The 57,671-nt window shown below is 47.0% G+C and carries 49 protein-coding genes, 1 tRNA gene and 2 rRNA genes (1 of these 52 running past the window's edge); 24 read left to right on the top strand and 28 right to left on the bottom strand.

Annotation, left to right across the window (positions count from 1 at the left end; translation table 11 throughout):
• The 5 genes from gmk to AACT23_RS03915 form a co-directional block, all read left to right on the top strand.
• Positions 1-409: the 3' portion of a guanylate kinase gene (gene gmk, locus AACT23_RS03935; RefSeq protein WP_017044367.1), read on the top strand. 215 nt of this gene lie to the left of the window's left edge; the window shows 409 of its 624 coding nt (coding positions 216-624); its start codon lies off the left edge, out of view; its stop codon occupies positions 407-409.
• 103 nt (positions 410-512) lie between these two features.
• Complete coding sequence (rpoZ, locus tag AACT23_RS03930) at positions 513-785, top strand: DNA-directed RNA polymerase subunit omega (RefSeq protein ID WP_013855406.1); 273 nt, start codon at positions 513-515, stop codon at positions 783-785.
• A gap of 39 nt (positions 786-824) precedes the next feature.
• Positions 825-2,945 (top strand): bifunctional GTP diphosphokinase/guanosine-3',5'-bis pyrophosphate 3'-pyrophosphohydrolase, encoded by a 2,121-nt coding sequence (gene spoT / locus AACT23_RS03925; RefSeq protein WP_017045712.1) that lies wholly within the window; start codon positions 825-827, stop codon positions 2,943-2,945.
• Positions 2,946-3,151: 206 nt separating this feature from the next.
• Positions 3,152-5,230, top strand: a complete 2,079-nt coding sequence (gene recG, locus AACT23_RS03920) for an ATP-dependent DNA helicase RecG (protein ID WP_094129129.1) — start codon at positions 3,152-3,154, stop codon at positions 5,228-5,230.
• A gap of 218 nt (positions 5,231-5,448) precedes the next feature.
• Complete coding sequence (locus tag AACT23_RS03915; RefSeq protein WP_047688004.1) at positions 5,449-6,843, top strand: uracil-xanthine permease family protein; 1,395 nt, start codon at positions 5,449-5,451, stop codon at positions 6,841-6,843.
• Positions 6,844-6,946: 103 nt separating this feature from the next.
• Here the strand turns inward: AACT23_RS03915 and envZ are convergent, their stop codons facing one another.
• The 4 genes from envZ to AACT23_RS03895 form a co-directional block, all read right to left on the bottom strand.
• Positions 6,947-8,251: a two-component system sensor histidine kinase EnvZ gene (gene envZ, locus AACT23_RS03910; protein WP_013855410.1), complete on the bottom strand. Its 1,305-nt coding sequence runs from the start codon at positions 8,249-8,251 to the stop codon at positions 6,947-6,949.
• Positions 8,252-8,331: 80 nt separating this feature from the next.
• Entirely contained in the window at positions 8,332-9,051 is a 720-nt protein-coding gene (gene ompR, locus AACT23_RS03905; RefSeq protein ID WP_010319303.1) for an osmolarity response regulator transcription factor OmpR, read from the bottom strand.
• Between the two features lie 370 nt (positions 9,052-9,421).
• The gene (locus AACT23_RS03900) at positions 9,422-12,748 is read right to left on the bottom strand and encodes a cellulose-binding domain-containing protein (RefSeq protein ID WP_176428675.1); all 3,327 of its coding nucleotides are present in this window, start codon (positions 12,746-12,748) and stop codon (positions 9,422-9,424) included.
• Between the two features lie 544 nt (positions 12,749-13,292).
• A complete protein-coding gene (locus tag AACT23_RS03895) occupies positions 13,293-14,279 on the bottom strand; it encodes a DUF3187 family protein (RefSeq protein ID WP_094129126.1) in 987 nt (328 codons plus the stop codon).
• Positions 14,280-14,561: 282 nt separating this feature from the next.
• Here AACT23_RS03895 and nfsB point away from each other — a divergent pair, with 282 nt between their 5' ends.
• A complete protein-coding gene (nfsB, locus tag AACT23_RS03890) occupies positions 14,562-15,215 on the top strand; it encodes an oxygen-insensitive NAD(P)H nitroreductase (RefSeq protein ID WP_088728568.1) in 654 nt (217 codons plus the stop codon).
• Positions 15,216-15,218: 3 nt separating this feature from the next.
• Entirely contained in the window at positions 15,219-15,509 is a 291-nt protein-coding gene (locus tag AACT23_RS03885; protein WP_013855414.1) for a putative quinol monooxygenase, read from the top strand.
• Between the two features lie 7 nt (positions 15,510-15,516).
• On the opposite strand, the gene AACT23_RS03880 is transcribed toward AACT23_RS03885, so the two are convergent.
• Both AACT23_RS03880 and AACT23_RS03875 read right to left on the bottom strand, forming a co-directional pair.
• On the bottom strand, positions 15,517-16,449 hold the full coding sequence (locus AACT23_RS03880; RefSeq protein ID WP_013855415.1) for a LysR family transcriptional regulator: 933 nt from the start codon (positions 16,447-16,449) through the stop codon (positions 15,517-15,519).
• The gene (locus AACT23_RS03875; protein ID WP_176428674.1) at positions 16,433-17,197 is read right to left on the bottom strand and encodes a tRNA (adenine(22)-N(1))-methyltransferase; all 765 of its coding nucleotides are present in this window, start codon (positions 17,195-17,197) and stop codon (positions 16,433-16,435) included. The genes AACT23_RS03880 and AACT23_RS03875 overlap by 17 nt, the downstream gene beginning before the upstream one ends.
• A gap of 181 nt (positions 17,198-17,378) precedes the next feature.
• Between AACT23_RS03875 and AACT23_RS03870 the strand changes: the two genes are divergently transcribed.
• Together AACT23_RS03870 and AACT23_RS03865 are read left to right on the top strand one after the other, a co-directional pair.
• Positions 17,379-17,729, top strand: a complete 351-nt coding sequence (locus tag AACT23_RS03870; RefSeq protein ID WP_017048724.1) for a GlpM family protein — start codon at positions 17,379-17,381, stop codon at positions 17,727-17,729.
• 116 nt (positions 17,730-17,845) lie between these two features.
• A complete protein-coding gene (locus AACT23_RS03865) occupies positions 17,846-18,886 on the top strand; it encodes an AbrB family transcriptional regulator (protein WP_017049382.1) in 1,041 nt (346 codons plus the stop codon).
• 51 nt (positions 18,887-18,937) lie between these two features.
• Here the strand turns inward: AACT23_RS03865 and greB are convergent, their stop codons facing one another.
• Positions 18,938-19,420 carry a transcription elongation factor GreB gene (greB, locus tag AACT23_RS03860; protein WP_010319306.1) on the bottom strand — a complete coding sequence of 161 codons (483 nt, stop codon included), beginning with the start codon at positions 19,418-19,420 and terminating at the stop codon, positions 18,938-18,940.
• Positions 19,421-19,763: 343 nt separating this feature from the next.
• On the opposite strand from greB, the gene AACT23_RS03855 reads away from it, so the two are divergent.
• On the top strand, positions 19,764-22,094 hold the full coding sequence (locus AACT23_RS03855; RefSeq protein ID WP_094129120.1) for a Tex family protein: 2,331 nt from the start codon (positions 19,764-19,766) through the stop codon (positions 22,092-22,094).
• Between the two features lie 149 nt (positions 22,095-22,243).
• Here AACT23_RS03855 and AACT23_RS03850 read toward each other — a convergent pair whose 3' ends face one another.
• Both AACT23_RS03850 and bioH read right to left on the bottom strand, forming a co-directional pair.
• On the bottom strand, positions 22,244-22,714 hold the full coding sequence (locus AACT23_RS03850) for a hypothetical protein (protein ID WP_026027513.1): 471 nt from the start codon (positions 22,712-22,714) through the stop codon (positions 22,244-22,246).
• A 266-nt stretch (positions 22,715-22,980) separates the two neighbouring features.
• Positions 22,981-23,745 carry a pimeloyl-ACP methyl ester esterase BioH gene (bioH, locus tag AACT23_RS03845; protein WP_038148688.1) on the bottom strand — a complete coding sequence of 255 codons (765 nt, stop codon included), beginning with the start codon at positions 23,743-23,745 and terminating at the stop codon, positions 22,981-22,983.
• Positions 23,746-23,891: 146 nt separating this feature from the next.
• Between bioH and AACT23_RS03840 the strand changes: the two genes are divergently transcribed.
• The 4 genes from AACT23_RS03840 (at position 23,892) to cysQ (ending at position 26,832) form a co-directional block, all read left to right on the top strand.
• Positions 23,892-24,593, top strand: a complete 702-nt coding sequence (locus tag AACT23_RS03840) for a phosphoribosyltransferase family protein (RefSeq protein ID WP_094129117.1) — start codon at positions 23,892-23,894, stop codon at positions 24,591-24,593.
• A 99-nt stretch (positions 24,594-24,692) separates the two neighbouring features.
• The gene (nfuA, locus tag AACT23_RS03835) at positions 24,693-25,280 is read left to right on the top strand and encodes a Fe-S biogenesis protein NfuA (RefSeq protein ID WP_013855425.1); all 588 of its coding nucleotides are present in this window, start codon (positions 24,693-24,695) and stop codon (positions 25,278-25,280) included.
• A 154-nt stretch (positions 25,281-25,434) separates the two neighbouring features.
• The gene (gene nudE / locus AACT23_RS03830) at positions 25,435-25,980 is read left to right on the top strand and encodes an ADP compounds hydrolase NudE (protein WP_013855426.1); all 546 of its coding nucleotides are present in this window, start codon (positions 25,435-25,437) and stop codon (positions 25,978-25,980) included.
• A 24-nt stretch (positions 25,981-26,004) separates the two neighbouring features.
• Positions 26,005-26,832: a 3'(2'),5'-bisphosphate nucleotidase CysQ gene (gene cysQ / locus AACT23_RS03825; RefSeq protein WP_010319313.1), complete on the top strand. Its 828-nt coding sequence runs from the start codon at positions 26,005-26,007 to the stop codon at positions 26,830-26,832.
• 82 nt (positions 26,833-26,914) lie between these two features.
• Here cysQ and AACT23_RS03820 read toward each other — a convergent pair whose 3' ends face one another.
• The 12 genes from AACT23_RS03820 to gspC are packed head-to-tail and all read right to left on the bottom strand — an operon-like array spanning position 26,915 to position 38,138.
• Positions 26,915-27,673 carry a type II secretion system protein N gene (locus AACT23_RS03820; protein ID WP_094129114.1) on the bottom strand — a complete coding sequence of 253 codons (759 nt, stop codon included), beginning with the start codon at positions 27,671-27,673 and terminating at the stop codon, positions 26,915-26,917.
• Positions 27,670-28,167: a type II secretion system protein M gene (locus tag AACT23_RS03815; RefSeq protein WP_013855429.1), complete on the bottom strand. Its 498-nt coding sequence runs from the start codon at positions 28,165-28,167 to the stop codon at positions 27,670-27,672. The genes AACT23_RS03820 and AACT23_RS03815 overlap by 4 nt, the downstream gene beginning before the upstream one ends.
• Before the next feature lie 10 nt (positions 28,168-28,177).
• Positions 28,178-29,389: a type II secretion system protein GspL gene (gspL, locus tag AACT23_RS03810; RefSeq protein WP_094129111.1), complete on the bottom strand. Its 1,212-nt coding sequence runs from the start codon at positions 29,387-29,389 to the stop codon at positions 28,178-28,180.
• A complete protein-coding gene (gspK, locus tag AACT23_RS03805) occupies positions 29,358-30,377 on the bottom strand; it encodes a type II secretion system minor pseudopilin GspK (RefSeq protein WP_094129108.1) in 1,020 nt (339 codons plus the stop codon). Before gspK ends, gspL begins: the two co-directional genes overlap by 32 nt.
• On the bottom strand, positions 30,364-31,017 hold the full coding sequence (gene gspJ / locus AACT23_RS03800) for a type II secretion system minor pseudopilin GspJ (RefSeq protein WP_088731482.1): 654 nt from the start codon (positions 31,015-31,017) through the stop codon (positions 30,364-30,366). Before gspJ ends, gspK begins: the two co-directional genes overlap by 14 nt.
• Positions 31,004-31,366, bottom strand: coding sequence for a type II secretion system minor pseudopilin GspI (gspI, locus tag AACT23_RS03795; protein WP_013855433.1), 363 nt, complete (start codon positions 31,364-31,366; stop codon positions 31,004-31,006). The genes gspJ and gspI overlap by 14 nt, the downstream gene beginning before the upstream one ends.
• Entirely contained in the window at positions 31,350-31,928 is a 579-nt protein-coding gene (gene gspH, locus AACT23_RS03790; protein ID WP_094129105.1) for a type II secretion system minor pseudopilin GspH, read from the bottom strand. Before gspH ends, gspI begins: the two co-directional genes overlap by 17 nt.
• 34 nt (positions 31,929-31,962) lie before the next feature.
• On the bottom strand, positions 31,963-32,406 hold the full coding sequence (gene gspG / locus AACT23_RS03785) for a type II secretion system major pseudopilin GspG (protein WP_010319321.1): 444 nt from the start codon (positions 32,404-32,406) through the stop codon (positions 31,963-31,965).
• 50 nt (positions 32,407-32,456) lie between these two features.
• A complete protein-coding gene (gspF, locus tag AACT23_RS03780) occupies positions 32,457-33,677 on the bottom strand; it encodes a type II secretion system inner membrane protein GspF (RefSeq protein ID WP_017045694.1) in 1,221 nt (406 codons plus the stop codon).
• Positions 33,677-35,176 (bottom strand): type II secretion system ATPase GspE, encoded by a 1,500-nt coding sequence (gene gspE / locus AACT23_RS03775; RefSeq protein WP_019282846.1) that lies wholly within the window; start codon positions 35,174-35,176, stop codon positions 33,677-33,679. Before gspE ends, gspF begins: the two co-directional genes overlap by 1 nt.
• Positions 35,173-37,203, bottom strand: coding sequence for a type II secretion system secretin GspD (gspD, locus tag AACT23_RS03770; protein WP_094129102.1), 2,031 nt, complete (start codon positions 37,201-37,203; stop codon positions 35,173-35,175). Before gspD ends, gspE begins: the two co-directional genes overlap by 4 nt.
• A gap of 38 nt (positions 37,204-37,241) precedes the next feature.
• Entirely contained in the window at positions 37,242-38,138 is an 897-nt protein-coding gene (gspC, locus tag AACT23_RS03765; protein WP_228376488.1) for a type II secretion system protein GspC, read from the bottom strand.
• A gap of 337 nt (positions 38,139-38,475) precedes the next feature.
• Here gspC and hslR point away from each other — a divergent pair, with 337 nt between their 5' ends.
• The 4 genes from hslR (at position 38,476) to AACT23_RS03745 (ending at position 43,776) form a co-directional block, all read left to right on the top strand.
• Positions 38,476-38,862 carry a ribosome-associated heat shock protein Hsp15 gene (gene hslR, locus AACT23_RS03760; protein WP_026028320.1) on the top strand — a complete coding sequence of 129 codons (387 nt, stop codon included), beginning with the start codon at positions 38,476-38,478 and terminating at the stop codon, positions 38,860-38,862.
• A 31-nt stretch (positions 38,863-38,893) separates the two neighbouring features.
• Positions 38,894-39,769 (top strand): Hsp33 family molecular chaperone HslO, encoded by an 876-nt coding sequence (hslO, locus tag AACT23_RS03755; RefSeq protein ID WP_013855441.1) that lies wholly within the window; start codon positions 38,894-38,896, stop codon positions 39,767-39,769.
• Between the two features lie 336 nt (positions 39,770-40,105).
• Positions 40,106-41,734, top strand: a complete 1,629-nt coding sequence (gene pckA / locus AACT23_RS03750; RefSeq protein ID WP_013855443.1) for a phosphoenolpyruvate carboxykinase (ATP) — start codon at positions 40,106-40,108, stop codon at positions 41,732-41,734.
• 107 nt (positions 41,735-41,841) lie between these two features.
• The gene (locus tag AACT23_RS03745; RefSeq protein ID WP_094129099.1) at positions 41,842-43,776 is read left to right on the top strand and encodes an AsmA family protein; all 1,935 of its coding nucleotides are present in this window, start codon (positions 41,842-41,844) and stop codon (positions 43,774-43,776) included.
• Here the strand turns inward: AACT23_RS03745 and AACT23_RS03740 are convergent.
• From AACT23_RS03740 to typA, 4 genes are all read right to left on the bottom strand, one after another.
• Positions 43,737-44,669, bottom strand: a complete 933-nt coding sequence (locus tag AACT23_RS03740) for a bifunctional GNAT family N-acetyltransferase/hotdog fold thioesterase (RefSeq protein ID WP_017043511.1) — start codon at positions 44,667-44,669, stop codon at positions 43,737-43,739. The two genes, AACT23_RS03745 and AACT23_RS03740, sit on opposite strands and share 40 nt — an antisense overlap.
• A gap of 72 nt (positions 44,670-44,741) precedes the next feature.
• The gene (gene dtd / locus AACT23_RS03735) at positions 44,742-45,176 is read right to left on the bottom strand and encodes a D-aminoacyl-tRNA deacylase (RefSeq protein ID WP_013855445.1); all 435 of its coding nucleotides are present in this window, start codon (positions 45,174-45,176) and stop codon (positions 44,742-44,744) included.
• On the bottom strand, positions 45,148-46,062 hold the full coding sequence (locus AACT23_RS03730; RefSeq protein ID WP_094129096.1) for a virulence factor BrkB family protein: 915 nt from the start codon (positions 46,060-46,062) through the stop codon (positions 45,148-45,150). Before AACT23_RS03730 ends, dtd begins: the two co-directional genes overlap by 29 nt.
• A 133-nt stretch (positions 46,063-46,195) precedes the next feature.
• Positions 46,196-48,019, bottom strand: a complete 1,824-nt coding sequence (typA, locus tag AACT23_RS03725) for a translational GTPase TypA (protein WP_010319743.1) — start codon at positions 48,017-48,019, stop codon at positions 46,196-46,198.
• Positions 48,020-48,519: 500 nt separating this feature from the next.
• Here typA and glnA point away from each other — a divergent pair, with 500 nt between their 5' ends.
• From glnA to add, 6 genes are all read left to right on the top strand, one after another.
• Entirely contained in the window at positions 48,520-49,929 is a 1,410-nt protein-coding gene (gene glnA, locus AACT23_RS03720; protein ID WP_017043509.1) for a glutamate--ammonia ligase, read from the top strand.
• Between the two features lie 172 nt (positions 49,930-50,101).
• Entirely contained in the window at positions 50,102-50,659 is a 558-nt protein-coding gene (locus AACT23_RS03715; protein ID WP_255211883.1) for a DUF4124 domain-containing protein, read from the top strand.
• Positions 50,660-50,793: 134 nt separating this feature from the next.
• Positions 50,794-51,840: a nitrogen regulation protein NR(II) gene (gene glnL / locus AACT23_RS03710; protein WP_088731468.1), complete on the top strand. Its 1,047-nt coding sequence runs from the start codon at positions 50,794-50,796 to the stop codon at positions 51,838-51,840.
• A 39-nt stretch (positions 51,841-51,879) separates the two neighbouring features.
• Positions 51,880-53,283 carry a nitrogen regulation protein NR(I) gene (gene glnG / locus AACT23_RS03705; protein WP_088731466.1) on the top strand — a complete coding sequence of 468 codons (1,404 nt, stop codon included), beginning with the start codon at positions 51,880-51,882 and terminating at the stop codon, positions 53,281-53,283.
• Positions 53,284-53,385: 102 nt separating this feature from the next.
• Complete coding sequence (locus AACT23_RS03700) at positions 53,386-55,935, top strand: EAL domain-containing protein (protein ID WP_445286070.1); 2,550 nt, start codon at positions 53,386-53,388, stop codon at positions 55,933-55,935.
• A gap of 91 nt (positions 55,936-56,026) precedes the next feature.
• Positions 56,027-57,031 (top strand): adenosine deaminase, encoded by a 1,005-nt coding sequence (add, locus tag AACT23_RS03695; RefSeq protein ID WP_094125495.1) that lies wholly within the window; start codon positions 56,027-56,029, stop codon positions 57,029-57,031.
• Between the two features lie 199 nt (positions 57,032-57,230).
• Here the strand turns inward: add and AACT23_RS03690 are convergent.
• The 3 genes from AACT23_RS03690 to AACT23_RS03680 all read right to left on the bottom strand — a co-directional run.
• Positions 57,231-57,307, bottom strand: a tRNA-Asp gene (locus AACT23_RS03690).
• A gap of 29 nt (positions 57,308-57,336) precedes the next feature.
• Positions 57,337-57,452, bottom strand: a 5S ribosomal RNA gene (gene rrf / locus AACT23_RS03685).
• 87 nt (positions 57,453-57,539) lie between these two features.
• Positions 57,540-57,671: ribosomal RNA gene (locus AACT23_RS03680) — 23S ribosomal RNA — on the bottom strand; the annotation flags it as partial.

Raw genomic sequence — 57,671 nt, 5'->3', positions numbered from 1 at the left:
CGAACATGCTGAAGTATTTGGCAACTACTACGGCACCTCTAAGGTATGGATTGAAAATAACCTCAACAAAGGCATTGACGTTTTTCTTGATATTGACTGGCAAGGCGCGCGTCAAATACGCGACAAAATGCCGGATGCAAAAAGTGTGTTTATCCTTCCTCCTTCAAAAGAAGAATTGGAACGCCGCTTGAATGCTCGTGGTCAAGACAGTGAAGCCGTCATTGCTAAACGTATGAATGAAGCTCAAGCTGAAATCTCGCATTACACCGAATACGACTATGTCATCATAAATGATGATTTCGATGTGGCATTAATGGATTTCAGAGCTATTTTACGTGCTGAACGATTGAAGCAAGACAAGCAAGCTGCTAAATATAACAGCATGCTCAACGCGCTACTGGCGGAATAATCATCCGCTCAAACAAGGCAAAGTCTATCGCTAGTATAAACAAAGATTAGACTGTATACTTTCTCGTCATTTAAAAATTTTTAGTTAACTATTTGGAGTTCTCATGGCACGCGTAACTGTTCAAGACGCTGTTGAAAAAGTGGGCAATCGTTTCGACCTAGTTCTGATTGCGGCTCGCCGCGCTCGTCAAATGCAAACTGGCGGTAAAGATTCATTGGTGCCAGAAGAGAACGATAAGCCAACCGTTATCGCTCTGCGCGAAATCGAAGAAGGTCTTATCACGAAAGATGTGCTTGATGCTCGTGAGCGCCAAGAGCAGAAAGAGCAAGAAGCCGCAGAATTGGCCGCCGTAAGCAGCATCGCTCACAACCGTTAATTCTGCCATTCAAATTCAACAACCTTCCGGGCCTATAATTTGTATCTATTTGATAGCCTTAAAGACGTTGTCCAAGAATACCTAACAGAGCCTCAAATTGAGGCTCTGCGTCAATCTTATGTGGTCGCACGTGAAGCCCATGAAGGGCAAACCCGTTCTAGCGGCGAACCTTACATCATTCACCCTGTTGCGGTTTCTCGAATTTTGGCTGATATGCGCCTTGATTTGGAAACGCTACAAGCAGCGTTATTACATGATGTCATCGAAGATTGCGATGTCACTAAAGACGATCTTGAAGCGCAATTTGGTCACGCCGTGGCGGAATTGGTAGACGGGGTTTCTAAACTCGACAAGTTGAAATTTCGTGATCGTAAAGAAGCCCAAGCCGAGAACTTTCGTAAGATGGTGCTGGCAATGGTGCAAGACATTCGCGTTATTCTCATCAAACTTGCTGACCGCACACACAATATGCGTACCCTTGGCGCATTGCGCCCGGATAAAAAGCGTCGTATTGCCCGTGAAACGTTAGAGATTTACGCGCCTCTTGCTCACCGCTTAGGGATTCATAACATCAAGACTGAGCTAGAAGAGCTTGGCTTTGAAGCATTGTACCCAAATCGTTATCGCGTATTGAAAGAAGTGGTAAGATCCGCTCGCGGTAACCGCAAAGAGATGATCCAACGCATCCACAGTGAAATTGAAGGCCGCTTGCAAGATTTCGGTTTGAAAGCACGCGTGGTCGGCCGTGAAAAGAACCTGTTCTCCATCTATAACAAGATGAAAACCAAAGAGCAGCGCTTTCATACCATTATGGACATCTACGCTTTTCGAGTCGTGGTCGACACTGCAGATACTTGTTATCGTGCATTAGGCCAAGTTCATAGCTTGTACAAACCTCGCCCGGGGCGCATGAAAGATTACATCGCCGTGCCCAAAGCGAACGGCTACCAATCTTTGCATACCTCGATGGTCGGCCCACACGGCGTCCCAGTTGAAGTGCAGATCCGCACTGAAGACATGGAACAGATGGCCGACAAAGGTGTTGCTGCTCATTGGTCTTACAAAGGTAATGGCGAACGCACTGGCACCACCGCGCAAATTAAAGCACAGCGCTGGATGCAAAGCCTACTTGAGCTACAACAAAGCGCTGGCAACTCGTTTGAGTTTATTGAGAACGTTAAGTCGGATCTTTTCCCTGATGAAATCTACGTCTTCACCCCCAAAGGCCGCATCGTTGAGCTGCCTGTCGGGGCAACTGCGGTTGATTTTGCCTACGCGGTACACACCGATGTCGGTAATACCTGTGTTGGAGCTCGTGTTGATCGAAACCCTTATCCGTTAAGTAAATCACTGAAAAACGGCCAAACGATTGAAATCATCAGCGCACCTGGGGCTCGCCCTAATGCCGCTTGGCTCAACTATGTGGTCACGTCTCGCGCTCGTACTAAGATACGTCAAGTGCTTAAAACCATGCGCCGTGAGGAATCGATCACACTTGGTAGACGTTTGCTCAATCACGCGCTGGGTGATCTTTCACTCAGTGACATCAGTGACGAGAACATTAAGCATGTGATTGGTGAGCTTAAAATGGCCACGGTCGATGATCTGCTGGCCGCGATTGGTTTAGGCGAACTGATGAGTATTGTCATTGCGCGTCGTCTGCTCGGCGATGCTGATGAGCTGACCGAAGTGGAAAGCAATGATGGCAAACCGAAAAAGAAACTGCCGATCCGCGGCGCTGAAGGTATTTTGCTCACGTTTGCTAACTGCTGCCACCCCATCCCAGACGATCACATCATTGCGCATGTCTCTCCGGGTCGTGGTTTAGTGGTGCATCGTGAAACCTGCCCTAATGTTCGTGGCTACCAAAAAGAGCCGGATCGTTACATGGCGGTTGAGTGGTCTAAAGATTACGACCAAGAGTTCATCACCGAACTGAAAGTGGACATGCAAAACCACCAAGGTGCGTTAGCGGAACTGACGAATGTAATCTCGAAAACAGGTTCCAACATTCATGGCCTCTCCACCGAAGAGCGTGATGGACGTTTGTATACTGTCACTGTGCTGCTGACCACCAAAGATCGCATTCACTTAGCAAACATCATGAAAAAAATTCGTGTGATGCCTCATGCACTGAAAGTGCGACGCCGGAAAAATTAAACTATCCAAATAAATAAAACCCCTTGCGGCTAACCACTCATGGGGTTTTTTATTTGCCGATACCTTACCTCATCTTGCATTTTAGGCGTCACTATTCAAATTAGCCGATGGCCTGCCGCTTATCGACCATTACATGATTTTATGCTGTACAAAAAAACAGTTCGATGGTTGAATAATACATAACGATACTGTTAATGAGCCCTGTTATGTCACAGCTACTGTCCGCGATTCCTCTCACCTCACTCTCTGGCGTGGGCGCTAAAGTGGCTGAAAAACTGGAAAAGGTTGGCTTAATCAGTGTGCAAGATCTGCTGTTCCATCTCCCTTTACGTTATGAGGATCGCACACGGATCTACCCTATCGCTAAATTGCATCCCGGGCTTTGGGCCGCTGTGCAAGGTAAAGTCATGGCGGTGGATACGGTTTTTGGCAAACGCAAAATGCTCACAGTAAAAATAAGCGATGGTAACGGCACCATTACGCTGCGTTTTTTTAACTTTACTGCTGGGATGAAAAACAATTTTGCTGAAGGTAAGTTAGTGCACGCTTACGGTGAAATTAAGCGTGGTGGATTCGGCCTTGAAATTGTTCATCCTGATTATAAATTTTATGCTCCTCAGCAACAGCCAGATGTCGAAGCTAACTTAACACCCGTTTACCCAACAACCGATGGCCTGCGCCAACTCACGCTACGCACACTCACTGATCAAGCATTAAGTTTACTCGACAAAGCCGCCGTACAAGAATTGCTACCTGCTGGGTTGTATGATCACCAAATTACGCTCTCTGAAGCGCTGCACATCATTCACCGGCCGCCACCGGGCATTAACCTGCAACTGTTTGATGAAGGGAAACATCCGGCGCAGGTTCGCTTAATTATGGAAGAGCTGTTGGCGCAAAACCTCTCCATGCTGGCTATACGCCATCAAGGCCAGCAAGATATCGCATTGCCACTGGCTGGGTCAGGCAAACTCAAACAACAACTGCTTGCACAACTGCCTTTCTCTCCCACTAAAGCACAAACACGTGTTGTGACAGAGATCGAAGCCGATCTGGCACAAGCTCACCCCATGATGCGTTTAGTACAAGGTGATGTGGGCTCAGGGAAAACCTTGGTCGCTGCATTAGCCGCCGCACGTGCTATCGAACATGGCTATCAAGTAGCATTAATGGCACCGACGGAATTGCTGGCCGAGCAGCACGCAATTAACTTTGCCAACTGGTTTGAAGCAATGGGCATCCAAGTCGGCTGGCTGGCGGGTAAATTAAAAGGCAAAGCGAAAGAAACAGAACTAACTCGCATTGCCAGCGGTGAGGCAAAAATGATAGTGGGTACTCACGCTCTTTTCCAAGAACAAGTTGAATTTCATCACCTTGCGCTCGTCATCATTGATGAACAACACCGCTTTGGCGTCCACCAGCGTTTAGAACTGCGTGAGAAAGGGGCGAAGCAAGGCGCATATCCGCACCAGTTGATCATGACCGCAACGCCGATCCCACGAACTTTAGCGATGACTGCTTACGCTGATTTAGAAACCTCCGTTATTGATGAACTGCCACCGGGACGAACGCCCATTCAAACTGTCGCAATCCCAGATACAAAGCGTGATGATATCGTCGAGCGCGTACGTCATGCCTGTTTGAGTGAAGGAAAACAGGCTTATTGGGTCTGTACTTTGATTGATGAGTCTGAGGTGCTAGAAGCGCAAGCCGCCGCCGACACAGCGCAAGAACTACAACGCACTCTGCCCGATGTCAAAATCGGTTTGGTGCATGGCCGAATGAAGCCGAGCGAAAAACAAGCGGTGATGCAAGCCTTTAAAAACAATGAACTGCACTTGCTGGTTGCCACAACGGTGATTGAGGTTGGCGTTGACGTGCCGAATGCGAGCTTGATGATCATCGAAAACCCTGAGCGTTTGGGTTTAGCACAGTTGCACCAATTACGCGGCCGCGTAGGGCGAGGCTCTGTCGCCAGCCATTGCGTATTGCTCTACCATGCACCACTATCGAAAACCGCGCAAAAACGCTTGGGTGTACTGCGTGAGAGCAATGACGGTTTCGTAATTGCTCAGCGAGACTTAGAAATTCGCGGTCCGGGGGAGCTGCTTGGTACCAAACAGACCGGCCTCGCGGATTTCAAAATTGCGGATTTAGTCCGTGACCAACGTTTAATTCCTGAAGTACAGCGCATTGCTCGCTACTTACACGACCATTATCCAAGCCACGCGACCGCCATTATCGATCGCTGGTTAGGAGAGAAGGACATCTACGCCAAAGCATAAGATTGTTCGTTCTGTATTCCCCTCTCCCTTACACAGCAAAGCAAACGTTTGCTTTCTTGCGTAAACCCTCTATAATTTCGCCAATTTTTTTAGTGAACTACTCACTTATCCAGTCCGAGCAGATTCTGATTAACAGCAATCACAGATGACGTGTCTGCTCCACTTAGTGCTCCCACTCAGCGAACGCTAAGACAACAACGCACCATTAGGAAAACAGTATGACTATCCACAACGCTTCGCGTAAGTCTGATTTGGTTTATCAACTCAACGATAGGCCACCGCTACCCCAAACCATTTTCGCCGCTTTACAACATTTGCTAGCAATGTTTGTTGCGGTCATCACCCCTTCGCTCATTATTTGCCAAACACTTGGTGTTTCTGCCGAACAGACCAACACCATCATCAGCATGTCGCTGTTTGCATCTGGCTTATCCTCCTTTATCCAGATCCGCACCATTGGCCCGATTGGCTCCGGTTTACTTTCTATCCAAGGCACCAGTTTTAACTTTCTTGGGCCAATTATTGGCGCAGGCTTGTCATTAAAAGCAGGTGGTGCAGATATAAGCACTATGATGGCGGCGATCTTTGGCACCATTTTAGTCGCCTCTTTTGCTGAAATCCTATTATCACGAGTGCTGCAATACGCGCGCCGCGTGATCACGCCGCTGGTGTCGGGCATTGTGGTTACCCTGATAGGCTTAACACTGGTACAAGTTGGTTTAGTTTCTATGGGTGGCGGCTATGCTGCGCTCAGCGATGGCACTTTTGGCAGCTTAGACAAACTGGCGCTGGCGGGAACCGTGCTTGGACTTATCGTGTTGCTCAACCGCTCAAGTAACCCATACATTCGCGTAGCATCGATTGTGATTGCGATGTTCGTCGGTTATATCATGGCCTACTTGATGGGGATGGTGAACACTGATTCACTGAGTGAAACTGCCCTGATTGCACTACCAATACCTATGCAGTTTGGTTTGGGTTTTGATTGGTCACTCTTTATCCCTCTGGTACTGATTTTCTTGATCACCGCATTGGAAGCGATTGGTGATATCACCGCCACTTCTGAAGTGTCGGGCGAGCCTGTCAAAGGGCCGATTTACATGAAGCGTATTAAAGGTGGTGTGCTGGCTGATGGTTTGAACTCCGCGCTGGCGGCGGTCTTTAACAGTTTTCCCAACTCGACCTTTAGCCAAAACAATGGTGTAATTATGCTCACCGGGGTTGCCAGCCGTTATGTGGGTTACTTTATTTCCGCCATGTTGGTGTTGCTCGGCCTGTTCCCGGGCGTGGCAAGCTTTGTACAATTGATTCCTGAACCGGTACTTGGCGGTGCAACCATCGTCATGTTCGGCACCATTGCAGCCGCGGGTGTGCGTATTATTTCCCGTGTGGATCTCGACCGCCGCGCGATTTTAATCATGGCGCTGTCGTTTTCGATGGGGTTAGGCATTGCGCAAAAGCCAGAGATTCTGCAATTTATGCCCGAGTTCATTAAGAGCATTTTTTCATCCGGCGTAGCGGCTGGCGGTATCACCGCCATTTTGCTCAACTTGCTACTGCCAGAAAAATTGCCACGCGAAGAAGAAGAACTCGAAGAGCTCAAAACCAACTGATTGCATGGATGGGCCCAAAAACTTCGGTCAGCAGCCGAAAAGACATAAACCGCAAACACAATGGGCTCAACTGAGCCCATTGTGTTATTTAGTGAATAAGCCCCTATTTGGTCGGGAAGCTCAGTTGCGCTTTGAGTCCACCTTCACTGCGGTTACTCACCACAACGCTGCCATGATGCTGGCTAACAATCCGTTTCACTATCGCCAAACCAAGCCCTGTGCCTTCACTGCCGCGCGCGGTATCACCACGCGTAAAAGGTTCAAACACTTTACTCACTTGGCTAGGATCAATACCCGGGCCATTATCCTCGACACAAACCCAAGCCATTTTGTTATCTGCGGTACTGCCCGTGCTCACCTTAACCCAACCATTACCATAACGAATGGCGTTCACCACTAAGTTGCTCACCGCGCGTTTAATGGCGATAGCATTGCCAAAGGCTGGCTGCATTGGTAAATGCAGCGCGACATCGATTTTAATCTCGTAGCCCCCTTCGGCTGTGGCGACATCATTGGCGATCTCATTGAGATCAACGGCGGTAAAGGTCTGTTTATTGACGGGTTTAAGGTAGTCCATAAACTGACTGATGATCTCGTTACACTCTTCCGTATCACTGATGATCCCTTCGGCGAGATAACTCTCTTCTGGAGACATCATTTCCGTGGCTAAGCGAATACGAGTCAGCGGCGTACGTAAGTCGTGGCTGATCCCTGCCATCAATAATGAGCGATCCTCTTCAAGCGCTTGGATCCCTTTCGACATTTGATTAAACGCCAACGTCACCGCACGAATTTCAGAAGCGCCTTTGAGCGGCAATGGGGGCGGGTTCTCACCTCGGCCAACGGCTTTGGCGGCTTTTTCTAAGGCAATTAAGGGACGATTTTGCAGACGAATAAACAGCCATCCTCCTAAGACGATCAGTAACGCCATCACCAAACTATTGTGAAATAGTGGCGCAAAATCCTCTTTTTGCAGCTCAGAGAGAGGGATGCGTATTAATGACCCCGGAAAAGAGTCCACTTTCATCCATAAAATATAACTCTCTTTACCCAAAATCATCCGCACATCGGTCGGCGAGCCGAGCTCATTGCTCATCTCCTCGCTCATCAAATCAATGCTGATGGCATCGTGATACTCTTGGGCCATCTCACTCTCTTCACTATGAATGGTGACGCCCAATTGTTCTAACACTCGGCGGCGCTGTAAGGCGTCCATTCCCAGCTTCGATGTATTGTTCGCCGCATCGTCCAGCATTAGGTTGATCTCATGGCCCAAAATCTTATTGAACTGCTGCAAACTGGGCATCAAAGCATAGTTAAATACGGCGTAATAAGAATACACTTGGCTGGCGATCAGCAATGAAAAGAAGAGCAAAATCGATTGAGTAAAGGAACTGCGAATGCGCATAGGAAAACCCGCTATGAACGTACTATCAAAAAGGCGACAAAAAAGCTCCTGTGGGTTAACCGACAGGAGCTGATTGAAATTTAAGACTCTTTACCATCTGGAACGAAGACGTAACCTAAGCCCCACACCGTTTGTATGTAGCGTGGTTTGCTTGGATCCACTTCAAGCATGCGACGTAAACGCGAGATTTGCACATCAATCGAGCGCTCCATTGCGGAGTATTCACGCCCTCTTGCCATATTCATCAACTTATCGCGCGACATTGGCTCACGCGCATTGGTGACTAGGGTCTTCAATACGGCAAATTCACCGGAAGTGAGCGGCATCGGCTCATCGCCACGGAACATTTCGCGGGTACCTAAATTCAGGCGAAACTCACCAAATTCAACCACCGACTCTTCAGCACTTGGCGCGCCGGGGGCTTCAATCACTTGGCGGCGTAGCACAGCTTTGATTCGCGCCAGTAGTTCACGCGGGTTAAACGGTTTGGGCAGGTAATCATCCGCACCCACCTCCAAGCCAACAATACGATCCACTTCGTCGCCTTTAGCGGTCAGCATTAAAATCGGCAACATGTTATTGGCGTTACGCAAGCGGCGGCAAATAGACAAACCATCTTCACCCGGTAACATCAAATCAAGCACCATTAAGTGGAAGTTTTCACGAGTGAGCAGGCGATCCATCTGTTCGCTATTGGCGACACTACGCACCAGAAAACCTTGCTCTGACAAGTAACGCTCAAGCAATGCACGTAAACGCGCATCATCATCTACCACTAAAATTTTATAGTTTTCTTGCATTTATTCGTCCACCGATGATCTAACCTTACCAGTAAACTGGCTTTGGCAAAATGTAGCACTGATTCCCCTACCGTGAGCTAAAGAATTGTTACGCTTTATTACTTTCTTAGTCGATCACTAACAATCTAATCGATAACAGAAAACGCGGCCATGCCCTTTGTCACAACGTTGGTATCATAAGTTGAGTCGATGGTGTAACGAAGGGGAGTGAGTTACTACATTTCGCACGCGCTTCAATGGATGAGTTAGAGGCTTACGTACTGAACCGCTCTTAAATATAATGAAGCCCCAGAAATCATTCTGGGGCAGTTTTAGTTTATCTACGGAGATTAAAAACCTCCGATATTTGTCACCATTGAGGCTACAATAGTTATTGTGGATTAAGACCCAACTTTTCTAATACTAACTTAAAGTTCGCTCTACGCTCCGCCAAGTTATGTACCTCGCCCGTAGAGCAGGTTGAATCTGGGCAACCACGGTTAACAATACCTGACACGTCATCAATAAACGCTGACCCTTTTAGACCACTCTCAACGTACTTTTTCAGCTCGTTGTAGTAATTCCAATCTGCGTATTGCCCACCTTCATTCGAATACGCCTGCACTGAGGTTACCCAGTAGAACAAACCAGCAATCCATTTAATTTCTTTGTTCTCTTCAGAGCTACAAATCAGACCGGGGTTGGAGCAAAAATCCATTTCAGCATATAGTGGATTTTCGGGCGGCGCTTCAACGGTTACACCATCAATGGTTTGGCCAATCGTTTCAGGGTCAACATGTGAACGTCCTAAGTAGTGGTTGAGCGTACCAAAGTTTTGACGCCCGGTGGTTTGGATAACACCGCGCCCCCACCAGCCACAGCCCTCTACGCTTTCTTGGCTGCTGCCGTCCCAAATGAACTTACCTGCTTTTTGACCAACGTAAGTCTTACACTCGTCACGCTCCCAAACTTGCTTAGACGTATCTACGTTTTCTGGAACATCGTTACAGTGGCCGTTGTTAGTCCAACGTCCTACCGCCCCGTTGACCAAGAGACCGCGCTCTTCTAGTACCGCATCAGGGGCGGCAAAAACTGGCGCTGGTGCACCGTACCATTTCGCATGTGTTAGCGCGCTCATTTCCATTTTATTATCACGCGGGCAGGAATACGCATGGTCTAAGCCCGATGCTGGGTTGACACCGTAGTCTGCGTATTTCTGACCAAGCTGACCACAACTGGCCGACATGGGATAGTCTGCAGGCGCACCGTATTTGGTTTCAGACCAATTATTTTCGTCACAGGCGTTATAACGGATAGTTTCCTGCATACTTTGTGCAAGGAATGCGGCAATCGCGACTTTGGCGTATGTGATGTTGGTTGCATCATCAACATTCTCATCCATCAACCAGAACTTGTTGCCTGCAACGCCAATGTTGTGCATCGCATTCAGACCGTCTAGGAAGTCATTCCATTTGTACACCGTTGATGGCACCCAACCATTACTTGGCGTTTCATATAGGAACGCTTCGTTATCCATCGCATTTTCAGCGTCAGCTAACTGTTGGTTCAATGCTTCGATACGAGTCAAAGAACCGTTTTCTAGCTCTTCACCAACGTAGTACAGGGGTACCTTCGCCTCTTGGTAACGCTCAATTTTTGCCGTTAGCGCTTCACTGTCTTTATCAAATTGCAGTGCAAACACGTTACTAAATGCCGCTTTCCGCAGTTGAGGTTTACTTTCACCTTGGCCCATGAAGTAGTTAGCTGCTTGCTCTGTTGGCATGTTCGTCAACATTGCTGGCGTCTTAATGTAGTCTGTCACCTGCTTCACGTACTCTAACGCGTTGTGCCACTGCTCAGCTGATAAGGCCTCTGTTACGCTGGATTTAGTAAACGCAACAAAGTCTGCTTTCGTCGCCACTTCAGCGTTGTACAGCTCAAACTTGTCGAGTAATTCTGCTGTATCGCCTGATGCACTGTCCCAAACTGACTGTCGACCTGAATGACTATCGTAGACAAAATCACCAATGCTAAGAGTCCAGCCAAAAGGGGCGTTTGGTGCTAATGTTGAGAGAATAAGATGGTGAGCTTGAGCCCAACCTTTGACATCATCGCTCAAGGCTTGAATCGCATCCATATCGATTCGGTTGTCCGTTCCAGTGGAATTGACCGCACTCGTGAGGGCTTCTTTAACCGCAACGGAGCCAAAGAACTCGCCTTGATCTTGTGTTGCAAGGTCCAACACATCGCTGGTGATGATGATTGATGCTGTGTCTGCCTGCTCAGCTTGATTGATGATAGAGACAAACGCTTGCGTTAATTGCTCAACATCCGCTAATTCCTCACGATTGCTCGCTTCAATTATCAGTGTCTTCGGTGCATTAGTTGATGGGCTGGCAACCACAAACGTATTTGGCCAGCCTGCCACTTCTAAACGCACAGGATCCATTGGGTTTGGTAGTGAAAGCAGTGGCGCAGTACCAGGCTCTGAACCATCACAATTAAGATGCAAAGACCATGAGCCGTCGCTACCTGGCAAGGTTTGTGTCCAATGCGCTGCAGAATAAGCAATATTGTTATGCACCATAATGTCGCCCTGATTGGCATGATCACCGCTTGTCCAATTTGGATAAACATTAAACTCCGCGCAGAGCTCATCTGGTGGAGTGACAGGCGGATCAACAGGATCCTCTGCAACCGTAAGACGAACACTCGCGCTAGAAAAAAGATTCTGAGCATCGGTGGCGATCGCATTTAAAGTGACGTCACCAGCTTGAATTGGCGACCAATCACAATCAAAACTATCCACCTCATTGGCCTCGTCGGCATTAAAAGTACAAATGGGTTGGCCATTAGCCTGCACAACCAGCGTGGATAAGTCATTATCCACGTCTGTTGCACGAACAGAAACCGAAACCTTCTCGGTAGGCTGAACCATCGCCCCGTTTACGGGGGTGATGAAACTCACCGCTGGAGCTGTAAAATCTTCTGTCACATTGGCTTCGATTGTAACAGACACCGATTGCTGCTTAATGACCTGATTACTTTTATCAAGCACCAACACCTTAATCGCCGCGCTACCAGCAGCATCGGGTGTCCAACTCTGAGAGTAGTTTGTTTGACTTTGATCGATGTTTTGCAGACCTAGGTTCTGACTGTTCACCCAAAATTCCACTTTTGCGGCTAATTCGCCTTCAATACTAACTTGAATGGCCGTCTCGTCACCCGCCGTTACCAGTTGGCCTGATACAGGGGTAAGAATCGATAATTCGGTTTCGTCAGGGATGGCTGGCTGATCAGAACACTCAGTCACCTGCCAAAACCAAGAGTCCTCATTCGGAGTTTCCCATACACCAGGGCTATTTTCTGCAATAAAGCACTGATCGTTATAAGAAACAACTTGACCATTTTCAACTTGAGTTTCACCCGGAATAAAAGGAATGATATCGCCTAAATCAGGTTCTGGTTCAGGTTCTGGTTCTGGTTCTCCTGAACAGGCAGCACTATCCCAAAACCAAGAGCTAGCATTGGGAGTTTCCCACACACCAGGATTATTTTTGGCAATAAAACATTCTCCATTATAAGAAACCAGATCTCCATTCTGAACCTTAGTTTCACCTGGTATAAAAGTAACTATTGAATTGCTGTCAGCAGCATACAAATATCCGCTGAACATCACACTTGCCAGAACGGAAGTTATTTTATTTATTTTTTTCATTTATTTATCCTTTGGGATAAAGATGATTTAAGTAAGACGCACGTAACAGATACGGCAACGGCACAACCACAATAAGAAGGGCATTCACAATAAGGGCATTCGATTTATGCCTATATTTAGCACGAGATACTTATTACTCGAAATGAAAAAAACTGAATAATACCGGGCATAATAATAATGAATAGATTCAGTAACTAAAATACAAAGGATAACTACATTATTATCATAACACTAATGCATCAATACATTAAAAATGATAATCAAAGAAGATAATGGTGAGTAATAACAAACTTCACCATATATCGCCAACGGTTAAAAGAGCGAGCAACTTAAATTACGGAAAAGCTAGTCAATAATACTAGCTTTATAAATAAGATGGACAAACAGTAAAATATTTCTCATTCAATATTTTACTGTTTGAGTTTGAGAATCGGTAAAGTACTCAACTAAATTCTATTTATTGCAATGTTCTACACTTCTTCCTAAGTAACTGTGCACAGTTTCGAGCACATTAGGTGGCAACTTTCACGGATGACATCGTTTGTCAGTTCGGCTCTTTATCAAAGCGGCCAAAGCGATAGCGATAGCCTAAACCAAAGGCAATATCGGTGCTGTTGTTGGCATTAAACATATTTTCGACCACAGTAACTTCAATCGCTGAATGGCTCATTTGATAACGATACCCCAAAATAAACTCGGTCGATGGTTTAGAAAAGTCATCCTCCCCCGTTGAAAGGCCTTGATAGAATGAGACCTGCCCAATCAGATAATGGCGTTCTAACCACTGATATCGATAACTGGTACCCATCGACCAAGTACTCGAATGATACTGTGTTTGGCCTGGTACATTGGTCGGGTTGCGAAAGCTGATAGCCAACAGCGTATCAAGTGCATGCTTACCTCTTCGGTAGCCATAATTGAGCTGCACCGCTTGTTCAAACTCGGATAGGTTGAATATTCCATGGTGTGGATCGTTGTAATAGAGTGAAACTCCCAATGACAAACCGTGATGAGGCTTATCCACCAGCTGGTACTGTAAATAACTGGTCAACGCACGGCTCAATGTCTCGCCTCGGAACGCTTCCTGATCAATGCCGTACTCTGGCATTTGAATGATGAAGCGATCGTTATCGACATCCTCACGCCCATTTTGATCAATGCCAAACCAGTCATGAAAAGCAAGTGTTAAGCCATCTAAATGATTATTGGCAGCAAAGTTCCAACGATAATTAAACTCAACCTGCCACTTCGAAGTGAGCTGCCATTTACCGCCCATTGCAATCTGATTCTGGTAATAATCCAAACTATAGTGGGGAGTGATCGCCCAAATGCTGGCGATTGTCGCGCTGGTGTAGAGCTCCACTTCTTCCTTTTGCATCGAAAAGCCGGAGCGAAGTTGTGCAGAAAGACTATTGGTATGCAGTGGCGATTGCACATAGCTTTGCGCAGGCCCGTAGTCAATGTCCGCCCACGCCGAGTGGATGGAAAGAGAAAAGAGAATAAACCAACAAATGCACTTACATTCCGTCATGCATACTCTCCGGCCAAAGCAACCTTTTGAATATATTAGACAATCATTAACGCTTAGTGAGTGACCATATCCCTTAATGATGATCTACCGTACACATTAAGTGTATGCGCTAATTCAGAAATATCATGAGATAGTGCTAACTTTTTCCGCAAGCTAGGGCGTTTTCAAATTCGGATTATCAAATTTTTTTTGAAAATGAATTAAGCAAGAGGCGGTTTCTTGTTTGGACTCAGTCCGTTATCTTAGCGCCATCTCGAATGTTATCTTCCCTAGGAGGGAAAAATGAATATTGTTCAAGCATCGCAAGCGCGCTATTCCACCAAAGCGTTTGACACCAACCGTAAACTGACTGAACAGCAAGTCGCTGATATTAAAGAACTGGTACGCATGAGCGCCTCTAGCGTCAATTCGCAGCCTTGGCATTTTATTTTGGCGGCTAGCGAGGAAGGCAAAACGCGTATCGCCAAAGCGGCGCAAGGTCAATTTTCCTTTAACGAACGCAAAATTTTGGATGCGTCTCACGTGATGGTGTTTTGCGCCAAAACCGATATTGATGATAACTACTTATTGACGCTGCTGGAAAACGAAGAGAAAGATGGCCGCTTTGCCAATGAAGAAGCCAAAACAGGCATGCACGGCGGACGCAGCTATTTTGTTAACTTGCATCGAGAAACGCTCAATGACGCCGAACACTGGATGCAAAAACAAGTTTATTTAAATGTTGGAACACTGCTGCTCGGAGCGGCTGCGATGGGCATTGATGCTGTCCCCATTGAAGGGTTTGATGCCGAGGTGTTCAACCAAGAATTTGGCCTGACTGAAAAAGGGTTCACCAGCTTAGTGATTGTACCGCTCGGTTACCACAGCGAAGAAGATTTTAACGCCAAGCTGCCGAAATCTCGCTGGCCAGAGCAAACCGTCTTTACTGAGTTATAAGCCATGATCCACTTATTAGCCGAAATCAAAGCCCTTCCCGACTCAATAGAGCGAGTGCAAGCTATGCTTGAAGCGCTGCTTGAACCGAGCCGCAACGAAACAGGCTGCTGCCAATATGAGCTCTATCGTGATAACTCGATTGACGGGTTATTCTTGATGCAGGAGATTTGGTGCTCAGAGGAGAGCTTGCAACAACACCAGCAGAGTGCGCATTTTCAGCACTTTCAACAACAGCTTAGCGAGCAAGAGGCATTGGAATACCTACAAATCCGCCCGCTAACGTTTGTTGGCTAATGCGGGATTAACTCTCACGCTGTTTGATGGCTGTCAGTACCGCTTGTCGTTGCTGGCAGCCTTTTCCACGAATAAATTCCTGAAAAGCGCGAATGGTTGGGGTGATCAAACGTCGATCTGCGCACACGATATAAATTGGCACTGGCCCACTTTCCCATTGCGGTAAAATGCGTACTAAGCGCCCATCAATAATATCCTGACTGATATCCATTAATGACTTATTGGCAATGCCTTTGCCTTTAACAGCCAATCGATGTACCACGTCACCATCGTTGCATGCGGGGTTTCCTTGCACTACCACACTCTGCGTTTCGCCCTCTCGGCTCAAAACCCACTTGTTATGCAGCGTGTCGGCCAGCATATAACAAAGACAATTGTGATGTTGCAGATCGTCAGGATGGAGGATAGGTGGATGCGTTGCCAAATATTCTGGCGAGGCGCACAACACGCGCTCGTTTGATTCACACAGCGGCATCGCAACCAAATTGGAATCAGCAGGATGGCCATAACGAATCGCAATATCCATCGGGTGAGCATACATATCCGCTAAGCGATCGGAGAGATCCAGTTTAACGATGACGTTCGGGTGCAAGGCAATAAATTCATCGATCCAATCCAGCAGTAAATTGCGCCCCAAATCCGAAGGGGCACTGAGGTGCAGCTTCCCCGCCAGTTGACCGCGCGCGCATGCTATCTGATCGAGCCCTTCTTGCAACGTGGCAAGGGCTGTCTGAGTTTTGGCGAGGAAAATCTCCCCCTCTTGGGTTAAGCGCATATGACGTGTCGAGCGGACAAAGAGCGGAAACTGCACCTGCTCTTCTAAGCGGCGAATGGCGGCACTGACCGCGGCCGTGGTCAGCGATACGCTGTTGGCCGCCTTAGAAAAACTGCCTTGGCGTGCGGTTTCGACAAACAAGTTCAGATCATTGAGTGCTTTCATATTCTCCGCCTATTGGGCTATTTCCATCGCTAAAATTTCCACGACAAGTGATATTAATCGGCTGATAGGCTTGCCAACGCTTTTGCGCGCTAACATCACCGCCTTGCGCTTTACGCTGATAATGCTGTTGCAATTGCGTCAGATAACGCTGGGCAATCATTTTTTGCTCATCATTGTCCACTTGCCAGATCGATTCGCCAACCAAACTAAGGAGGGGTAATTTTGGTTCTTTGCCTCGTACTGCAGGCGGATGAATCTGCACGTTCAGCAGCTCGTAGATACGCCGATTCTCTTCCACCAGTTGTTCCTGTTGTAATCTCGCGCCCAGTGTCATCAACTGTTCACGTAAGGTATAGCCGTGATGCACAGGACAAAGCAGAAAATCGAACGAGCGATGCGGATAACGCTCAACCAGCGCGGCAATGAATTCACTCATTAAATCACCGCCAACCCCAGCGATGATCAGTAGATGCGAGCCAGAATGGCTATCAAGCGGCAAATCGCGCACATCAAGGCAATGTGCACGCCAGCGCGGTAACGCCGCCGTTGCAGGGAAATAGCGCGTTAAATCGAGCGTCACCTTTTCAATCAACGCTGGCACAATATCAACAAAATGCACCACACTATTTGGACAGCGCTTCAGTAACGCCGCGCCAAGCAGACCGTGATCGCAGCAGCAATCCCAAATATGATCGTAGTGGCGGTTGATCTGCTGTACTAACTGCGTGAGCCGTTTTCCTAATTTCATCTTTGCCCAACCAAGCCGCATGATACAACACGCCGCCGAATAAAAAGAGTGGCGGCCATTTTACTTGGATTTGAAGAAATGTTGCAGAGAAAATAACAAACCCATCAATGAACATTTCTAGTTAACCTGTCAGTGATTTATAGTGAGCAACACTTAATCTATTCTGACAAAAGGAAATGTCATGGCAGCTCTGTTTTTCAAGTGCCTGCTTGGTGCGCTTGCCGTGTTGATCATCGCCCTGCTCTCTAAAAGCAAAAGCTTTTTTATTGCTGGTCTTGTTCCGCTGTTTCCTACCTTCGCTCTGATTGCGCATTACATTGTCGGCACCGAACGCACGATGGAAGACCTGCGCACCACCGCGTTGTTTGGCCTTTACTCGCTTATCCCGTATGCGGCATATCTGTTGGCAGTATACTACTTCAGTTATTGGCTACCTCTCACCAGTACACTGGTATGTGCCACTTTGGTGTGGTTGGCATTCGCTGCATTATTGTTAGTAAGCTGGACACGTTTAAACCCTGCGATGGCCTAAATCATCATCCCCGACGGTCATATCGATACGGGAGAAAGCCAAACGCAAGCACTACAACCTGAAGTGCTAGAGGAACGATGGCATTTACGCTGCACAATTTATTAAGGAAAGGCATAATGTTCGAAAGAGCTTCTTTTACTCTGTTTATTCACATTGTGGTGATCGCAGCTGTTGCGGCGAGTGTGGGAAGCCTGCTCGCCATTCCGCTTTCTGAAATGTTTATTGCCGCAGCTTTAGTCATTGTGCTGCATAAAAAACGCCTCTTATCAATTCGCGTTCCTAACGGGTTATTGTTGACGGTGCAAATTGTGCTCGGCATCAGCGTTGGGGCGACCATCAGTTTAAGTCAACTGGGCGAAACCTTAACCCTACCGGTGATTATCGGTTTGGTTTGCTGCTTAAGCTTGCAGATCGCCAGCAGCTTTCTTTGGCTCCGCAAAAGAGAAGGTTGGTCACCGTTTGAATCTCTACTCGGTGCGGTACCGGGCGCGATGGCAGCGATTTTGGTGATCAGCGAATCAAGCCAGACTCCTTCAACCAAAGTGGTTTATTCGCACTCGGTGCGCTTGATGATCCTCACGTTACTGGCTCTTTTTATCTCCAATAGCACGCCCGACGTTGCCCCCGTTGAGAGCAGTTTAACGATTTACGCGTGGTTGATTTTCTTTGCGCTTGCGCTGCTTAGTCTACTACTGGGCAAAGGCTCGACCTTGCTCGGCATTCCCGCGCCATATATGTTGGCGGCACTGCTGGTCACGGCCAGTTTCAATAGTTTTTCGACAGGCATTGCGCTACAACTTCCAACATGGATGGTAGTATTCGCCACCGCACTGCTGGGCATTTTGATTGGCGCACGCCTTGCCGATACCACATTGCGCGAAGCCATGGCTTATTCGCGCGCGGGTGTGATGGTTACACTGATTGGTCTGCTGGTCGCCGTCGCCGTGTCTGGCTTGTTTGCGTTACTGCTGGATAAATCTTGGGTGGTATTACTTTTAGCTTGGGTCCCCGGCAGCGTAGAAGCGATGACCGCCGTCGCCCTACTTCTGGGCATGGAACCCGCGTTTGTGATGATCAACCACGCCCTACGGCTACTGCTGCTCTACTCGCTACCCGCCGTGTTGAAAAAGCCGTTAGAGGCGTTGCGAAGCAAGTGAGATGAGAAAAATGAGCGACCGAGGAATATTTTGGATAACCGAATACTCCGTTCACTGCCCTTTTTCATACTCAATCGAGTTAATAAACCACTCTTTGATACCGGTGGGTGTGGGCACTTGCACCTCGTCATCAACCTCTTTTTTCAGCAGAGCACGCGCCATCGGTGAATCGATGGAGATGTAATCTTTCGCGTCACCGTAAATCTCTTCTGGGCCCACAATGCGAAAGCGCTTTACATCACCCGCTTCATTTTCAATTTCCACCCAAGCACCGAAAAACACTTTCCCCTCTTGTTGAGGCGAATAATCAACTATCGTCACTTCCGGTAAAAATTTTCTCAAAAAACGAATTCGGCGATCAATTTGGCGCAGTAAACGCTTATTAAAGGTGTAGTCTGCGTTTTCAGAGCGATCACCGAGGCCAGCAGCCCAAGTGACTATTTTGGTAATTTCTGGCCGTTTTTCATGCCAAAGATGGTCATGCTCTGCCTTTAATTTATTGTAGCCCTCACGGGTAATCAGTTTGGTCTTCAAGATCTTTTCCCATTACACAGCGCCGCACATTCAAGGTAGCCGCGGGTTATACATTCATCACGATGGCTTGCTACTATACTGTCATTTTCGCTCGACACCAACTGACTGAACTTATCTTTAGCCACCAAACTCATCTTCAGTTTTAGCGCTGCCAACGCTGAAAAATGACATCAAAATCACACGTGTTACGTGACCTCTTCGGCACAATCGGGTAGAAGGTTATCTCACTAATCTCATAACAGCGCGCCGTTAGACTAGAAATAAGTCTAACGTGCCCCAATAGTTACCCTATTCAAACCACCCTGAGTGGTGGTGCTACTGAACTACAAAAGAGAAACCACGGATGAGCCAAGCTATCTGCAAATTGATCGCACAAGAGCTAAATGTGCGTCTTGAGCAAGTGACAGCGACTGTCACACTTATTGATGACGGAAACACCGTTCCTTTTATCGCCCGTTACCGTAAAGAGGTCACGGGTGGGCTAGACGACACCCAATTGCGTACCTTAGACAGCCGTTTATCCTATCTGCGCGAGCTCGATGATCGCCGCCAAACCATTCTGAAATCGATTCAAGAACAAGGCAAGCTCAGCGCTGAGCTAGCACAAGAGATCAACCAAGCAGATAGTAAAACTCGCCTTGAAGATCTCTATTTGCCCTACAAACCTAAGCGTCGTACTAAAGGTCAAATTGCGATTGAAGCAGGGCTTGAACCCCTGGCAGACAAGCTGTGGAATGAAGCGCAAACCGACCCTGAAACCGAGGCCGCACACTATGTGAACACCGAGAAAGGGATCAGTGATATCAAAGCAGCACTGGACGGTGCACGCGCCATTATCATGGAACGCATTGCTGAAGATGCCAACCTGCTGGACAAAGTGCGCCGCCATTTGACGCGCAGTGCCGAATTGGTCTCTCGCGTGGTCGAAGGCAAAGAGCAAGCAGGGGAGAAATTTAAAGATTACTTCGCGCATAATGAAACGCTCAGTAAAGTGCCTTCACACCGAGCATTGGCCATGCTTCGCGGCCGCAATGAAGGCTTTTTAAGTTTGAGCATGAATGCCGACCCAGAGCAAGAAGAGGGCGTGCGCCAATCGTATTGCGAAACGCTGATTGCACAACACTATGGCATTCACTTAAGCAGCGCCCCTGCCGATGGGTGGCGCAAACAAGTGATCAGTTGGGCGTGGCGCATTAAAGTATCAATGCACATGGAAACCGAACTGATGGGCGCAATGAAAGAGCGTGCCGAAATCGAAGCGATTGAAGTGTTTGCCACCAACTTAAAAGATTTGTTGATGGCCGCACCGGCTGGCCCACGCGCCACTCTCGGCTTAGATCCTGGTTTGCGAACGGGTTCGAAAATTGCGGTAGTGGACGCCACGGGTAAGGTACTGGCGACCGAGACGATTTATCCGCATCAGCCGCATAACCAACATGACAAATCAGCGAAAATTGTTGAGCAGTTGGTACGCCAATTTAACGTCGATTTGATTGCGATTGGCAACGGTACCGCATCGCGCGAAACCGATACTTTTGTCGCCGATGTCATTAAGCGCGGCAACCTGAAAGTGCAGAAAATCATTGTCAGCGAAGCGGGGGCCTCGGTCTATTCAGCCTCTGAACTGGCAGCCAAAGAGTTCCCCAATATGGATGTGTCGCTACGCGGCGCGGTGTCGATTGCTCGCCGCCTGCAAGACCCACTTGCCGAGCTGGTGAAAATCGATCCGAAATCGATCGGTGTGGGCCAATACCAACACGATGTCAGCCAGTCGATGCTCGCCAAACGCTTAGATGCGATTGTTGAAGACTGCGTCAACGCGGTAGGCGTGGATGTGAATACTGCCTCTGCCGCGCTGTTAACACGCGTGGCTGGCTTGTCTAACGCACTGGCGCAAAACATCGTTGATTATCGGGATGAAAATGGACGCTTCGCCTCACGCGCTACACTGAAAAAAGTCGCGCGCTTAGGGCCAAAAGCATTTGAGCAATGTGCGGGCTTCTTACGCATTATGGATGGTAAAAATCCACTCGATGCCTCTTCGGTTCACCCAGAAGCTTATCCAGTGGTGAAAGCCATCGCCGAAAAAAATAGCAAAGAGATCAAAGCACTGATCGGCAATAGTGAGTTTTTGCGCAATTTACACGCCGTCGATTACACCGACGAGCATTTTGGCCTGCCGACTGTCACTGACATCATCAAAGAGCTCGATAAACCGGGCCGCGATCCACGCCCTGAGTTTAAGACCGCGACCTTTGCTGACGGCGTGACTGAAATGAAAGATCTGGAAATTGGGATGATTTTGGAAGGCGTGGTATCGAATGTGGCCAACTTTGGTGCTTTTGTTGATATTGGCGTTCACCAAGATGGCTTAGTGCATATCTCTGCGTTGACAGATCGTTTCATTGCCGACCCGCGTGAAGTGGTGAAAGCGGGCGATATCGTCAAAGTTAAAGTGATGGAAGTCGATGTACAGCGAAAACGCATTGCACTCTCGATGCGCTTAAACGATGAGCCGGGTCAAGATAACCGCAGCCAACGCTCTGGCGCAACAAGTAGCAACACGCGTTCGCATCAAAATAGTGGCCAACCGCAACGCCGTCGTGAAGAGCCACAACAAAACGCTGCGATGGGTGGAGCTTTCGCCGCCGCCTTTGCTAAAGCGAAAAAATAGCGGCGATGCGTAACTTACTGGATAAACGAATCACAGTGAAAAGCACCTAACCGCGTCGCTCATATCAGAGCCGCAAAAAACACAAATCCCCACTGCGGCCAACGCCTAAGTGGGGATTTTATTTATCGCGATAAGTCGCATTCATCGACCTACAACACCGCAATCACTTCAGAAGGCGTATTGGGGGCAACCGCGTGACCATAATAGTACTTAATTACAGTTCGCCGGCGCGCCATTTTGCCTTCGGTTATCGCAGCATCAATAATGTGTTTAGGTAACCTAAACCGCATCGTATAGCTTTTACCTTGATCCTTGCTGTAGGTGGCGAGAGCGAGCAAGTCAAACAGCCTTTCGAGCTCGCTTTTCTGCTCCTCTTGATAAGAAGTCGATGTTTCGTATTCGGTGCCAACCTCATAGCTTGGATGCTCTGAAGGGTCCCATGACGACTGTTTTCGTCTTTTATCATCCGCCTTTACCTTACGCTCAGCGTTGGTTTTAGCCAGTTCGACGGTTGGCATCACAGGGGCGCGGATCCGATTGTCACGCGCGGCCTGTTCCGTTTGCACATTAACCGATGGGGCGATAAGTGGCACACTTACGTTCGTTGGTGACACCATCATAGCCGAAACCTCCTCAGTATCGCCCGCCCCGATAGACCTGCTTTCGCTCAGCACTACTGGGTTAGACTTTATATCGACCAGATTGCTCAAACTTTTAGCAAATTTATTTTTAATTTAACATTTGCACCCAACGACTTGACGTTTCAGGATGCTGCAGATAAAGACAGCAAGCGGGTGAATCCCCATGAGAGAGATCAACGATGTGATTGAGGTGAGCCAACACAGTCGTAGCTTTAAGTAGAAAAAATTGCATTGCTATCAACACCTTAACGTGCAAAGGCGATGAGCTGCTGACAAAAATCGTCCAGTTCAGTGATGAACGGTGCGTGGGAGGAATTGCCAAAAATGTACTGCTCGCTATTGGGCAAGGTTTTTTGCAACTCTTGCGCCACCTTAACCGGCACCAAACCATCAAGCCGACCATACAGACGAAGCATGGGAATCGAGAGTGCTGTCAACGGCTGGCGCAAATCCACCTCCGCCAACATGACCAAACCCGCTAACAATGATTGTGGGTTCGGCGCTGGCCGTGATAACACCGCTTGTTTTAGGTATTTGACATCTTGCTTTGCCTGAGGGCTGCCCATCGCTTGCAGCGCCATAAAGCGCTCAACAGTAGCCTGAAAATCGTCCATTAACTGTTCAGTAAAGGCACTGAGCACTTGAGGGAGAATGCCACGCCACGGTTTCTGTGCCGCAAATTTGGGAGAGCTCGCCACAGTGACCAATTTGCTCACATAACTTGGGTGATGCAGTGCCATATGAGTCGCCACTAACCCACCCAAAGACCAACCGACCCAAATGGCTTGTTTAGGCGCTTGCATGATTAGCGCTTGCGCGATCTCTTCTAGATCAGCGGCGTGGCTAGCGGCGCTGTGACCATAACCAGGCAAATCAACCACGTGCACACGAAAATGTCCTTTAAGCACATCGACCGCTTGCTGCCATACTGCACCATTCATCCCCCAACCGTGCACCAAGACAAGATCATCGCCCTCGCCTGAGGCTTGCCAATATAACGCTGTGGCCATGCTCACAAATTCTCCCACTAAATTCACACTTCTTCGCTGAAAAAATACCGATCATACACTCACTGACTTGAAATCACGGTCAACACAAAGACTGATTCAAGTTGCAAGAGTATAACCATACTTCGTTTCACAGCTTTGGTTGAGTTATGTTATCGCATTGGGTTCAAAAAACCATCACTCGCTTGGTAAGCCGTCAGTGTCTACTGTGTCGTTTACCGATTGAAACTCACCAAACTGGGGCTTGGTGTAAGACCTGCCTAACCTATTTTTCACCGCAACCTCGCTGCCAACAGTGCGGCCTGCCAACGCTTATTACCGTGCCTCAATGTGGGCAATGTTTAGCAAATCCTCCGCCTTGGCAACGCCTATACTGTGTCGGCGACTATATTTTTCCGCTCAGTCACACCATTCATCAACTCAAATATGAAGGTCAATTTTGGCAATCTCGCCATTTGAGTGCCTTACTGACGCAACGTATCGACACTCCCGCCCCGCTCATCACTAGCGTTCCGTTGCACTGGCAACGGCGCTTAAAACGTGGCTTCAATCAAAGCGCACTACTTGCCTCTCAATTAAGTCAACAACTGGGGGCTAGCTGCGATAACCAGTTGATCAAACGCAATCGCGCAACGCCCCAGCAGCAAGGGCTTTCTAAATTACAGCGCAAACAAAATCTCAAACATGCATTCACACTACGGCACCTTCCCACGCACAAGCACATTGCACTTGTTGATGATGTAGTGACCACGGGCAGCACCGTGCAGCAAATCTGTCAATTACTGCTTGAAGTCGGTGTCGAAAGGATTGATATTTACTGCATATGCCGCACTCCTGAACCTAAAGATTAACCAACACGGTTTTATTTAGCGCGTAAAAAGGACTGGATCCGCCGTGTTTCAGGAGTAGAATGGCAAGTAATAACCTATAAATTTACTCAGGTATTCGTCGTGTCAAATTCTATTATTATTACCGAAACAGCCCAAACCCATTTCGGCAAGTTGCTTGGGCAACAGCCTGATGGTACTAACATCCGAGTTTTTGTAGTCAATCCAGGCACTCAAAATGCAGAGTGTGGCGTCTCTTACTGCCCGCCAGAGGCAGTGGAAGCGACTGATACTGAAATTGCCTTTGAAGGTTTTTCTGCGTATGTCGATGAACTGAGCTTGCCGTTTTTAGAAGACGCAGAGATCGATTTCGTCACTGATAAAATGGGTTCACAACTGACACTTAAAGCTCCGAATGCGAAGATGCGTAAAGTGTCTGATGACGCAAGCCTGATTGAACGTGTGGAATATGCGATTCAAACTCAAGTCAACCCGCAGTTAGCTGGCCATGGTGGCCATGTCAGCTTGGTTGAAATCACCGAAGATGGTATTGCGATTGTCGCCTTTGGTGGCGGCTGTAACGGTTGTTCAATGGTCGATGTCACCCTCAAAGAAGGCATTGAAAAAGAACTGCTTCAACAATTTGAAGGCGAATTAACCGCGGTGCGCGATGCCACTGAACACGATCGTGGTGAGCACTCTTACTACTAGTGACTCGCTAGATGCGTGGATTACAGAAAACGAAGCCGAGATGAGATTCTCGGCTTTTTTATACTTAAAATCATTTGCCGCGCTCAAGTCCTTTTCAATTAAGGTCATTTTCTCATATAGTTAGAAAAGTCATTTGCCTTACGGGAATTAGTGTATGCCAACCAGAAAACTGCCCGAAATTTTAGCCCAAAGAACGGCAGCTCAATCGACCCTGTTTACCATCGAATCATTAGATTTACGCTTTTCTAACGGCGAACAGCGCACCTATGAACGAATGAAACCGAGCGGCCGGCATGCAGTTATGATGGTGCCAGTAACGGCACAAGGAGATTTACTGCTGGTTCGAGAGTATGCCGCTGGCACTGAACGCTATGAGCTCGGATTCCCTAAGGGTTTGATTGACCAAGGAGAAAGCCCGCAACAAGCAGCAAATCGTGAACTCAAAGAAGAAATTGGTTTTGGCGCAAGCACCTTAACCCCCTTAAAAGAGGTGGTACTTGCCCCCTCTTACTTTTCGAGCAAAATGACACTCTTCTTAGCACAAGATCTATACTCAGAAGTAATGGAAGGCGATGAACCCGAACCTTTAGAGGTCATTCGCTGGCCTCTGGCCCAAGCAGAAGAGCTACTGACTCACCTCGATTTCTGTGAAGCCCGAAGCATTACCGCACTACTGCTTGCTCTGCGCAGCCTAAAATAACAAAGTAGAGCTATAGGATTGATGATGCCAACAGCCAATAATTTATCTTACTTACTGCCTGACGTAATTGAAATCGCTCGCTCTGCCGGGCAATTGATTCTCGATATCTACGAAAAGAAAAACTACGAAGCGTTCACCAAAAGTGACCACACCCCTGTCACCAGTGCCGATCTTGCTGCGCATAAACTGATCTGCGAACGACTGAGTGAACTCACGCCAGATATTCCTGTTTTGTCGGAAGAGGCGGCGGACATTAGCCTAGAAAAACGCAGCCAATGGCAGCGATACTGGTTGGTTGACCCACTTGATGGTACGCAAGAGTTTATTGCGCGCAGTGGTGACTTTGCCACCATTATCGCACTGATCGAAGAAAACCAACCAGTGATGGGCGTCGTCTATGGGCCAGTTTCTGGCGTGACCTACTACGCCTACGCAGGCAAAGGCGCATGGAAGATCCCCGACATGTCTGAAAGCTTGCGTATTGAAACACACAAGCACGAAACCGTTGGGCAATCCATCGCGATTGCGATCAGTCGCCGCCAAGATATTAACCGCATTACAAGTTGTATGAGCAGCGCATGGAATTATGAGTTAGTACCGCTGGGCTCGGCAGCGCTGAAAGCGTGTTTAGTCGCAGAAGGTGCTGTCGACTGCTATTTGCGCCTCGGCCCAACCGGTGAATGGGATACCGCCGCCACGCAATGCATCGTAGAAGAGGCGGGCGGACGCATCCTCAACACGCAACTGCAACCGCTGTCCTACAATGAGCGTGAAACGTTAGAAAACCCCAACTTTATTGTGTTAGGGGATGCTGATTTGCCTTGGAATACCATTTTACAAGTCAAACCATAACGGCCATTACCAATAAAAATGCTGATCAATAGACTCAGCACTTTTATTGGGGGTATGAAATGATTACGGTTAAAAAAACCAATCAAAGCTGGCCTTGATAATTAAACTGATATTTACCTTGGTTGTCTGGCGCTCCAATCCACTGTAATTGATCCGCCATTTCGGGTGGGAATTGCGCTTCAGGTTTAAACCATGCTTTCGCACTGTAACTCATGTCTGGTTGCAGCTGCAGGGCAAACTCACTGCTCATTTGATCACTGTTTTGCTGGCCGTTCAATGTCATCTGATTGCTTTGACATTGCAGATCTGCGACTACCGGACCAAGCGAGAGCTCTCCTAAAGGTGAGTCAACTCGGCCATGAGTCCACGCAAGTGAGCCTTCGGCAGATTCACACCACGGGCTATCATAGCGGTAATGGTTCAGGGACAACTCGACTTGCCCCTGAAAAGTCACTGGTACAGGCAGCGGAAACAGCGTCGCTAATTTATTAGCCGCGACAGAAACCACAACCTTGTCCGCATAAGGGCCAGAAAACCCCAGACCAAGATTGCCTTTGCCACGAACTCCCATATCACTACCGCGTCCAAAGCGTACCGCTACTTCAAACTTGGCCATCAGCAGTTGTGATACTTGGATGTCCCAGTTGAGATCGCCGACATTTTGCCCTTGCCAAAAGAGTTGTTGAGCACTACCAGACCACACCGTACCGTCAACACCAGTGACACGCATGACTTCGGAAGAGGAGAGTTGATTCATCACCAAGGAGGCCGGAATATGCGCGACCACACTGATGAGAAAAACCATTACAAGGAACCCGCTATAGAGCAATTTCTTTTTCACTCACCACCTCGCTTCAGTTGTAAGCGTTTTACTTCGACAACGCCACTTTGCTGAGCACGGTTGATGTCCATAAACTCGACATCGACACCTTGCTGCTCTTTTAGAAAGGCAAGCCAATCCACCAATTTAGAGAAAGGAAGTGGTTGTATCCAAACCTGCATCATTTCATCACGCGGTTGAATACGAATAAGCTCAATTTGAAAACGCTGCACACTTGATGAGATGACTTGATTGAGCGGTTGCGTCGTTGCCACCCCACCACCTTGTGCGCGCAATTGAGTAATGGCATCGGCCTTATCCGTCACCCAATTAAGCAATTGTCTTTCACTGATAATCCGGGCTTGCGCAAGCTCGGTTTTCTGATTAAGTGGCGCTAAAATGCCCCAATAAATGATCGCAACCACACACAGCGACACACCACCTAACAGTAATTTCTGTTCACGAGGGGAAAAGGCCGCCCATCGTTGTTGAAGTGCACTCAGGCTATTTTTCATGTCACTAACCTCACTGGCTTTTCAGTATGAAGGTACCATTGACTACAGAACCCGAGCGGTTTAACTGCCCTTGCTCAACCACAAACTGCTTTTCCAATTTAAGGCGCGCTTGTTCAAAGCTTTCAAAATCATTACTTTGAACTTCAAGACGAATTTCACCCCGATTGCCATCATATTTAACACTTTGCAACTGCATGTTCGGTACGCTGCCGACACTGCTGGGCAGCTTGGACAACCACTCCAACATCGAACCGTTGGCTTCGCCGCCAGAGAGCCGAGCCGCTTCATCATTCATCAGTCTTTTCAGGTAACTGATGGTGGGTATTTTCTGTTTATCAGGGAAAACCGCGCGAAAAACACGTTCACTCTCCGCTCGATAAGCATCGGCTTGCGCTTCGTAGTGCCCTGCTTGCAAAAGATGGTGGCTGGTTGAAGTTACAATCAACACCGCGGCCGCTAATGCGCATTTTTGCCATACTTGCCAATGCTTCAAAAACGAGGACTTGGTTTTAAAACTTCCCGTCAGTAAAGTCACTTTGCTCGCTATCGCTTGCTGAGTCAGCAGCGCCATGACTAAATGAGGCTCGGCCTGTTGCCAATGTTGCCCTTCAGCCAATGTCAGCTCAGGGAGCGGGGTATACGCCTCTAGAGGTAAATAGTGCCCCTCTTGCTTGACCCATTCTGAAGCACTAAACAGCGTTAACCACTGCGGTTCAATGCTCACCCCTAAATACTCACCTTTACGGATTAACCATTCTTGGCCGATCTGCAGTGCCGACAACCCCTCTGATGCAGGGATAGCCAACACATCCGGTAATACCTTTTTCACGTCAAAACCCGCGGCTTTGAGCTCATCTAAGCGGGTACGCAACCAAGCACGATCCACCCCGACAACGTAAGCAGTGGAAGCGGTTTTATGCAAAATTGAAAAATGCAGCTCATCCACATCTTGTGCGATCTCATCTTCGATTAGATAAGGCAACATTGACTCTAAGCGACGAGCCGCCCCTGATGGAATCGCGACCTCAGTGAGAACTAAATCACTGGCAGCGAGCAGCACAATCGTGGCGCGTTCAGCCGCATAGCTAGAGAGCTGAGATAGCTGCTCCCATCCGGATATTTCACCGCTGGCAATCACTTCTTGCTGCTGTGTTGACCACACCAGCCAAGGTATTTCAGCGTCTTGTTGACTACTCAGCCGAACGGTCAGAAACTCGCTCACTGATCCCTCCAAAGCGACGGCGTATGACCGTTGCGGTTTCTCTATTATCACTAAACAATAAACTGCGAATACGAACTCGCGAGTCATCAACCAAGATTTGAGCATCCAGTTCAAAATAAGCACTATCGACAGCTAGGTACTGTTTCGCTTCTTCTTTCACTTTGCTCTCCACAGCAGCCAATGCGGCCTCTGCGAGAAAATTGTCTACCGAAGCCCAGCCATCAAATGGTCGGCTCTCGAGTAAGTTTTTTGCATCCCCTTCACTTAAGTGCGGGCTGAACATCGCCACCAATAACTTGGCATGATCGGGTTCCAAGGTATTGATATTCAAACGCCAATCATCAGTGGGGAGAGTACATATATAAGGCGCTATTTTATTCATTACATCACCGCTCACCTGCTGAACCGCGCGCAACTCACTGTTATCCGCAAGTAAACTATTCGCCGCCAGATAAGCAGGAGACATTGATTCATACTGGCTGTCTTCTACGCCATAAGAGGACTGCACATCTGAATCGCCATCAATATACTCCCAAGCCGAATCGGCAATCACTTCGGCTTGATAGCTGTCGACCTCAAGCTCTTCCAATAACCGTTGCAACACTTGCACTAAATAGGGTTTTCCGACACTCCCTGCCGCAGGTCTGGCTCTCGAGAGTACATTCAGGTTAAAACAAGCCTGTTTATCAAGGATGCGTCCTTTCAGAGTGCCGTAATCCAATGGATACGTTTGCTCTTTCATCGCCCAAGGTTGACTTAAGTTAATCGTTTCGTTGTCTTTGTAGCTCTGCTCGATAGCGACTTTGGCTAAAGCTTCACTACCCACACTATACCAATAGGCTTGCTGGTAACTAATTTGATTATTCGCTCTTTGAAACTGTGTGAATAAACGCTCGGACATGGTTGCGGCAATCGACACCATAATCGCCAACAACAGCAAGATAACGATTAACGCTACACCGCGTTGGGCTCGATTAGGGTGCGCCATTATTATCAGCCTCTTTATTGGTCGAATTGATGCCACCACCAGCAGTAAGGTAGATACGCTCAATCTCGCCGTAATCTTTCAGCGCCAATTTCACGGCCACCGCCTGTGGGATTTTCAAGGCATCACTCCACTCTTCACTCCATTTATCTTGGTTATAAAAGCGCAGCGATAGTGACTCAACATCATGTAACAATGGCGTGATGATCCCTTCTTGCCCTGCAGGAGTATCAGGATAACGCCACCATATACGCTCTAACACGCCCTCTTTAATTCGGTAGCCGACCTTAGTGACTTCCCCGCGTGGAAATTGCTGCTGTGGGTTATGCCAACCTAATCGTGCAAACAGCACTCCTTTTTGATCGGAGTCGAGCAAGTACTCTTTCCAAATCAGCATCTGTTGACTTGGCTCTTCACCATTGGTGCGAAATTGACGCGTTGCCATCTGCCGAAAATCGCCATCCATTAACACCATGGCGCGCTGCAATTCGTTCAAACGTTGGCTACGTTGGGCTGAAATCTCATTACTGCGCTGGACTTGGTTCAATACTTGGTAAGCACCAACGCTCAAACTAGCGAAAATCGCAATCGCCACCAGCACTTCAATCAGGGTAAAACCTTTGTTCCGTTTATTTGGCGACATAACTTCTCACTGTCACCAAAGGTGATCCTTCTTTTTCACTAGCCACGCTGACATCAAAAGCTTTCAATAAATTATCCGCAGTGGGTACTAAAGTGACTTTCCAATACCAAGTTCGACCCGCCAATACTTCACTGCCATTTTTCGCTTGTACATTTTTAGGAGTAAGCATCACTTGCGCCATCTGGTTATCGACCACCATGGCGGCAAACGCTTTTTCTTCCAAATAACTCACGGTATTGATGTGTTGGCTGACCGAACGGATCACACTGATGGAAGCGGTGGCAAAAATAGCCAGCGCCACCAAGACTTCTAACAGCGTCATCGCTTTTTGTTTACCCATCGATCGCATCTCCCGGAGCGAACAGCGTGATTTCCCCGTTTTCTTTCACTACCACTCGCCAGCCTTGCTCTGCATCTTGCTGATTAAGATGGATGCTCAGGACAAAAGGAGTCAGCTCACCACTCGATAAAATAAACACTTGTGGTGGTAGCTGCTTTTTCTGTTCGTTTTCATCAACAAACTTATCGTCATCAAACAGACTGCCCGGTTTGAAGAGTCGATCGTCGTTTTTCCATGCACTTCCTCCCAGCTCAAACTGAAGAGATAACCCCTCAGGCAGTTGGAGCTGTGAAGCCATTTTCTTGCTCTCTAGCGGCTGCCATCCCTTGTCCTCCATCGATAGGAAAACCAGATGCGATTTTTTTTCATCGACCCGCAAACCAAAATCTTTGCCACTGAGAATAGCTTCTTCATTGCTCAGTTGTAGACGCTGATAAAGGCTCATCGCGTACTGTTTCGCATCATCGTTGTTCGTGCTAGGTAGCGTCGATATAACGGCCACAGCACTGAGCGAGAGCAGCACGAGCACCAGCAGTATTTCGAGTAGGGTAAAACCGCGTTGAGATAGCATCAGATAAATGGGGCGGCTAAGGCCGCCCTCTCTCTTATTGGAAATCTTGCATGTTCCAGTTGCCTATGTCGGCACTGGCGCCTTCGCCACCTTCTTGACCATCAGCACCTAGCGTGAAGATATCAATCGTACCGTTATCACCAGGGCTTAAGTATTGATAAGGGTTGCCCCAAGGGTCATTTGGCAAACGGCGAATATAACCGTTATCGCGGTAGTTGCGTGGCTCAGGATTCGACGGCTTGGTCACTAGAGCTTCTAAGCCTTGATCTGTCGTTGGGTACACGCTGTTGTCTAATTTATACATATCCAACGCATTTTCGAGTGCGACAATATCGGTAATCGCTTTTTGTTGGTCAGCTTTTTCTTTATTACCGAGCAAATTAGGCACCACAAAACTCGCCAAAATACCCAAAATAACCACAACCACCATCACTTCAAGCAAAGTAAAGCCCGACTGTTTATTTGTTTTTGTTCTCATTCCAATCTCCAACATAGTTTGGTCGTTATCATTGCAGAATTCAGTCATGATCAACGACTCATTAAATTATTCATTTCTAAAATCGGCATCAAGGTCGCCATCACGATAAACAGTACCAACCCAGCCATTAATGCAATCAGCGCCGGGGTAAAAATACCTAATGCGATGTTGACCGTCGATTCAAAACTCGCGTCTTGGTTATCGGCCGAGCGCGTCAGCATACTTTCGAGCTCACCACTTTGTTCACCACTGGCGATCATATGCAGCATCATCGGTGGAAATAACTTGGTTTGCTCAAGCGCTTTACGCAAGCTCGACCCTTCGCGAACATTGTCAGCCGCCAACAACACTTGTTGCTTGACGTATTTATTGGACATCACATCCACCGCCACACGCATCCCATCCAAAATAGGAATCGCACTGGAGGTACAAATAGACAAAGTTCGCGCAAAACGCGCAGTATTGAGACCGCGAGTGATTTTGCCAATCAACGGCATGCCGATGATTTTTTTATCCCACTTCAACCGCAAATTTGGCTTGCTTAACAACCATCGGACGAGATAAATCAATATCACCAATAGCACCAGCAATTGGACACCCCAATGCTGGATAAAATCACTTGAGGAGAGTAAAAATTGAGTCGACTTCGGTAATTCTTGCCCCATTTGGACAAATTGTCCGACGATTTTAGGCACCACAGCCGCCAGCAAAAAAGCCACAATACACACCGCGAACACCACCAACACCACTGGATAAATCATCGCTTGTTGTAACTTGGAACGCATTTTTTGGCGATTTTCAGCATAGTCTGCTAAACGCTCAAGCACCGAATCCAAATGACCTGATTTTTCGCCCGCTTCAACCATCGAACGAAACAGGTCATCAAAGATATGTGGATAATCACCCAAGCTGTCTGACAAGGTATAACCCTCGGTCACTTTGGAACGAACAGCGGCCAACATGGTGCGAATACGCGGCTTTTCCGATTGTTCAGATACCGCTTTCAAACACTCTTCCAATGGCATGCCTGACTGCACTAAAGTGGATAACTGGCGAGTAATGAGCGCTAAATCCGGTGTACTGATACCGCGCTTAAAACTCAAAGGCGATTGCTCACGCTGAGCCGCTTTCGCTTGCGTCTCAATGAGTTCAATCGGTATAAGCCCTTGCTCTTTTAAGCGCTGGCGAACCTGCCGAGCATGGTCCCCCTCAATAACACCCTTTTTTTGTTTGCCTTTGGCGTCGAGCGCTTTATATTCAAATGCCGCCATTATGCTTCCTTCGTCACTCGCATCACTTCTTCAAGTGAGGTAATGCCTTTCAGCACTTTATCAAGCCCGTCATCACGAATGCTCGGTGTTTTCGCCCGCACCGCTTTTTCAATTGCTTGCTCTCCGGCTTCGCTATGAATTAAGGCTTGTACCTCATCATCAATCAGCAACAATTCATGTATACCCGTTCGGCCTCGATACCCTTTGTGATTGCATTTGTCACAGCCCTTCGGACGATACAGTGTCAGCGACTCTTTTTTCTTACAATTGAACAGTTTTTTCTGCTCATTATCAGCTTGGTAGGCCTCTTTGCAATCGGGACATAAGGTACGCACTAAGCGTTGTGCCAATACGCCAAGCAGCGATGATGAGATCAAAAAGGGTTCGATTCCCATATCGCGCAAACGTGTTATCGCACCGATGGCGGTATTGGTGTGCAACGTCGACATCACCAAGTGCCCGGTTAAAGACGCTTGCACCGCAATCTGCGCGGTTTCTAAATCACGAATTTCCCCAACCATGACCACATCCGGGTCTTGACGCAAAATAGCACGTAATCCTCGTGCAAAAGTCATGTCCACTTTAGGATTGACTTGAGTTTGGCCGATACCATCAATATCGAACTCAATCGGGTCTTCCACGGTTAAAATATTACGCTCGTTGCTGTTGAGTTCTTGCAGGCCAGCGTACAGGGTGGTGGATTTTCCTGAACCGGTTGGGCCCGTCACCAAAATAATGCCATGCGGTCGTTTGATTAATTGACGGAAGCTTTCGTGGTTGGCTGCCGTCATTCCTAGACTGTGCAGATCTAAGCGCGTAGCGTTTTTATCTAGCAAACGCATCACCACACGCTCACCGTGAGACGAAGGCATGGTTGACACGCGAACATCGACCGCTCGGCCGCCAATGCGCAATGAAATGCGTCCATCTTGTGGTACACGTTTTTCAGCGATATCAAGCTTAGCCATTACTTTGACGCGTGAAACCAGCAACGGCGCTAATTTACGACTCGGCGCTAACACTTCACGCAGTACCCCATCGACACGAAAACGAATCGACAAGATTTTCTCAAAGGTTTCAATGTGAATATCCGACGCGCCCTCTTTGATCGCTTCGCCAAGCATGGCGTTGATTAATTTGATGATGGGCGCATCGTTTTCTGACTCTAACAAATCTTCATTTTGCGGCAGCTCTTCGGCTAATGAGAAGAAATCATCACTGTCAGCACCGATATCTTCCATTAATTGTCGCGCTTCTGACGAGTCTCGTTGGTAAGCTTGGGTTAACTTACTTTCAAATTCGGCCAGTGAAATTTCAACCAAGTTGAGCGGCTGTTTCACGACTCGTTTCACTTCGACTAATGATTCGATAGCCAGCGGAGCGACATAAAATAACGTCGGCAGCTCGTTGTCTTCTACCAGCTCTAATACCAATTTAAAACGATTGGCAAAGCTAAACGGTAAACGACGGTAGTGAGGTTGCGACAAAACTTCGGTCATTGCTGTTTTTCCATTTGTTCGATAAAGGCTTGTACTTCCGCAGAATGAGTACGGTCATCGCCAAACTTAGGCAGCACAGGAATATTGTCGTTCGCCATCAACTTCAAACCGCGATCAGCGTTATAAAGCTGCTCTGCACGAATGTAGTTGTACTTACGCTGAGTGATGCCATCGGCCGTCATGCCATCACGAATGATGGTCGGCTTAATAAAGACCATCAGGTTTTTCTTCTCAACTTGGGTACTGGTCGATTTGAACAAATAGCCTAAAACCGGTATATCGCCTAATAGTGGGACTTTGGATTCACTTTCGACTGCGCGCTCATCAATCAACCCCCCCAGCACTAACATTTGACCGTCTTGAATGATGACCGATGTGTTTAATTGACGCTTTGCAAAACGGACATCGACGGCACCATTCGCTCCTAATACGTTGGATACCTCCTGTTCAATTTTCAGTTGAACTGAGTCGCCTTCGTTGATTTGTGGTACCACTTTCAGCTTGATACCGACCTCTTTGCGTTCTACGGTTTGGAAAGGATTATCGTTATTTGCGCCCGCGCTCGAACCTGTCAAAACAGGCACCTCTTCGCCCACGATGAAGGAGGCTTCTTCATTATCCATCACCGTAATACTCGGTGATGACAAGATGTTCGAGTTGGAGTCACTCGACACAGCGCTGATAAGGGCCGTCCAGTCGCCCATCACTAAGCTCATGGCTGCACCATTGACCGCACCGAGCGCTGACGCCAAAGTAGAGTAATCCCCTTTGGTAGTGGTGTTTTCATTGCGCAAGAAATTACCATCAGAATCATAAACGGCTTTAGTGGTGGTGGTATCTTTGGCTTCTTCTAAACCAATCATTACCTTACCGATTGGCGCGCCCGCGTTGCCATACTGAATTACAGAGCCGTTATCGAGTGAGCCCCATTGCACGCCTAAGTTGATGCCATCCCCTTCGGCCATTTCAACAATCAGCGCTTCAATCAATACCTGAGCGCGACGAATATCCAACTGCGCAACCACATCTTCTAGCTCTTTCATAATGTCTTGCGGAGCGGTAACAATTAAGGAATTGGTCGGCGCATGTGCTGAAATCATCACTTCAGTGCGTTGTGAACTTTGCCCCGTTTTTTGCCCAGACTGTTTTTCGGCCTGCAAGTTGTCAGACACTCCTTTCAGCACATCAACCAAATCTTCCGCTTTCGCATTCTTTAGATAAATGACGCGGTTATTACCTCTTGTTGCCATCTCAACATCAAGCTGAGTGATCAATCGCTTTAGGCGTTCACGGACTTTAGGATCACCTGAGATCAAAATCGAATTGGTACGATCATCGGCCACCAGCTTAGGCTGCAAAAACTCTGGGGTATTTTTGGCATCCGTAGTTTTGTTTAATGCCTCCACAATACGCACCATTTCAGCGGCAGATGCATTACTTAGTTCCACAACCTCGATGTCTTTGTCACCAGCTTGGTCAACTCGTTTGATGATATCGGCTAAACGGTTGACGACCGCAGCACGACCTGTAATCAAAATAATGTTCGCCGGATCATAATGCACTACGTTGCCCGCTCCTGCGTTATCGATCAACTGGCGCAGCAAAGGTGAAAGCTCTCGTACCGAAACATTCCGCACCGCAACAACGCGCGTGATCACGCTATCACCGTTCTCTTTTCCTTCATCGCCAACCACAGGAATCGCAGACGTTTTGGCATCTTTCGACTTGATCACTTTGAGCACGCCGTTGTCCATTTCCACCACGGCAAAACCATACACTTCCAATACATTCAAAAAGAAGCTGTAGTATTGCTCTTCATTAAGTGTGTCATAGCTGCGGACATCAACCTTCCCCCGAACGGAAGGATCAACAATGATTGTTTTTTCAAGATTACGGCCCACGATATTGATGAATTCTTGAATATCGGTGCCTTTAAAGCTGGCACTAAAATCGTTTGCCATGGCTAACGGCGATGACAACAAGCCACCCATCAATAACCACGTCGTTTTGTTTAACCAATGCTTCACGTCTTACTCCCTAAACTCATGCTCATGCATCAGTCTGTCTAAAATTGGATATAAATGTCATGGGATTGCCCGTCTCTTTCGACTGTTAAGTTCATTTCGGTTAACTCAGAGACTGACTGAAAAATCTTATTCATGGCGTCCGGGTCCGTTAAATCCTGACCGTTTAACGCGATTGCGACATCGCCATCTTGTAGCCCTACCGACTCAAACAACTCAGGAGATTGCCCAGGGCTCACTCGGTATCCAAGCACTTTGTCATCACGTTTCACTTGCGACAGGCGTACATATTTAAAGATTTCTTGCGGATTGCTGGCAATAGCGGCGCGAATGTCATCCAACTTCTCTTCTGCAGACGCTGGGTTATTACCACGCACATTCGACGCAACAACGCGCTCAGGCGTTGCTACACTCGGTTTATGATAGTCAATTCCATCCAACATCAAGGTTTCATCGCGCCCTGAGTTATCAATAATAACGCGATCATTGAACACCGCTTTCAATTTGACACGGGTTCCTTCAATGACTTCGTTAACACCATAGGTCGATTGACTACCACGATTTGCGATTACCGCTAGACTCTTACTCGGTTCATTGCTCGCCACCACTCCAACCAATAATAAGCTAAGGCTGGTTTTAGGGGCATCTTTGACCACAGGCTGTGCGGCTTCGACCTTCTGCTCGCTATAGCGACCAAATAAACTTCCTTGTTGTAAAGAAGAGAGATCAAGCGAACGCGCCGCATTCGGCGTTGATGCAATTGCTCTTGGAGACCAAGGCGTTATATCAACCGCGTTTTGCTGAATCAGCCACACCATTTTTCCTAGAATCCAAGCCGACGTGACCAGCAATACTAAGGTAAGAAATTGGCTGATTTGTTTCTGCCATTGCGGTATTTTTTGTAGCAAACCTGCTTGCCATAAGCGAGATGAGGTCATACTGCTAAAATCGATTCGCCTCAAAAGATGTCCTTACTGATATTTTCTTACTTCAACCATGATATTTCACATTCATGAGCCGTTAGCCAGACGAAAACCGGCGGATTGGCCTCAAACTATACTTCCATTTCATTTAAACTATGCTTCCATTTAAATGGAACAGATACATAAGACCGCGAAGATCGCGCTACAAAAACACATTAATATATCATAGGAGACATTCTCGTCATTTTTACTGACATTATTTTGTCGGGTAGCTTGAAAATCTGGAACCAAAACACCATTGTAAAGGCCATAAAACGTACAAGACTAACTCCCTTTGAGGCACATTTGTAGTATGAGTTCTGCGACAGAGCAAATAAGATTGGATAAATGGCTATGGGCAGCACGATTTTATAAAACGCGGTCGATCGCACGCAGTATGGTCGATGGTGGTAAAGTCCATTATAATGGCCAACGCACCAAGCCAAGTAAAATTGTCGAGCTTGGGGCAACGATTACCTTGCGCCAAGGCCAAGAAGAGAAAATCGTCACTGTGATCAATCTGTTAGGGCAAAGGCGCAGCGCGCCAGAAGCACAAACCCTGTATTCGGAAACCGCAGCAAGCATCGCCAAACGTGCCCATCATGCCGAGCAACGTAAGCTCAACGCACACAACCCAAGCCCCGAACGCAGACCAGACAAAAAAGAGCGTCGTGACATCATTAAATTTAAACATCAATAAAAGCTGGACCATGTTCCGAGGAAATAGCTAAATGGCAAATAACATTTTAAATCGCTACTTATTTGAAGATCTATCCGTACGTGGCGAGTTGGTACAATTAGACGACGCGTATCAACACATCCTTTCGAGCCAGGAATATCCAGCCCCAGTACAAAAACTTTTGGGCGAACTGCTCGTCGCAACGACCTTGCTAACCGCAACGCTGAAGTTTGAAGGCTCAATTACCATGCAATTGCAAGGCAATGGCCCAGTTTCCTTAGTCGTTATCAATGGTGATAATGAACAGAAAGTGCGTGGTGTCGCACGCTGGAAAGGCGATATTGCCGATGATGCCGACCTACACACTTTGATGGGTAAAGGTCATTTAGTTATCACTATCGAGCCCAAGAAAGGCGAGCGCTACCAAGGTGTGGTCGGTTTAGAGGGTGACAACTTAGTGGAAGTGCTGGAAGGTTACTTCATCCGCTCTGAACAGTTGAAAACACGCCTTTGGATACGCATTGGTACGCAAGATGGAAAAGCCTGTGCCGCTGGCATGTTGCTGCAAACCATTCCGGACGGAACGGGTACGCCCGATGATTTTGAGCACTTAGAGCAGTTAACTAACACCGTAAAAAACGAAGAGCTGTTCACCTTAGAAGCCACTGATCTGTTGTATCGCCTGTATAACCAAGAGAAAGTTCAGTTGTTCACCCCACAACCCGTGGAATTCCATTGTGGTTGTTCACGTGAACGCAGTGGGGCGGCCATCATCACAATAGGCAAAGAGGAAATTTACGACATTTTATCGTCTGAAGGATCCGTTTCTTTACATTGTGATTACTGTGGCACCAACTACTCATTTGAAGAGGCTGAGATCGCAACACTCTACGCACAAGCCTCCTCAGGAAGCGACACAATTCATTAATTTGCATGAATTAACAAGCACGAAGAAAACGTATCAGAGCCAGCTTTATGCTGGCTTTTTTGTGATCAAAACCCAGTAAAATCAAGCCTTAAACAAACAGAATGGCGTACTTATTTTTTTAAAAGTATTAATCTTATTGATCTAGCGCAAAGGTTTGCGTACGCGATAAAATAGTTGCGCCAATATGTGACGGGACACCTAAAACCACAGGAGTGTCATGGGCAATTTTTGAACTGTGTCCCTGTTTTATCCCCCACCCGTTGCTAGCATGGTGAGCAGATAACAATTACAAACATTATTACAAAATCCCTACAAAATCTCTTACAAGGAGCACCTATGACCGTTATGGAACATACAAAGGCTGCACAACTAGACCTGACCAAATACGGAATAACCAACGTAGTCGAAGTGGTTCGCAACCCAAGCTATGAACTGTTATTTGCCGAGGAAACTCGCCCAGACCTTGAAGGCTACGAAAAAGGCGTCGTCACTGAACTTGGCGCTGTTGCCGTTGATACTGGCATTTTTACAGGCCGCTCACCAAAAGATAAATTCATTGTCAAAGATGACACCACACGCGATACCCTATGGTGGACATCTGAACAAGCGAAAAACGATAACAAGCCGATTAACCAAGAAGTATGGAATGATCTAAAAGCACTAGTGGGTCGTCAACTATCCGCTAAACGTCTATTCGTTCTTGACGGTTACTGTGGTGCCAACGCAGATACGCGCCTTTGCGTGCGCTTCATTACTGAAGTGGCGTGGCAAGCGCACTTCGTCAAAAACATGTTCATTCGCCCAACAGAAGAAGAGCTAGCTAACTTCGAACCTGATTTTGTGGTCATGAATGGTGCCAAATGCACCAATGACAAATGGCAAGAGCAAGGCCTGAACTCAGAAAACTTCACTGTGTTTAACTTAACGGAAAAAATGCAGTTGATCGGCGGTACTTGGTACGGCGGTGAAATGAAGAAAGGGATGTTCGCAATGATGAACTACTTCCTTCCACTGCAAGGTATTGCTTCAATGCACTGTTCAGCCAACATGGCTAAAGATGGCGATGTGGCGATTTTCTTTGGCCTATCTGGCACAGGAAAAACCACACTCTCTACCGATCCAAAACGCGCGTTAATCGGCGATGACGAGCACGGCTGGGATGATGATGGCGTGTTTAACTTTGAAGGAGGTTGCTACGCGAAAACCATCAAGCTCTCCAAAGAAGCCGAGCCTGACATCTACAACGCGATCCGCCGTGATGCGCTACTGGAAAACGTCACAGTACGTAGCGATGGTTCGATTGACTTTGATGATGGTTCTAAAACCGAGAATACTCGTGTTTCTTATCCTATCTACCACATCGAAAACATCGTTAAGCCTGTATCGAAAGGTGGTCACGCCAATAAAGTGATCTTCCTATCTGCGGATGCATTTGGTGTGCTTCCACCAGTCTCTAAATTGACTCCAGAACAAACCAAGTATCACTTCTTGTCTGGCTTTACGGCAAAACTAGCGGGTACTGAACGTGGCATCACCGAACCAACACCAACCTTCTCAGCCTGTTTTGGCGCAGCGTTTTTAACGCTCCACCCAACACAATATGCCGAAGTGCTGGTAAAACGTATGGAAGCAGCTGGTGCTGAAGCTTATCTAGTCAACACTGGTTGGAACGGCAGCGGTAAACGCATCTCGATTCAAGATACCCGCGCCATCATTGACGCTATCTTAGATGGTTCGATTGAGAAGGCAGCAACCAAGCATATTCCAATCTTCAATCTTGAAGTACCAACCTCACTACCTGGTGTGAACCCAACCATTCTCGACCCACGCGATACTTACGTGGATCCTCTACAATGGACAAGCAAAGCTGAAGATCTCGCCTCGCGCTTTATCAATAACTTTGCCAAGTATACTGATAACGCAGAAGGTAAAGCATTAGTGGCCGCAGGCCCACAACTCGACTAAAACTGATAAGTCAGTAGCAAGCCCCTTTGATAAGGGGCTTTTTTTGTTGCTGCGTGAGGTAATTTGTTTCACTCTGTCGCAGGTAACGATTTACGAGTAAGGACACCATGAACAAGGCTTTGGCATTGCTGATTGCGATCATCGCGCTATTTCTCACTTTCATGCTGGGTATGTTTGCACTGCTACATACCTCTTATGCTACTCCCGTTGCTCAAACTCTCGTTGAACGGCTTTCGAAAGGAAACGTGACGTTTCAATCTCTTCAATACCAGTATCCTTTGCATTTTCAGTTCAACCAATTAACACTGCGGCAAAATAAGCAGCATATCCCGATAGAGCAAGCCGATATTTGGCTCAGCCCACAGCTCATTCGCGACCAAAAAATCGCCGTTGATAGCGTGCTACTTAGTGGTATCAGTCTACAAAATGGCCTTCCTACCGATTTGCGATCATGGCCCATTTCGGTGAGCCAAATCGCGCTCAATCATGCCGACATCGCCCAACAAGGTTGGCTAGCGCGCGGTGTTAACCTACAGATTAAAAATCCACATTGGCCGGATGCTCCAACAGCTCTGCCTTTCGGCGAGATACAACTCTCAGCCGAACAATTTTATTGGCAAGGAGAAGCGCTGAATAACCTACTGCTCGATATGGATTACAAACCTGCCAACAGCACCGTCTATGGGCTCTCGTTGTCATGGCGCGGCGCGGCTATTTCAGGTCAAGCCGAGCAGTATCCTCAAGGTTGGTCGCTGATCAATGTGACACTGGAAAAACTCAATCTTAGCCGAGATATGAGTCATTCCTTACGCCAATCGGGTTGGTTTCAGCTCTTTGACAAAATAGACCATATCAATAGCTTAGATATTTTAAACAGTCAGATCGAGCTTGCGGATATCAGCTTGCGTAACGTCGATATTTCGCTGGAGAACATTTATCCACACAGCAATATTTGGCAGCAGCAACAAGGTAAATTATCGCTGCGAGCCGACGATGCAACTTGGCTAGGTCAGCAGTGGGTGGAGCCGACCTTTAGCCTGCGCACCGAGCCGGGTAAACTGATTATTGAGGATTTTAGTAGTGAATTTAAGCAAGGTGATATTCAATGGGTGGGTGTTATCACCCCAACCTCAGCATCGCTGCAACAGCTCACTATTCGCGGTGTAAAATGGGTGAGCGAAAGCAAAGATGATTTTACGTCGCTGAGCCAGCATTGGCCGTGGGTTGATAACCTCACCATCGAGCAACTCACCATCGCCAATAGCCAACTCATTCAATTATTTGCGCCACCTTATTGGCAATTGTCTGGTGTCCATGCCAAAGGGAAGCAGTTAACTCTCGTAAAAGAGAAACGCTTGGGATTGTGGCAAGGCACGCTCAATATCAGCGCAAACAGCGCCAGCTACGATTCACTATTGAGCACGCAAAGCGTTGTTGAGATGCGCAGCGAACAAGGCCAATGGTACCTAGATCGTTTATTCATGCCGTTAGAAAACGGCTATATCGATGCCACTGCGCGTTGGAATTTCCAAACGTTAAGTCAGCCTTGGCAAACCAACATTCATGCCGATGGGCTACCGCTAGCGGTGCTCAATAAAGTCACCCAGCTTCCCTTTACCATAGAGGGTCTCAGTGAATGGGAAGCGCAGGTCAACGGCCTCGCCGGAGACTACGCCACCTTCGCCCACTCCCTCACGGGTGAAGCAACGCTCAATATTCGACAAGGCATATTAACGCTAAGCGATCCTGAGCAAAACCTCAGCCATGAGCCGTTTACGCTCGAAGGTTTAGTCATTCACTCAGACAGAGGGCGGATGATGATTAATACAACGCCGCTGGTTGGAAAGACGCTCAAGGCAAACCTTGATGGTCACGTGGATTTGGTCAAGTTGGAGAAAGGACAACTTAACCTTAACCTCCAGCAGATGTGCCGTGAGATGCACTTCGAACTGCTCCACAACACACAGCACACCATCTATTCGTGTGATCCAGAAACCGATACTTACTCAGCCGATGATGCGGCGGCTAACAATGCCTTGTAATTGGGGATCAACATATAGGTTCCCGTAAATTCAACGGCGGGTTTACCGCCACTGGTGATAGTGACATTGACGACGATACGCGCTTTACGTCCACTGGCTAAACGATCTAAATCGCCACTGATGCCATCCAATGAAGTGAAGGCTAAAGGGTTATGCACCACAGGGTGACGATAGCGGATGCGGCTATCAACCAAAACAATATCGCCATTCAGGCTTCGCTCACGCATCAGCAACCATGCCATTCCCCATCCGGTCAAGGTGGCAAGGGTAAATGCCGAGCCTGCAAATAAGGTGTTGTGTGGGTTCAAATTCGGATTGAGCTGAGCGCTGCACTCAAATTGGTAGCCCGTATATTGAGTCACCTTAATGCCCATTTTTTCGCTGATAGGAATGTGCGTGGCCCAGCGTTCTTGCAGTTCAGTACACCATTCAGGTTTGCGAATCACATTGGCCATGGGATCGAGCGGTTTGACCATTTGTTGATGTCGAACCGGACCGCGTTCATCATTGAGCGAGCCCCGGCGTTCAAAGCCGTTCTTTTCATAAAATGCAATCGCATCTTCACGGGCGCTACAGACTAGGCGCTTTGCACCTTCTTGACGAGCCAGCGACTCTAGCGCCACCAGCACCAAAGAGCCCATACCTTTATTGCGACGGCTACTTTTAACCGCCATATAGCGAATTTGCCCTTCGCAATCTGGCGTAATGTACAAGCGACCAATGGCAATCGGTCGGTTACGACCATCGACAATCATCCTGTGGTGGCTCATGCCATCATACTCATCGCGCTCCGAGCCGATCGGTAGATGCCATGGCTCACGCAGCATTTGCCAGCGAAAATGGTAGTATTTATTCAGTTGGTTGTCGGTACTTGGCGTAATCAGTTTAAACATTTGGTTATCCCTAAATCACAGCCTCTCATACTCCGCATGATCCCAACGAAGGAGGCTCTATCCATTTCTTTATTAAACCTGAAGCCAGAATGTCACTGGGCCATCATTAATCAGCGAAACTTTCATATCTTGTGCAAAGCGGCCACGCTGAGTTGGCAAAATGTGCTCACACAAATCCGAAAAGTAATCATACAGACGCTCAGCATCAGCAGGGTGTGCACCTTTTGAAAATCCGGCACGCGTCCCCTTTTTGGTATCGGCTGGCAATGTAAATTGAGACACAACTAAAACCTGACCGTTCACTTGTTGCACGTTCAAGTTCATTTTTCCCTCTTCATCTTCAAACACGCGGTACTGAGTCACACGTTCGACTAGACGTTTGGCCTTTGCCTCATCGTCATCTCTTTCGACCCCAAGTAGCACCAGTAAGCCTTGATTGATTTCGCCAACCACTTCCCCATCAACACGTACCGCCGCTTCACTCACTCTCTGGATCAACGCTATCACTCTGATTTCCCTTTATCATTTGCTCGGAGATAGGCAATGAGTTTAGCATTTCTTGCTCATTGCTCCAGTGCTCTTTTTCACCCAAAGTCGCCGTCACCTCCGCCCCAACGAGCACAATCATCCAACATAAGTAGACCCACACAAACAGAATAGGGATCGCCGCCAGTGCGCCGTAAATCAGTTGATAGGAGGGAAACTGAGTAATATAAGCAGCAAACCCTTTTTTACTGAACTCAAATAAAATAGCCGCCACCATTGCCCCGACCAAGGCGTGTGAAAGATGCACTTTTTTATTCGGCACCAGCAGGTACAAACCGACAAAAGCAGAGAATGACAAAATAAAAGGTAGCCAGCGCAGCAACAAATTATAAGCACCAGAGAGTGCTTCGCTGTCAATAATCTTGAGTGAGGTAATATACGAGGTTGCCGCAATACTCGCGCCGACTAAAATTGGCCCGAGCGTAAGAACCATCCAATACATTGAAAAAGAGAGCACCATGCGCCGTTTATTTTTAACTCGCCAAATGTAGTTCAAATTCTTGTCAATATTGGAAATCAGCATTAAAGCTGCAACGAATAAAAATGCCCCGCCCACGGCCGTCATCTTACCTGTATTCGCGATAAATTCGAGCAACGCCTCTCGCACTACATCGCCTGCGGCAGGCACAAAATGGGTGATCACAAAATCTTGAATAACCATACCGACATTGGCAAAAATAGAAAATGAGGAGAGAATTGATAACAGCACGGTAAGCATAGGTACGATCGACAACAACGTGATATAAGCCAAATAGCCCGCATTAACATTGACGCGGTCATGATCCATCCGGCTGAGTAAATAACGCGTAAACAGTAAACATTGTTTGCCAAACTTTTTGATTTTCAAATGCCTTCTCCCTGCTTATTTTTATCATCAATCACCATTCTATACCTAAAACTGACTATATTGCAGATAAGCAAAGGGCGAGAAGTACACTCCTCGCCCTTAAATTAACTCGTTAACTTATACCATGACGGTATTAGCCACGGCTTGCACGTTTACGATCATTTTCAGTTAAATGACGTTTACGGATACGAATGCTCTGTGGGGTCACTTCCACTAGTTCATCGTCGTCAATAAACTCAAGTGCTTGCTCAAGTGTAAACTTGATTGCAGGTGACAATACTTGCGCTTCATCAGTACCAGAAGCACGAACGTTTGTCAGCTGCTTGCCTTTCAGGCAGTTCACTGTTAGGTCGTTAGAACGGTTGTGGATACCGATCACTTGGCCTTCGTACACTTCATCTGCGTGCTCAGTAAATAGGCGACCGCGCTCTTGTAGGTTGAACAGAGCGTAAGTCAACGCTTTACCTGTCGCGTTAGAGATCAACACGCCGTTGTTACGTTGACCAATGTTACCGCCTTTGTGTAGGCCGTAATGATCAAACGTATGGTAAAGCAAACCTGAACCTGAGGTTAAGGTCATGAATTCTGTTTGGAAACCAATCAAACCGCGAGAAGGCATCATGAAATCAAGACGCACACGGCCTTTGCCGTCTGGAGTCATATTCGTCAGCTCACCTTTACGCAGGCCGATTTTCTCCATCACGCCGCCTTGGCTCTCTTCCATCACATCGATCGTTACGGTTTCGAACGGTTCCATTTTCTGGCCGTCTTCTTCCTTCAAAATAACTTCAGGACGAGAAACTGCAAGCTCAAAGCCTTCACGACGCATGTTCTCAATCAGGATTGATAGGTGAAGTTCACCACGACCTGAAACGCGGAAGCGATCTGGGTTGTCGGTTTCTTCAACACGCAATGCTACGTTATGAACAAGCTCTTTTTGCAGACGCTCAAGGATATTACGTGAAGTCACGTATTTACCTTCTTTACCTGCAAACGGTGAGGTATTGACTTGGAAAGTCATGGTCACTGTCGGTTCATCAACGGATAGTGGCACCATGGCTTCAACACAGTTTTGGTCACAAATGGTGTCTGAAATTTTCAGTTCACCTAAACCTGTTACCGCAATGATGTCGCCAGCGTTAGCTTGTTCAACTTCGTTACGCTCAAGGCCAAGATAGCCCAGAACTGTACCAACTTTACCGTTACGTTTCTTACCATCAGCGCCGACGACTGTTACTTGTTGGTTCGCTTTTACGCTACCACGAGTCACACGACAAACACCGATAACACCAACGTAAGAGCTGTAATCAAGTTGAGAAACTTGCATTTGTAGTGGGCCATCAAGGTCAACTTGTGGTGACTCTACATTGTCAACGATCGCTTGGAACAAAGGTTCCATGTTTTCGCCAACTTCACCTTCGTTAAGTGTCGCCCAACCGTTCAGTGCAGAAGCATAAACCACTTTAAAGTCGAGCTGCTCATCCGTTGCACCAAGGTTGTCGAACAGGTCGAACACTTGATCCATAACCCAATCAGGGCGAGCACCAGGACGGTCAATTTTGTTAATAACAACGATTGGTTTCAAACCGTGAGCAAAAGCTTTTTGTGTTACGAAGCGAGTTTGTGGCATTGGGCCATCAACCGCATCAACAATCAGCAAAACAGAGTCAACCATTGACATGATACGTTCAACTTCACCACCGAAGTCGGCGTGTCCTGGAGTATCTACGATGTTGATACGGAAATCATTCCAGTTAATGGCTGTATTTTTTGCAAGGATAGTGATACCGCGCTCTTTCTCGATATCGTTCGAGTCCATGACCCGCTCTTCCGTATTACCGCGAGACTCTAACGTACCTGACTGTTGCAGCAGTTTATCAACCAACGTTGTTTTACCGTGGTCAACGTGTGCGATGATCGCGATATTTCTTAATTTATCAATCTGTGGAGTAGCCATGGATTTTGCTTCACTTATTAAGGGAGTAACTCGCTTCGGCATGAGGCCGCAACGAGCATAGAACTTGATTAAAAAAACGGTCAATAATGTACCAGATTTTGGCGAAAAACCTAGAAATATGTGATCTATCGCGCTGATTTTCGCTCACCACAAGCTTAGTCCGCTACTTGCTTTAAAACAAATTGCATCAAAATGGACTAAATCAGCATTGACAAGCCTAGTAAACCTAGGCTGAATAGTGTGCGCTTTGGTAGTTAATGGTGCAACATAAAACTCAAGGCACCAAAATAGTGCAAACAAGGATCTTTTTGGTGCAGAGAAGCATTTAAATTCGACAAAGAACAACCAAAGCACTTGAAATTAAAGGATTAATTTAATTGGCACGAATTTAGCTTTGTTAGAAACAGCATCGATTAATAAGTTTAGAATGAAATTAATCAATGCTAGTTTCAATTCGATTCGGGCCATTACCGCTTTAATAACACTGGAGGTTATCCAAGATGTCAGTAGAAAACGTTCTATCGCTGATCCAAGAAAACGAAGTTAAGTTTGTTGACCTGCGCTTTACCGACACGAAAGGCAAAGAGCAACATATCTCTATTCCTGCTCATCAAGTCGACGCAGACTTCTTCGAAGAAGGTAAGATGTTCGATGGTTCATCCGTTGCTGGCTGGAAAGGAATCAATGAGTCTGACATGGTGATGATGCCTGATGCATCAAGTGCAGTTCTTGACCCGTTCACAGAAGACGCAACACTTAACATTCGTTGTGACATTCTAGAGCCTGCAACCATGCAAGGCTACGATCGTGACCCACGTTCTATCGCAAAACGCGCAGAAGATTACATGCGTTCAACAGGGATCGCAGACACCGTTCTTGTCGGTCCAGAGCCAGAGTTCTTCCTTTTTGATGACGTGAAATACACCAACAATATGTCTGGTGCCTCATTCAAAATTGATGATATCGAAGCGGCTTGGAACACTGGCGCTGAAATTGAAGGTGGTAACAAAGGTCACCGCCCTGGTGTGAAAGGTGGTTATTTCCCTGTTGCACCGGTTGACTCATCACAAGACATCCGTTCAGCCATGTGTTTGATCATGGAAGAGATGGGCCTCGTCGTTGAAGCTCACCACCATGAAGTAGCGACTGCAGGTCAAAACGAAATCGCCACGCGCTTTAATACGCTAACTACTAAAGCCGATGAGATCCAAATCTACAAATACGTGGTGCACAACGTTGCGCACGCCTTTGGTAAAACAGCAACCTTCATGCCTAAGCCTCTTGTTGGCGACAACGGTTCAGGTATGCACGTTCACCAATCTCTTGCAAAAGATGGTGTAAACCTATTTGCTGGTGACAAGTACGGCGGTTTATCTGACTTAGCGCTTTACTACATTGGCGGTATCATCAAGCACGCGCGTGCCATCAACGCATTTGCTAACCCATCAACAAACTCGTACAAGCGCCTTGTCCCTGGGTTTGAAGCACCGGTAATGCTAGCTTACTCGGCTCGTAACCGTTCTGCGTCTATCCGTATTCCAGTAGTACCAAGCCCGAAAGCACGTCGTATCGAAGCTCGTTTCCCAGATCCAGCAGCAAACCCATACCTAGCGTTTGCCGCTCTTCTAATGGCTGGTCTTGATGGTATCAAGAACAAGATCCATCCAGGAGAAGCGATGGATAAAGATTTGTACGACCTACCAGCAGAAGAAGCCGCTGAGATTCCAAAAGTAGCCGAGTCACTTGAAGTGGCACTAAAAGCACTGGATGAAGATCGTGAATTCCTGACCGCTGGCGGCGTATTCTCTGATGATTTCATCAACTCATACATCACGCTAAAAGCAAAAGATGTAGAACGCGTCAACATGGCCGTTCACCCACTAGAATTTGAATTGTACTACTCGGTATAATTCTTAGCTTTGGTGCAAAATGTAACTTAGGTTACGGATTTATCAGGCTCGCCTCGCAGGTGAGCCTTTTTCATATTTGGGGTTAATTCCGGACGTCGTAACATTAGCGTTACAACAATAACGGCACTCAAAAGCCGATACCCTTAACGTGAAAACATCTCTATATAGGGGGATGACTGTGAATCTGATCCGAACTTTACTCCTAACAATCATCATGCTTTATTCCGCGACTTCAATTGCACAAAACGTCTATACGTGGGTGGATGCGAATGGCGTGTTGCATCTTAGCGATGTCCCACAAGATAAGGGAGCAAAGCAAATTTCGATTCCTGATTTTCAGGCCGATGCGCCTGAGCCAACCTTTGAAAACTCTCACCCCGTCACTAACCTTACCAAAGAGCTGCCACTGGAAAAATCCGCAACCCATGTCAACAAAATAGAACCGCTAACCATTGCAATTCGCTCTCCGGCTGACGATGAAACCTTACGCAGCAATGCGGGCGTTATTTCAATCAACGCCGAACTCAATCGCAACTTAACCGTCAGTGAACAGTTGCAATTAGTCATGAATGACAAAGCCTATGGCGCTCCCACCACTCAACCTACTTGGACGCTGAAAAATCTAGATAGAGGAACGCATCGCTTTTTAATTCAAGTAGTTGTAAACGGCAAGATTATTGCATCGTCTAACCCTGTGACGGTGCATTTACATCGAGCCAGCATCAAGTGATGAACTCTTCGCCAATAAGCTCGATATAACAACAGGTTTCACTTTTTCTTCTGACACCGATGCGCCATACTTAGCCATGCAATGCACCAAAGTTGTGCATTGCATCATTTGGGAACACGGACAAGGATGAAAACGTGAATTGTGAGCTAAGCCAAACGATTTTAAATAATATCGTTACCGCCACCTTGATGCTCGATGAGTCTCTTTGTATCCGTTATGCCAATCCAGCGGCTGAACAACTCTTCTCCCAAAGTGCTAAGCGAATTATCAACCAACCACTGTCAAAACTCATCCAGCACGCTTCTCTAGACTTAGCGCTGCTTTCTCAGCCGTTGCAAAGTGGCCAAAGTATTACTGATAGCGATGTTACGTTTGTGGTCGATGGTAAGCCACTGATGCTGGAAGTGACCGTGAGCCCTATATCTTGGCAACGCGAGCTGATGCTTTTGGTCGAAATGCGCAAAATTGGTCAACAACGACGGTTAACACAAGAGCTCAATCAGCACGCCCAACAGCAAGCGGCAAAACTCTTAGTTCGCGGGCTGGCGCATGAAATTAAAAACCCATTAGGTGGGCTACGCGGCGCGGCGCAACTGCTAGAAAGAATGTTGCCGGACCACAGTCTCACTGAGTACACCCAAATTATTATTGAACAAGCCGATCGACTGCGCGCGCTCGTTGATCGTTTGCTCGGCCCACAAAAACCGGGCAAGAAGTGCTCTGAAAATCTCCATGTAATTTTGGAAAAAGTCCGCCAATTGGTTGAGCTAGAAGCCAGCACACACTTGGTGATTGAACGAGATTATGACCCCAGCTTGCCCGATATTTTGATGGATACCGATCAAATCGAGCAGGCATTACTGAATATCGTCAGCAATGCGGCACAGATTTTATCTCATGATCCGCATGGTAAAATCACACTTCGCACCAGAACAGTGCACCAAGCCAATATTCACGGACAGCGCCATAAGTTAGTGGCACGCATAGAAATCAGCGATAACGGCCCAGGCATTCCTACCGAATTACAAGACACACTGTTTTATCCCATGGTCAGCGGCCGTGAAGGTGGAACGGGGCTGGGTCTTTCTATCTCACAAAACCTGATCGATCAGCACAATGGAAAAATCGATGTTGAAAGCTGGCCAGGTCGAACCACATTTACTATTTATTTACCCATTTGACCGATGTCAGATTGGGTTTGCTGCTAAGGAATAAACATTATGAGTAAAGGATACGTTTGGGTGGTGGACGATGATAGTTCGATCCGCTGGGTGATGGAAAAAACGCTCTCATCAGCCAACATAAAATGCGAAACGTTTTCCGATGCCGAAAGTGTGTTACTGGCGCTAGAAAGAGAAACGCCCGATGTGCTCGTTTCCGATATTCGCATGCCGGGCATGAATGGTATTGAGCTGCTAAACCAAGTTCATTCACGATCTCCTGAGTTGCCCGTCATCATCATGACTGCCCACTCAGATCTTGATGCCGCGGTGAATGCCTATCAAAAGGGTGCCTTTGAGTATCTGCCTAAACCTTTTGATGTCGATGAAACCCTCACCTTGGTTGAACGTGCCATTGCTCATAGTCAGGAGCAGCGCAAAGAACAATCCAATCAACAGATTGGCGTTGATAGTACACCGGAAATCATTGGAGAAGCCCCTTCAATGCAAGAGGTATTTCGGGCGATTGGCCGTTTATCACGTTCCTCAATCTCAGTCTTGATCAATGGTGAATCAGGAACCGGGAAAGAGTTAGTCGCTCACGCGCTTCATCGCCATAGCCCACGCGCCCAAAAACCGTTTATTGCCCTCAATATGGCCGCAATTCCAAAAGATCTCATCGAGTCAGAACTGTTTGGTCATGAGAAAGGAGCATTCACTGGTGCAAACAATGTCCGCCAAGGGCGTTTTGAGCAGGCCAATGGTGGCACCCTATTCTTAGATGAAATTGGCGATATGCCGCTCGACATTCAAACTCGGCTACTGCGTGTTTTAGCCGATGGTCAGTTTTACCGCGTAGGAGGGCATTCAGCAATCAAAGTGGATGTCCGCATTGTCGCCGCTACTCACCAAAACTTAGAAAAGCTCGTTCATCAAGGAAAGTTTCGTGACGACCTTTTTCACCGTCTCAATGTCATTCGTATTCATATCCCAGCACTGCGTGAGCGAAGCCAAGATATAGAAAAACTGACCAAGCACTTTCTCGCCTCTGCAGCAAAAGAATTAGGCGTAGAAATGAAAACGCTACATCCTAAGAGCATTGAAATTTTGAATCGTCTTGAATGGCCGGGAAACGTACGACAACTTGAAAATATGTGTCGCTGGTTAACTGTAATGGCCAGTGGTAGCGAGGTGCTACCCAGTGATCTTCCTTCCGAATTATTGTCGGAAAAGAAAAATAGTGACTTTGATAGTGCTATAAGTTGGCAACAACAACTCGCAAGTTGGGCTAAATCTTCATTAGCTTCAGGAGAAACAGAGCTGCTTTCTTATGCACTTCCTGAATTTGAACGTATACTTTTGGAAGCAGCACTTCATCACACCAATGGTCACAAACAAGACGCAGCTAAGGTGCTTGGGTGGGGGCGCAATACGTTGACAAGGAAGTTAAAAGAACTTTACTGATAATTTTTTAATGATCAGGTGCAGTGATTCACTTTCTGGCACAATGCAATCACCCACCTTGCGTGTTTTACCGATAATTTGTATGGATGCAGAAGACACGACATGTCATTTACGAATCAAATAACGTTGAAAACAGCCGTTGTTCTACCATTTGTTATGATTTTCCTCATAACGATTGGAGTGATTGTGGGTGTACAAAAATACAGTTATGAAGAGATGGTTGATGACATTAGCAGCAAACAGCTTTCATCATTAAATGCCAATGTAGAGCAGCGGCTGATCAGTTTTCTCGATGAACCTTTTCAAGCCAGCCTCGCTTTAAGCCACACGATCGGCTTTAGTCAGTTCTATTCTGCGGACGATGTCAGTAAAATAGAAGGATATCTGCTTGCCAGTTTTGAAACGCTTTATCGACCGCTAGAACAAATTGATGTGATCGGATTTGGTGGCGAACAGGCGGAGTACGTGGGCTTTCGCAAAGAGATTGGTGATAGTTTTACCTTGATGGTGAAAGATAATCGAACTCAGCAAAACTTGGTGATCTACTCAGGAAAAACCATCAATCAAGATATTCGCTCCACCATTGCCGATTATGATCCAAGAACTCGCCCCTGGTATACTCCAGTTGCACAAAGTTTAAGCCCAAGTTGGTCGCCAATCTACACTAATGTTGATGAACGCCAAGAGATCACGCTCTCTGCTTTAGCACCCGTTTTCTCTATGAACAAATTCATCGGTGTTTTGGTGACTGATGTGAAAATCGATACGTTCAATGCGTTTCTGGCCTCACTGCAACAGAAAACTCATGCCAACGTGTATATTATTGATCCAGAAAAAAGATTGGTGGCTCACTCCAATACCAGCACCGTTGTCTCTTGGGGGACCGAACTGTCGGCAAAAGGAGAGCGACTACTGGCTATCGAAAATGCCAACCCAGTGATCCAAGCCAGTGCACATTATATTGATAACCATGACAAAATGCTGTCAGCAACACTCAACAAATTCGAAACGGTAGTTGATGGCACCCGCTATTTTAATCATCTCACTCCCTTTAAAGATAAACATGGCATCGAATGGTTTATTGGCGTCTCGATTTCAGAAACCGATCTACTTGGTCGATTGCCAGAAAACCAACAAAACAGTTGGATTATTGGCAGCATTGTCAGCCTTATCGGCATTGGTATAGGGCTCATTGCCTTTAATCGAATCACCACTCCAATTACCGCCACCGCGGCTGCTGCTCAGCATCTAGCAAAAGGGGATTGGGAAAGTAACATGCCGAAAGCTGGCAATATTTATGAAACGAGTTTACTTGTTTATTCATTCAATGAAATGGCCAACAACCTAAAAGCCTCATTTAAGGCATTGCATTCCCAATTGATCTACGATTCCCTAACCAAGCTCTATAGCCGTGAAGGTTTAATTGATAACTTTAGTCAATCAAATCAAATTAATGGCAGCCTATTGCTTATCGGCATCGATAAATTCAGAGATATTAATGACAGCTTGGGACATCAGCAAGGTGACTTACTATTACAAATTATTGCTGAAAAATTACGCACACTATTTGCAAGCACCTCATGTATTGCTCGTACAGGTGGTGATGAATTCGCTATTTACATCCCCTCTTTACAACAAAAGAATGAAGCCCAATCCGCGGCTAACAGCATATTACAAATGTTTGCTGTCCCATTCTCAATGCATAATGAAAAAGTGGTCGTCAATGCCTCCATTGGCATCGTACTCCCTAATGACACACTCCATACTATGGCTCTATGGTTACGTAATGGTAGCATCGCACTCAGCCACGCCAAGCAAGAGCGCTCAAGGATCTGCTATTACTCTCCAGAGATGGACGATGTATCTCGTAAACGTACGCAAATGCTCACTCAAATTAAGCTTGCCATAGAGAACAAAGAATATATTCCGTATTATCAACCAATTGTAAACTTATCAACGGGAGATATCATCGGAGCTGAAGCCTTGGCACGCTGGGTGACACCAAGCGGTGATATCATTCCCCCCTTGGAATTCATTCCTATCGCTGAAGAAAGCGGCTTTATTGGCCTGATTGGTGAGCAAATCTTGTATCAAGCGTGTTTTGACACGATGCAAGGCATCAAGATGGGTAAATGGGGATCGACGTTTAAAATGCACGTCAACCTCTCAGTGAACCAGCTATCTCAACCTCAGTTTGTTCATGAACTCAAAGCGACTTTGGAAAGAACGGGGCTTGAACCCAATAACCTCGCTTTAGAGATCACAGAATCAAGAATTGTTGATAACGACCCAGTTATTTTAGCAAACATGAACAAACTCAAAGAGCTGGGCATCCATATCGCGATAGATGATTTTGGTACCGGATACAGCTCCCTTTCTTATTTACATCAACTTCCATTCGATTGTCTAAAAATAGACAGGGCGTTTGTATCGCAGCTCGAACAGACAAATCTCAGTAGCTCAGTCGTTGCGGCAATCATCAACATGACTCGTGGGTTTAATGTCGAAATTGTAGCAGAAGGTATTGAAACCAAAGAGCAAGTCCATCTCCTAAACATGCTTAACTGCACTCAGGGACAAGGCTTTCTGTTTAGTAAAGCCATCCCTTTTAACGAATGGTCAACAGATATGGTAAACATAAAAGCCAAATAAACAGAATTGGATGATTTAATACTCTTTGCTAGCTGACACTGACCACATTGATTTTTATACTTGATGCCATACACACTTTCGGAAAAACATAATGATAACTAAAAACCTACCGCTTACTGATTTGCATCGCCATCTTGACGGCAACATTCGAACCAAAACTATCTTAGAACTAGGGCAACGATTTGGTGTAGCGCTGCCAGCTGGCAACATAGAAGAGCTCACACCTCATGTACAAATCGTCGAAGCAGAACCATCATTGGTCGCCTTTTTATCAAAACTTGATTGGGGAGTTGCCGTATTGGGTGATCTCGATGCTTGCCGAAGAGTCGCCTACGAAAATGTCGAAGATGCCTTAAATGCTCAAATTGATTATGCCGAGCTGAGGTTCTCTCCTTACTATATGGCTATGAAACATCAACTGCCTATCGCTGGCGTTGTTGAGGCTGTAGTTGATGGGGTACAAGCGGGCGTTCGAGACTTCGGTATTCAGGCTAACCTAATAGGAATTATGAGCCGCACTTTTGGCACCGATGCTTGTCAGCAGGAGCTAGACGCTATTTTGACTCAAAAACAGCACATTGTTGCAGTCGACTTGGCAGGCGATGAACTTGGGCAGCCGGGCGAGCGATTTATTTCTCACTTTAAACAAGTACGAGATGCAGGACTAAGAGTTACAGTACATGCTGGAGAGGCGGCGGGGTCAGAAAGTATGTGGCAGGCAATCAAAGAGCTAGGTGCAGAACGCATTGGACACGGAGTAAAAGCCGTCCATGACCCTAAGCTAATGGATTATCTTGCCAAACATCGTATTGGCATTGAGTCTTGCCTAACGTCAAACTTCCAAACGAGCACAGTAAACTCTCTTGCTCATCATCCTATAAAACAGTTTTTAGAGCATGGGATACTTGCTTGTTTAAATACTGATGACCCAGCGGTTGAAGGTATTGAACTTCCACATGAATATGAAGTTGCAGCACTTCAAGCAGGCCTTTCTCAAGAGCAGATCAGACAAGCGCAAATTAACGGATTAGAATTAGCCTTTCTTTCAGACTCAGATAAAAAAGCACTGTCAGCCAAAGCCGCTTTGCGTAGCTAAATCTCCTGAACCATGTCTCTCTAGCTGATGTTTAATACATCGGCTTTTTTATACCTAAGACATAGAGACCGAAAAGAATAAGAATAGATTGAACAAAGTGTAGCTACCACACGACTGTCCTGAGAGTGATAAAAAAATAAAATGCTATTTTTCTCAAACGAAAAAAGCCCTGCTATTACTAGCAGGGCTTCTTAATAAGTGGCGGAGCGGACGGGACTCGAACCCGCGACCCCCGGCGTGACAGGCCGGTATTCTAACCAACTGAACTACCGCTCCGCAGCGTGTCTGGTTAGACAATATTCAAAGCCTGGCGATGTCCTACTCTCACATGGGGAGACCCCACACTACCATCGGCGCTGTTGTGTTTCACTTCTGAGTTCGGCATGGAATCAGGTGGGTCCACAACGCTATGGTCGCCAAGCAAATTTCTTAATTCGGAAAGCTGTTTCGTTCTCATTCACACATTCAATGTTCTTCAATTGAGCCCACAAAACCCCTTCGGTGTTGTATGGTTAAGCCTCACGGGCAATTAGTATTGGTTAGCTCAACGCCTCGCAGCGCTTACACACCCAACCTATCAACGTTCTAGTCTCGAACAACCCTTTAGGACACTTAAAGTGCCAGGGAAGACTCATCTCAG

Origin of the sequence: Vibrio sp. V09_P4A23P171 (assembly GCF_963875615.1) — a bacterium.
In the GTDB taxonomy this organism is placed as follows: domain Bacteria; phylum Pseudomonadota; class Gammaproteobacteria; order Enterobacterales; family Vibrionaceae; genus Vibrio; species Vibrio anguillarum.
The sequence above is the reverse complement of the archived record's forward strand: the minus strand, read 5'-3'. Positions and strand labels throughout refer to the sequence as shown.

Coding starts and splice junctions, on each gene's coding strand:
- AACT23_RS03745 (WP_094129099.1), top strand. CDS start 41,842: ATGAACAAGGCTTTGGCATTGCTGATTGCGATCATCGCGCTATTTCTC.
- ompR (WP_010319303.1), bottom strand. CDS start 9,051: ATGCAAGAAAACTATAAAATTTTAGTGGTAGATGATGATGCGCGTTTA.
- nudE (WP_013855426.1), top strand. CDS start 25,435: ATGCCAACCAGAAAACTGCCCGAAATTTTAGCCCAAAGAACGGCAGCT.
- AACT23_RS03840 (WP_094129117.1), top strand. CDS start 23,892: ATGTTATCGCATTGGGTTCAAAAAACCATCACTCGCTTGGTAAGCCGT.
- gspF (WP_017045694.1), bottom strand. CDS start 33,677: ATGGCGGCATTTGAATATAAAGCGCTCGACGCCAAAGGCAAACAAAAA.
- gspK (WP_094129108.1), bottom strand. CDS start 30,377: ATGGCGCACCCTAATCGAGCCCAACGCGGTGTAGCGTTAATCGTTATC.
- cysQ (WP_010319313.1), top strand. CDS start 26,005: ATGCCAACAGCCAATAATTTATCTTACTTACTGCCTGACGTAATTGAA.
- AACT23_RS03850 (WP_026027513.1), bottom strand. CDS start 22,714: ATGATGGTGTCACCAACGAACGTAAGTGTGCCACTTATCGCCCCATCG.
- hslR (WP_026028320.1), top strand. CDS start 38,476: ATGAGTTCTGCGACAGAGCAAATAAGATTGGATAAATGGCTATGGGCA.
- AACT23_RS03900 (WP_176428675.1), bottom strand. CDS start 12,748: ATGAAAAAAATAAATAAAATAACTTCCGTTCTGGCAAGTGTGATGTTC.
- AACT23_RS03865 (WP_017049382.1), top strand. CDS start 17,846: ATGTTCGAAAGAGCTTCTTTTACTCTGTTTATTCACATTGTGGTGATC.
- AACT23_RS03740 (WP_017043511.1), bottom strand. CDS start 44,669: ATGTTTAAACTGATTACGCCAAGTACCGACAACCAACTGAATAAATAC.
- glnG (WP_088731466.1), top strand. CDS start 51,880: ATGAGTAAAGGATACGTTTGGGTGGTGGACGATGATAGTTCGATCCGC.
- AACT23_RS03855 (WP_094129120.1), top strand. CDS start 19,764: ATGAGCCAAGCTATCTGCAAATTGATCGCACAAGAGCTAAATGTGCGT.
- pckA (WP_013855443.1), top strand. CDS start 40,106: ATGACCGTTATGGAACATACAAAGGCTGCACAACTAGACCTGACCAAA.
- hslO (WP_013855441.1), top strand. CDS start 38,894: ATGGCAAATAACATTTTAAATCGCTACTTATTTGAAGATCTATCCGTA.
- gspC (WP_228376488.1), bottom strand. CDS start 38,138: ATGACCTCATCTCGCTTATGGCAAGCAGGTTTGCTACAAAAAATACCG.
- gspH (WP_094129105.1), bottom strand. CDS start 31,928: ATGCTATCTCAACGCGGTTTTACCCTACTCGAAATACTGCTGGTGCTC.
- recG (WP_094129129.1), top strand. CDS start 3,152: ATGTCACAGCTACTGTCCGCGATTCCTCTCACCTCACTCTCTGGCGTG.
- rpoZ (WP_013855406.1), top strand. CDS start 513: ATGGCACGCGTAACTGTTCAAGACGCTGTTGAAAAAGTGGGCAATCGT.
- gspJ (WP_088731482.1), bottom strand. CDS start 31,017: ATGTCGCCAAATAAACGGAACAAAGGTTTTACCCTGATTGAAGTGCTG.
- AACT23_RS03895 (WP_094129126.1), bottom strand. CDS start 14,279: ATGACGGAATGTAAGTGCATTTGTTGGTTTATTCTCTTTTCTCTTTCC.
- AACT23_RS03815 (WP_013855429.1), bottom strand. CDS start 28,167: ATGAAAAATAGCCTGAGTGCACTTCAACAACGATGGGCGGCCTTTTCC.
- typA (WP_010319743.1), bottom strand. CDS start 48,019: ATGGCTACTCCACAGATTGATAAATTAAGAAATATCGCGATCATCGCA.
- gspG (WP_010319321.1), bottom strand. CDS start 32,406: ATGAGAACAAAAACAAATAAACAGTCGGGCTTTACTTTGCTTGAAGTG.
- AACT23_RS03715 (WP_255211883.1), top strand. CDS start 50,102: ATGACTGTGAATCTGATCCGAACTTTACTCCTAACAATCATCATGCTT.
- AACT23_RS03700 (WP_445286070.1), top strand. CDS start 53,386: ATGTCATTTACGAATCAAATAACGTTGAAAACAGCCGTTGTTCTACCA.
- AACT23_RS03880 (WP_013855415.1), bottom strand. CDS start 16,449: ATGAAAGCACTCAATGATCTGAACTTGTTTGTCGAAACCGCACGCCAA.
- glnA (WP_017043509.1), top strand. CDS start 48,520: ATGTCAGTAGAAAACGTTCTATCGCTGATCCAAGAAAACGAAGTTAAG.
- gspE (WP_019282846.1), bottom strand. CDS start 35,176: ATGACCGAAGTTTTGTCGCAACCTCACTACCGTCGTTTACCGTTTAGC.
- AACT23_RS03915 (WP_047688004.1), top strand. CDS start 5,449: ATGACTATCCACAACGCTTCGCGTAAGTCTGATTTGGTTTATCAACTC.
- nfsB (WP_088728568.1), top strand. CDS start 14,562: ATGAATATTGTTCAAGCATCGCAAGCGCGCTATTCCACCAAAGCGTTT.
- AACT23_RS03885 (WP_013855414.1), top strand. CDS start 15,219: ATGATCCACTTATTAGCCGAAATCAAAGCCCTTCCCGACTCAATAGAG.
- envZ (WP_013855410.1), bottom strand. CDS start 8,251: ATGCGCATTCGCAGTTCCTTTACTCAATCGATTTTGCTCTTCTTTTCA.
- AACT23_RS03870 (WP_017048724.1), top strand. CDS start 17,379: ATGGCAGCTCTGTTTTTCAAGTGCCTGCTTGGTGCGCTTGCCGTGTTG.
- add (WP_094125495.1), top strand. CDS start 56,027: ATGATAACTAAAAACCTACCGCTTACTGATTTGCATCGCCATCTTGAC.
- bioH (WP_038148688.1), bottom strand. CDS start 23,745: ATGGCCACAGCGTTATATTGGCAAGCCTCAGGCGAGGGCGATGATCTT.
- AACT23_RS03875 (WP_176428674.1), bottom strand. CDS start 17,197: ATGAAATTAGGAAAACGGCTCACGCAGTTAGTACAGCAGATCAACCGC.
- gspI (WP_013855433.1), bottom strand. CDS start 31,366: ATGCGATCGATGGGTAAACAAAAAGCGATGACGCTGTTAGAAGTCTTG.